Here is a 46,707-nt window from a genome sequence, read left to right as displayed (position 1 = left end):
GCCGGACAGCTACCGCCGTCCCGCAGGCATGACCGTAGAGGAATTCAACCTGCAATGTGCGCAGGCGATTGAGGATACGATCGTCTGGGAAGGCGTTGAGACGGTTGCGGCCGTGATTATGGAGCCGGTCATTACCGGCGGCGGTGTGATCGTGCCGCACCAGGTGTATCTGGACCGGGTGCAGGAAATCTGCCGGAAGCATGGCGTGCTGCTGATTATTGACGAGGTGATCTGCGGCTTCGGGCGGTCCGGGCGTAAATTCGGCCACCAGAATTTCGGAATCAAGCCGGATATCGTCACCATGGCCAAAGGCTTGACCAGTGCTTACCTCCCGCTCTCGGCAACGGCAGTGCGCAAGGATATTTATGAAGCCTTCAAGGATAACAGTGACAGCTACGGCCATTTCCGCCACGTCAACACCTTCGGCGGCAATCCGGCTGCGTGTGCTCTGGCACTGCGTAATCTGGAAGTGCTGGAGCAGGAGAATCTGGTAGAGCGTGCAGACATTCTGGGGCAAAGGCTGTACAGCGGGCTTTCCGGGCTGCTGGAGCACAAGCTGGTCGGCGATATCCGCAGCTTCGGGCTGGTTCTCGGCATTGAACTGGTGGCCGACAAAGTCACTAAGCAGCCAGCCGATCTGGATATTGTCAAAGGTGTTATTGCCGGGTGCAAAGCTAAGGGACTCATCATCGGCAAAAACGGGGATACGGTGGCAGGATTCAATAACGTGCTGACCGTTGCGCCTCCGCTGTCCTCTACCGATGAGGACATCCAGTTCATTGTGGAGACACTCACAGCTGTGCTGAACGGGAGCTGGGCAAAGTGAGCTTCTCCGGATATAGAAGCTGATAGGCGCGCAGGGCAACCTGAATCGATATGCGGTTCTCCGGGAGCATGAAGTCCTCGCCGAGCAGCTCGGTGATTTTGTCCAGCCGGTAGTAGAGCGATTGTCTGACGATGAACAGATTACGGGCCGCGATTTGCTTCGAGCCGTCATGATCAAGGAATACGCGGAGCGTCAGCAGCAGTTCACTGCCTTTGGACTGGTCATGGTCAATCAGCGGCCCGAGATAGCTGCGGATGAAGTTCTCCAGTGTCTTGCCGTCGTTCAGGTTGAGCAGAAGCTGGAACACCCCGAGCTCCTCGTAGAACAGCACGGATTTTTGGTAACACGAATAGAGTGACAGGGCCTGTACGGATTCCTGATATCCGGCGTAGGCATGCTTCAGACCCTTATGGGACTTGCTGACTCCGATGACGAGCTGCAGGTCCTTCAGCTTCTCGTCGGCCCGGATATGCTGCAGGGCATCCAGTGCCTGCTGCAGCCGCAGCTTGCCGGGAAGCTTCGACTGGATGTCGAGTGCAATGACAGTCAGGCGGTTGTTCTTGAGTGTGATCAGCGGCCGCAGGGAGTATTTCTCGAAGAGGGAACGCAGAATGAGCGACAGGTGGAAGGTGATCGATTCCCAGTCATTTTCCGAGCTGTTCCATTTGACGTCGCGCGGATTCTCGATTTCAATCAGGCAGACGCGGTAGGGCAGTTCGTTCACAACATTGAAATCGGGGCCGACCAGCCCTTTGAGCCGGTTATCGTCCTGGGTGCGCCCGCTGATCAGCTCATCGACCCACAGATTCTCGGAGAACAGCTTGCGTTCTTCCATATAGCGGGTGCGCAGCAGCTCCTGGGCAATCGAGAGGGAAGCGGAATCCAGCAGCAGACAGTCGAATTCCTGCGGCTTGTGATTGCAGACCATCAGGATATAGGCCCAGGTCTGGTCGAGTGCGCCCACCGGCTTAACCGCAATCATCTTATGGCCGTATTCGCGGATATAGGGTGCGGCATCGGGCTGCACCCCCTCCATCTCCTCGCTGAAGGCCTCGAAGAAGCTCAGCAGCGGAGTCTGCTCATCCGGCGAAAGTGCCGGGAAGAACAAAGGTTTACCCTGCAGCTGCATATAAACAATCTGGGTGCGGGTGCTTTTGCATAATAACTGCAGCACCTTCAGGGTGCCCTGGGAAGTCAGTGTCAGACGGTGAAATTCGCGGGAGATGCTCTCCAGCTCCTGGAGCATCCGGTGATGACGGTTAATGATGAGGGAATGCAGGTCGAGTGTGATATCTACGAAGCGTACGGTACGGGTAAAAATGATCAGCGGAAAATCGTGGCGGTTGGCCAGCTCGATCATCTCCTGCGGGATGCTGCTGAAGTAAGCCCCCAGCTCGATACATAAGCAGGCGGCGTTCTTATCAATCAGATTCTGCATAAAGGATAAGGAAGAAGCAATATCTGCACACGCACCCATGCCTGTAGTCAGAATCATTTCCTCACCGTGGATCAGACTTTCGAAGCTGGCGCTCTCCAGCACATGCACCCAGCGGATGGCCCGGTTCAGCCCGTGTTTGCCGCCGATGATCTCCGCCTCTGCGGACAGCGGTCTTTTCAGCGCATCGCGGATGGTAAATACAAGTTCCCAATCCATATGCTTTCCCCCTCGCTCTTTTGCCCTGTCACTTGCGTTCACGTAAAAAATACACTTTTGAAATTAGACAATGTGTCTAATGTAACGAAAAATCGAAATGACTATAGTTTGATTATGATATGTTAGAATATATAACCCGAGCAGATAGAAAAAGGACATTTTTTATGATTTAAGATATATTCTACTACATCACTCCTTATATGTAAGCAAAATATTAAGGCAATTATCGTAATAATGTTATATTATATAACACAAGTATGATTTAGAAGCCGGGGATAAGGATTTTCTGCAACGCCTAAAAAACACCAATTGTCCAAAGGGAGGGATAACTGATGGAGCACACTTCTCCGTTAACTGCATTCACGCCTGACATGTTCATGCGAAACTTCGCCGAGGCTGAGCTCGGGCTCAGCCGCAAAGGTGCAATTGAGGAATCCAACCGCTGCCTCTATTGTTATGATGCGCCCTGCATTAAAGCCTGCCCGACCAGCATCAATATTCCTTCCTTTATTAAGCGGATTGCGACCGATAATCTGAAGGGCTCCGCACAGACCATCATGGATTCCAATCCGGTGGGGGCCAGCTGTGCGCGTGTCTGTCCGACCGAGGAGCTATGCGAGGGCGCCTGCGTGCTGAACGATGCTTCGGCGCCGATTCAAATCGGACTGCTGCAGCGTTATGCCACTGACTGGGCGATTAACAGCGGTGTCCAGTTGTTTAAGGCCGGTGTGCCGAACGGCAAAAAGGTCGCTGTAATCGGCGGCGGCCCTGCAGGATTGTCCGCCGCCAGAGAGCTGGCGCGCGAAGGGTTTGCTGTAGTGATCTATGAGGCCAAGCAGCTTGCCGGAGGACTGGATACTCACGGGATCGTTTCGTTCCGGCTGCCGCAGTCCATCTCGCTGTGGGAAGTAGAGCAGGTTGAGAAGCTGGGCGTTGAATTCCGTACCGGGGTAAAGGTTGGTGTTGACGTTGCGGTAGAGGAGCTCAAAGCGGAGTACGATGCGATTGTACTGGCAGCAGGAATGGGTTATGTTCCTCCGCTGGGAATAGAGGGCGAGAAGCTGTCCGGTGTATACGATGCTATAGAGCTCGTGGAGACCACGAAGACGGGTATCCCGACTCTGGAGCTGATGGGTCAGCGTGTTGCGGTCATTGGCGCAGGGAACACCGCGATTGATGCTGCGACCTGCTCCATGCGGCTCGGAGCAGCGAATGTGAAGATGGTCTACCGCCGCACCCGGAGCGAGATGACAGCCTACGACTTCGAATATGAATTCGCCAAGCAGGAGGGTGTGGAATTCAATTGGCTGACGCTGCCGAAGCGGATTGTCGGCGATGAGCTGGGCAATGTGACCGGGCTGGAATGTGTGCAGATGAAGCTGACCGGCGAGACCGGCAAAGACGGGCGCCTGACGCCAATGCCTATTGAAGGCTCGGAATTCGTGATGCCGGTCGACGCCGTAGTAGTAGCGATCGGGCAGAAACGGCGCATTGATCTGATCGAGGCGCTGGGTCTGGAGCACAATTGGGGTGTAGTGAAGATTGATGAGAAGACCGGCCGGACGTCTGATCCAATGATTTTTGCGGCTGGGGATATTGTTTTTGGTTCTGGCAAAGGTGAAGCGATGGTGGTGTCCGCGGCACAGCAGGGCAAGGATGCAGCCTATGCGATTGTGAAGCAATTATCGGGTCTGCAGGACAGCGTAGTAGGCTCCGCGGTATAACCGGGAGTATGTGAGCAGCACGGGCCCGGCTGGTTTAGGCGGACTTCATATGACAGGGAGGGAATATCAATGGCAGATTTGAGTATTGATCTTGCAGGAATCAAGTCACCCAATCCATTCTGGCTGGCCTCTGCGCCGCCTACCAATACAGGTTACCAAGTGCAGCGGGCCTTCGAGGCCGGCTGGGGAGGGGCGGTCTGGAAGACGTTGGGCGAACCGGTCATTAACACCTCGTCCCGGTTTGCAGCAGTGCACTTTAATGGACAACGGGTAGCGGGCTTTAACAACATAGAGCTGATTACGGACCGTCCGCTGGAAGTGAACCTGAAGGAAATCTATGAGACGAAGAAGAGATTTCCGAATCATGCGATTATTGCCTCCCTGATGGTAGAACCGAAGCAGGAAAAGTGGCATGAGATCGTCAAACGGGTGGAAGCGGTCGGTGTAGACGGGCTGGAGCTCAACTTCGGCTGTCCGCACGGCATGGCCGAGCGTGGAATGGGTGCGGCCTCCGGACAGCAGCCTGATCTGGTGCAGGCGCAGACGACCTGGGTGAAGGAAGTGGCGACCACGCCGGTTATCGTGAAGCTGACCCCGAATATTACCGACATTACGGTCGTTGCCCGGCATGCGGTTAAAGGCGGTGCGGACGCGATCAGCCTGATCAATACGATTAACAGTCTGGCAGGAGTGGATATTCACAGCTGGAACACGATTCCAAATGTCGGCGGCCAAGGCGCGCACGGCGGCTATTGCGGCCCGGCGGTGAAGCCGATTGCCCTGAGCATGGTGGCCGAATGCGCCCGGGACCGCGGGGTCGGTGTCCCGATCTCCGGGATCGGTGGAATTTCCACCTGGCAGGACGTGGTCGAATTCATGCTGACGGGTTCCACCGGGATTCAGGTCTGTACGGCGGTAATGCATCACGGCTTCCGGATCGTTGAAGAAATGATCGACGGCCTGAACAATTATCTGGATGACAAGGGTCTGGCTTCGGTAACGGAGCTGATTGGCAAATCAGTGCCTAAATACTCCAACTGGGGTGATCTGGACCTTAACTATAAAGTGGTTGCCCGGATTAACGAAGACAACTGCATCAACTGTAATAAATGCCATATTGCCTGCGAGGATGCCTCGCATCAGTGTATCGATATGCTGACGGGTGCTGATGGTAAGGCAATTCTGCAAGTGCGTGAGGAAGACTGCGTAGGCTGTAATCTGTGCTCCATTGTCTGCCCGGCGGACGGCGCGATTGATATGGTCGCCCTGGATAGCGGCGTGGCGCCAATGACCTGGAATCAGCGGAATCAGGTGATCAGCGGCTTGAACGGCTCATATTCGGAAGCGGAGGTGGTTTAGGATGAAAAAGATCATCAAAAACGGCATTATCGTTACCGCAGCGGACACTTATGCAGGGGACCTTCTAATCGAGGACGGGATTGTGACCGGAATCGGCTTGAATCTGGAAGCGCCGGATGCTGAAATCGTAGACGCCTCCGGCTGTTATGTATTTCCCGGGGGAATTGATCCCCACACCCATCTCGACATGCCCTTTGGAGGAACTGTCACCGCCGATGATTTTGAGAGCGGGACGATTGCGGCCGCTTACGGGGGCACAACAACCATTATTGATTTTTGCCTGACCACCAAGGGCCAGCCGCTGCAGGGCGCCGTGGATACCTGGCATAACAAATCGCAGGATAAGGCGGTTATTGACTACAGCTTCCACCTGATGGTCTCGGAGCTGAACGACAAGGTGCTCGCAGAGCTGCCGCAGATTATTGAAGACGAGGGGATTACCTCGCTGAAGGTATTCATGGCGTACAAGAACACCTTCCAGGCTGATGACGGCGTGCTGTTCAAGACGCTGCAGGCCGCCAAGCGGGAAGGCGCGCTCGTCATGGTTCATGCCGAGAACGGTGATGTAATTGAGTATCTGGTGGAGCAGGCTCTCGCAGCCGGCAACACGGATCCGATCTACCATGCACTGACCCGGCCTCCGGAGCTGGAGGGTGAAGCGACCGGCCGGGCTGCTTATTTGACAGAGCTAACCGATTCCCAGCTCTATGTCGTGCACGTGACCTGTGCCGAAGCTGCCTGGAAAATCGCCGAAGCCCGCAAAAAGGGGCTGCGCGTCTACGGAGAGACCTGTCCGCAGTATCTGGTGCTGGATCAGACGGCGCTGGAGAAACCGGATTTCGAAGGTGCCAAATATGTCTGGTCTCCGCCGCTGCGCGAGCAGTGGAACCAGGATGTGCTGTGGGATGCGCTTTGGAGCGGCACGCTGCAGACCATCGGCTCCGACCAGTGCTCGTTCGATTTCAAGGGACAGAAGGACCTCGGACTCGGTGACTTCTCCAAAATTCCGAACGGTGGACCGACCATTGAGGACCGCTTCAGCCTGCTCTACTCTGAGGGTGTGCAGAAGGGCCGGATCTCGCTTAATAAATTCGTGGATATCATCTCCACCTCCAGCGCCAAGCTGTTCGGTTTATTCCCGCAAAAGGGGACGATCGCCATCGGCAGCGACGCCGATATTGTCATTTTCGATCCATCCGTGGAAAGAACCATCTCAGCAGAAACCCATCATATGAACGTCGATTATAATGCGTTTGAAGGCTTCGAAATTAAGGGCGAGCCGGTCTCCGTCCTCAGCCGCGGTGAATTTGTCATTCGTGACAAACAGTTCGTCGGGCAGGCTGGCTCCGGTAAATACCTACACCGCAAACGGTTTGAAGCCGAAGCGGCGCGTCCAGTCAAAGCGGAAATCAGCGGAGGAGTGGTCTAAGATGTCTGCATTCGATGAGTTTGACCAGGAGCGGCAGGCCATTGATGCTCTGCTGGAACAAGGCTACCAAGTGATCCGTATCGCTGAGGACCTGGACGGGGCCAGAGTTACCTTCGCTCCCGGCGGTCCGGGACAAAGCCCGGTGGAGCTGCTGCTGCTGACAGCAGATGCGCGGAAGCATGTGACAACGGTGGTTTTTGCCGGGAGAAAGCCGGCTGCGCCAATAGAAACGGTTATTTAAGTGAATCCTATCAAACTAGGGGCTGTGATCTTCGGATCATGGCCCTTTGGCATGATTGGGATGTAAAGATTAGGATTGACAGTTTTTTGAGGGTGTACTATATTATTCCCATGGATTTAATCGGAATATAACAGGGTCGACCAGTAAACTGGAGATCAGGCTTTACCGTCTATACGGTAGCGGCTTGATCTTTTTTTGTTGTTCATCCGGCTGGAGAAGGGGGCGAATGGATCGATGATTGCAGTGAAGCATTTGAATAAAAGCTATGCGACGCGTGCCGGGCAGGTGTCTGCACTGCAGGATATTAATCTTCATATCGGCAAAGGCGAGATCTTCGGCATTATCGGCGCAAGCGGGGCGGGAAAGTCCACGCTGATCCGCTGTCTCAACCTCTTGGAGCGGCCAGATTCGGGCAGTGTAGAGGTAGGGGGTGTAGCAATTACGGATCTGAAAGGCAAGCAGCTGCGGCTGGCCCGCCGCCGAATCGGCATGATCTTTCAGCAGTTTAATCTGCTGGAAGCCAAGACGGTATACGGGAATGTGGCGTTCCCGCTCCGGGTAGCCGGGTTCTCCAAGCCGGAAACGAAGCGGCGTGTGGCAGAAATTCTGGAGCTGGTAGGGTTAAGCGACAAAGCGGATGTGTATCCGTCGCAGCTCAGCGGCGGCCAGAAACAGCGGGTTGGAATTGCACGCGCGCTTGCCGTGGAGCCGGATGTGCTGCTCTCCGATGAAGCCACCTCGGCGCTGGACCCGCAGACGACGCATTCAATTCTGGAATTGCTGCAGGATATTAACCGTAAGCTGCAGATTACTATTGTCTTAATCACACATGAAATGGATGTGCTGCGGCATATCTGCGACAATGCTGCGGTAATTGAAGGCGGGCGGATCGTGGAGAGCGGACCGGTAGAGCAGCTGTTCTACCGGCCGGAGAGTGAGACGGCGAAGCAGTTTGTGAATATATTCAATTACTACAAAGACGGAAACACTCAGGAGAAGGCGGTAATTATGCGATGAAGGAAGATATGGTTGAACTGCTGTGGACCGGGCTGCAGCAGACCTTGTATATGGTGGCCTGGTCCTCTATGTTTGCACTTTTGCTGGGTTCACTGCTGGGTGTGACTCTGGTGGTCACTGAGAAGGGCGGAGTTCTGCCCGCTCCCCGGGTTAACGGGCTGCTCAGCACAGCGATTAACGGCGTACGGTCTATTCCGTTCATCATTCTGATCGTGCTGCTGCTCCCGCTGTCGCGGCTGATTGTCGGCACCTCGCTTGGACCTACGGCAGCGATTGTCTCCCTGTCCATCGGGGCGGCACCGTTCCTTGGCAGAATTATCGAGAGCTCGCTGCGGGAGGTGGAGCCGGGTAAGATTGAAGCAGCCAAGTCCGTGGGGGCACATCCCTTTACGATTATTGCGCAGGTCATCATTCCTGAGGCGCTGCCTGCACTTGTGCGCGGCATGACTATAGCAGTCATCTCGATCACGGAATTTACGGCGGTGGCAGGGGCCATCGGTGCCGGCGGGCTGGGCAGTCTGGCGATCCGCTTTGGTTATCAGCGTTTCCGGACAGATATTCTAATCGGTACCGTACTGCTGATTATACTGATCGTTCAGATCCTGCAATGGACGGGTGACTATGTCTCCCGGGCTATCGACCGGAAGCGCTGTAAGAGCGAATAAGACAGTGGGTCATTAGTAAACAGGATTACATAATTCCTATAACAAGGATATTAACACTATTCAAGGTAATGATGTTTTAAAAAAATATAGATTCTAAGAAGGGGTAGGGATGAGGATGAAGAAACAGGGGAGCCTGCTTGTCGCATTGATGATTGTTCTGGCGGGGGTACTGTCAGGCTGCGGTGCAGACAAAAACAATGATGAGGCAAAGGCGGCTGCAGAAGGGAATTCCGGCGGAAATGCCGGCAAGGAGATTACACTTAAGGTGGGTGCGGCTGCTGTGCCGCATGCAGAGATTCTGGAGTTCATCAAACCGAAGCTGAAGGAAGAGGGTATTGATCTGGAAATTGTCACACTGGATGACGAGGGTCAGCTGAATCCGGCACTGCAGGAGAAGCAGATTGATGCCAATTATTTTCAACATGTGCCTTATCTGGATTCGATCAAGGAGGAGAAGGGGTACGATTTTGCCGTAACGGCCAAGGTGCATGTAGAGCCCATCGGATTCTACTCCGAGAAGCTGAAATCCAAAGAAGAACTGCCGGATGGGGCCAAGATCGGCATCCCGAACAATCCTTCGAATGAATACAGAGCACTTGTACTGCTGCAGCAGCAGGGACTGATTAAACTGAAGGATGGCTTAACCACCTATGAGGCCACGCCTAAGGATATCGCTGAGAACCCGCATAATTTGGAGTTCGTTGAGGCCGATTCTGCTACTCTCCCGCGTGCGCTGCCTGATCTGGATGGTGCAGTCATCAATACCAATATAGTGCTGGAATCCGGGATTGATCCGAAGTCGGCCCTGTTCCGTGAGGACGCCAATTCACCGTATGCCAATGTCATTGTCGTCCGCAGCGGAGATGAGAACCGGGATGAAATTAAGAAACTGGATGAAGCGCTGACCAGTCCGGATGTGAAGCAATTCATTGAGGACAAATACGGCGTGGCTGTAGTTCCGGCATTTTAAAGTTCAAATATAGGCAGACTGCCGGTTGCGGACGCGCTGATGCGTGGAGACAGCCGGCAGTCTTTTATTTATACCAGCTTCTGCCCGCGTTCCATATACTCCTGGCGCAGAACCGACATAATCAGCAGCGTCTCAAAAATGTCACCCCGTTTAATGGATTCGCGGAGTGCACCGTCCACCTTGAAGCCTACCCCTTCATACACATGCCGTGCTCTGGAATTCAGCTCATTGACGTCCAGCCATAGCCGGTGCGTCTCTGTATGCGTGAAGATCCATTCTGTGAGCAGTGCGAGTAACCTTTTGCCGTATCCGCGGCCCTGGACATGAACGACAATCCGCATAATGCAGACGGTCAAATTGGGGTCCTGCAGTCCCGTAATAATCACGTAGCCAGCCGGTTGGCCGGACTTCTCCTGAAGGATCAGATGCAGCATATCTTCATCCGTGATGGCTGCAGCATGCTTGTCCCTCGTCCATTGTCCAATGTAGCGGCGGTTATTCTCATCCTGCTCCGCAGCCAGCACAAAATCGAGATCCTGCCCGGTGGTCAGCCGTAAATCGAGAAGCTCTGCTTGTATTAACATCCAATTTTCCCCCTTTGTTGTCAGTCAATATAAGAACACGTTACATGAGGGAAATAGAACTGGCAACCCTAAAAGACACTCCGGCGTCCGCATATTGGACTGAAAGGAGAACCCGGGCTGGCCCGTTTCCACCGGGTATGTTCTGGCGGGGTCTTTTCAGCGTGGCTGAACAGAATTATTGTATAATTGAGAGGAGTAGATGGGTGAAATTCGGAGTGTGATGAGGAGAGAGTAATTGATGTACTTGCTGGATGTGATGTCATGGCTGACAGAGGAGCGGCTCCGGCTGATGCTGGAACAATACCGCACCCTCGGGCCGCTGCCCGGAATCGGGCTGACGTTTATGAAATCATTCGTTCCGCCGCTGCCCACTATTGCAATTGTAGGGTTAAATGGGGCGGTTTACGGTTTATGGCTAGGCTTTTTATATTCATGGATCGGGCTGGTGGCGGGCTGTGTGACGACCTTCCTGATTATCCGCAAAATCGCTTCCCACCCGTATCTGCAGAAGTGGGCCAGGCGGCCGAAAGTAGCCAAGAGCATGACCTGGGTCCGGCAGAGCGGATTCAGCTATGTTTTTCTGCTTAGTCTGTTTCCGGTCGGCCCGTTTGTGGTCATTAATATGGCCGCCGGGCTTGCCGGCATGCGTCTGCGTTCTTATCTGCTTGCGCTCTGTGCCGGCAAAGCGATTATGGTATTCGCAGTCTCCTATATCGGGAATGATGTAGACCGGTTTATCCGCAATCCATGGGAGATTATCTATGTGCTGCTGTTTATCGGTGTCTCCTTATGGTGTGTCAAGGCGATAGAGGCCCGGTTTGCCCGGGCGGCGAAAGAGGACGGGGCAGCCTAAGCGAGTGACCCGCTATACCCTAAACAGCCGGCTGACCGCTTGTTCTGTCTCTAATTGTCCGGAGTTATGGAGCCAGCTGTTCGTAGCGGCGTTATAGCAGTAATCAAGGCTCCACTCCGCAATATGGCTGACAATGCCCTGCACTGCCGTTATCATCCGGTCCACCTCGCGGGCAGTCATAATGGGATGCAGGGAGAGCCGGACCCAGCCCGGCTTCGAAGACTGGTCACCGGCATGGAGCGCCTGAATGATCTGCTCGGACTGCTTGTGGCCAAGTCCCAGCAGATAGTGCCCATAAGGACCGGCACAGGAACAACCCCCGCGGGCCTGAATCCCAAAGCGGTCATTCAGCAGCTGGACGGCCAGGTTGTAATGGATATCCTGCAGTGTAAACGACACGATACCATGGCGCTCCGTCTGCTCACCGGCCAGTATGGAGCAGCCGGGAATCCGTGCGAGTCCGGACAAGAGCTGGCGGCACAGCTCCTGTTCCCGCAGCCTCATCAACCCCCCGCAGCCGTTCATCCGCTCTTTCAGCTTCAGGCATAGCGCTGTGCGAAAAGCCTGGAGGAACCCTGGTGTGCCCCCGTCCTCACGGACCTCTACCTCATCTATGTAACGGCGTCCTCCCCATGGGTTGACCCAGACGACGGTGCCCCCGCCCGGTTCATCCGGCAGTCTGCCGCTGCAGAGCGCAGCATCGAACAGCAGCACTCCATTCGTGCCGGGGCCGCCGAGGAATTTGTGAGGGGAGAAAAAAACAGCATCGAGCTTCTCCAGCGGAGAGGAGGGGTGCATATCGATATCCTCATAAGGGGCGCTGGCGGCAAAATCCACAAAGCATACTCCGCCGTGACGGTGCATGGCTGCAGCAAGCTTAGCGTAGGGGGTCTGAATCCCCGTTACGTTGGAGCAGGCGGTGAAGGAGCCGATCTTATAACGGCGGTTCCGGTGGAGACGGAGCAGATCCTCAAGCGCATGCAAATCGATATTGCCGTCCGCCCCGGCCGGTACCGTAACCACATCGCCTATCCCCTCCTGCCAAGGCAGCAGGTTGGAGTGATGCTCCATATGGCTGGTGAAGATCACCGGACGTTCCTCCGGGGTACAGCGGAAATTCCGGCGCTGCCATTCCGGCAGCTTCAGTCCCATCAGCCGCTGCAGCTTGTTGATCGCACCGGTCGTGCCGTTGCCGCAGAAGAGCAGGACATCTTCCGGTCCCGCATGTACATGCTTTCTTATAATATTCCGTGCCTCGGTATAGGCAAGGGTCATGGTCAGCCCGGTAGTATTCGACTCGGTATGCGGATTGCTCACATAAGGGCCGAATACCTCCTGTACGGTACGTTCAATCGGCTCGTATAAACGGCCGCTGGCTGTCCAGTCGGCATAGAGCAGCGGTTGCCGTCCATAAGGAGTAGTTATGTGATGCCGGATGCCGATCGTGTGCTCCCGGAAAGCAGCGAAATGTGCCTCTAGTGAAGCCGGCGCCTCTTCTGAAAAGGCATGGTTGATGCTTAGCACAGACAATCCCTCCAGCCGGTTAGTTCTCGCAGACACGGGTACTGGTAACGAAGAAAACAGGCGATAAGGAGTATCGCCGCATCCTTTTTCACACAGCGGTGTCTTCCTGGCTCAGTATATGCCCGGCGGAGGGAATAGGTTAAAGCCCATCAGCTCTTATATGAACAGCTGCATATCACTTTCCAGCGCATCCTTCAGATAAGCGGAGGCATCTATAATCTCTACCTCCGGCAGGAATTCCTCCGGCTTGAACCCCATAATCTCTACAGACAGCTTGCAGGCGTAGAATTTGATGTTCTTTTTGCGTGCGCCCTTAAGAAAATGAATCAGCTTCGGCGCGTTATTGTCCTCCATCATTTCCTCCAGCATCATCCGTCCCAGGCCGCTGAAATTCATCCGCGAGAGCGGCAGCTGCTGCGGGCCCTTCGGGGTAATAACATCCATCAGCTTCTCATAAATCGTTTTGTCCTCCAGCGTCATTTTTTCCGGATCCCGAACCAGAAATAATCCCCAGAAGGCGAAAAACATCGTAACCTCCACCTCAATATCCCGTGCCGCATTGGCAAGAATCAGTCCCGCCATCGCCTTGTCGTATTCACCGCTGAACATCAGCAGGTTCAATTTTTTAGCCATCTCTGCATTCCTCCGTCATCTCATAGAATGTAATTAGTATGGTTGCGGCGGCGAGAAGTATGCCTGCTGTCACAAAGATGTGCCGGTAGGGAGGGGGTGCTCAACATATTAACTTACCGTTGATGTAAAAAACGGCAAGCTTCCTCTTCACGGGAAGCTTGCCGCTCACACAAGTGATTCTAGTGGAAAACCGTCAGAAGGGAGTTAGGCGGAGAAAATCCCGCTGGTGTACCGCCTTCGCCTTCCGTAAACCTAATTAGCACGGCTGCAGGCGGTATAACACCGCGCCGTGCGGAGCAACCACGCTAGCCAAGCCGTCCCCGGTAAGCGGCACTTCTTCTCCGCTCCACAGTTCCTTGACGGACAATGGGCCTTCCAGATTCAGTGCTGTCAGCTGTACGGAGACTGTCTGCGCGGCTTCACCTGTATTGAACAGCGCAATGTACTTCACGCCGTTCGTACCCTCCGCCGACCATACAACACGGTCATTCTCACGGCTGACGAGCCGGGCGCCGCTACTGCTGTTGTGCATATCCAGTACATCCCGGTTAGTCAGCAAGCCTAGAGTCCATTCGTCATTGTCGCGCAGCTCCCCGCCGAAGAACAGTGGAGAACGGAAGATGCTCCACAAGGTCATCATCGTAATCTGCTCGTCTCGTGTAAACCGCGTCCAGCGGTCTGCCCCGCCGCCGTCTACCGAGCGGATGCCGATATGGCCGAGCGGCAGCATATCGCAGTCCGGCCAGCTGCCGTCCCCGGCTTTGCCCTGCCAGCGCTCACAGCGGTCGAACATGTCCAGCAGCAGCTCCCAGTGATCCCAGAAGTCATCGGTGATCCGCCACATATTGGCGTGCCCGCCGAAGAAGTCGGCGTACTCTACCGGTGCCGGTCCGGGCGAGAGGCTGAGCACCATCGGGCGGCCGCAATGCTCGATCGCGTTATGGATCAGTGCGATCTCCGGCTGGTGGGTATCGTATAGTCTTGACGCTGCAATATCATCGACTTTCACGAAGTCTACACCCCACTCGGCATACAGCTCGAACAACGAGTTGTAATAAGCCTGTGCGCCTTCCGCAGCGGCATCAACCCCGTACATATCCGTATTCCAGGGACAGATGGAATTCGGATGGGCAATATCGCGGGCAGTAGCCCGGGAGCCTTTGATAGCGGATGCCGCATGAGCGGCTTGCCTTGGAATGCCGCGCATAATGTGAATCCCGAATTTCAGGCCCAGGCTATGCACGTAATCCGATAACGGGCGGAAGCCCTGCCCGCCTTCAGCTGAGGGGAAGCGGTTCACGGCCGGCATCAGCCGGGAGTATTCATCCATCTCCAGCGGAACAAAGGGCCGGTACTGTGAGGATACGGCTCCAGGCTCATACCACTGAATATCCACAACGACATATTCCCAGCCGAATTGCTGTAAATTCGCCGCCATATATTCGGCATTCCCGCGGATTTCCTGCTCGGTAACGGCTGCCCCGTAGCAGTCCCAGCTGTTCCAGCCCATCGGCGGTGTCTTGGCATACTGTAAATGATTCATTAAGATGTCGTCTCCTTAAAGCTCCTTAGCCGGAGCGATGAAATAAAGTTGCTGTTATAGAGACATCATAATTCCTTTATACATACAGTTCTACAGTAATATAGGCATATGAATAGCACTAAATTGCTGTTTATTGAGGTCCTAATCAAAAAACAGGCGGTTATAGTGCAGACTGCCGCTCCCGGAACGGAAAGCGCCAGGCGTTTGTCCGGTCAGCTTCTGAAAGACTTTAATGAAATAGCTGCCTGAAGAGTATCCGAGCTCGGCAGCAATGGCTTCAATGCTCCGGTCGGTGGTTCTCAGCAGTTCTACCGCATGCCGGGTCCGCACCCGGTTTAAATATTCATTCGGGGTCACACCGACATGTTTGCTAAAGATGCGGAGCAGATGGAATTTAGATAGTCCTACCTGCTCGGCCAGCTGTTCCTGGCCAATCATCGAATGGTAGCGTGCTTCGATGAAGCTGACGGATTGCCGCACTGCCGGCGGCCATTCCGCCGTATGATGCGGCCCGCTTGCGGCCAGCCGGCCCAGCTCCATCAAGAACTGGTAGAGCAGTGAAGAAGCGATATACGGGTCGGTTATTTTGCCGTCATGAGCTTCACGGGCGATGTCGCGCAGCAGGCGGATCGGAATACTTCCCGGGTCAATGGCCGGGGCAGGGCCGAGCTTGGACTTGATGTCTTCCCACAGCGGCAGAGCCAGCTGCGGCCGGAACAGGATGAAGTAGAACTCCCAGGGCACCGCTCCGCCGGGATGGTAGTACCGGTGGTTGCCGGGGATTTCAGCCATGAAGCCTCTTCCGGGGCCGATCCTGAAGCTCTCGCGTTCAGTATCGAATATGCCTGTGCCCTCAGTCGTATATTGAAAAAGCAGCAGCGGCCCGTCACTGCGCTCCATTCCGTTCCAGGAGTACGCCGGACTCGTCTCCAATTGGTGTCCCACGGCGAAGAGGCTGAGCAGCGGCAGGCGCTCAGGCTCATTGAAGCGGAACCCGTAGACCCCGTAACTGTGGTCATGTTTCACGTTACCCCTCCTGACGGTTGTCCCTGATTAGTAAAAAAGCTCCCCTAAGGGAGCTTGAGATGGTGTGGTCTAAGGCCTGGGCCTTGCGGTTTATTCGCCCGGCGTATCCTGCCCGGAGGAATCTGCTTCAGGCGGACGGCGCATGTCATAATACCGGGCAGCCCCCCAGACACTGCCGGTAAACAGTACGATCAGCCCCAGGATGATTGCAAACCGCCAGTCGCCGGCCTTGAAATTCAATTGGAGGACGGTCAGCACCAGTGCAACCTGAGTCCACACCAGTGTTCTTTTACGGAAAGCGGTAATATTTCCGGCCATCTTCGGCATGCCGCGGATAATCCGGTAGGCGAGAATAGCAAGAATCAGCGCAAAGATGGCTGTTCCGATTAATTCGGAGGTGGAAAACGCATTCATTATCTCGAAATCCTTTCGGTTTAACATCATGTTCTTGTTTATTATAGCGGTCCGCAGCCGTTTTACCAAGCGCGGGCCGCATATTTGAGAATCAAAGTTCAGGATAGCCGGGAGCTGCTCAGGAAGCCAGCTTGATGATCTCCTCCGCCGGCAGCGGCGGGAAGAAGTAGAAGCCCTGAATATGCGGGCAATCGTGTTTGACCAGGAACTCCAGCTGCTCGATCGTTTCGACGCCTTCTGCAATCAGATCATAGCCGAGCTGCGAGGCGACAAACACAATTGACTTGATAATCGTCTCGTCAATCGAGCTGATGCCGATGCCGGTGATGAAGGTCCGGTCAATCTTGATCTTGTTGACAGGGAAATGCTTCAGGTAATTGAGCGATGAATATTTAGTGCCGAAGTCATCAATCGAAACGATAATTCCATGGTCGCGCATCTGCTGAAGCAGCGGATAATGTTCTTCCAGCAGTGCCGTGCTTTCCGTGATCTCGAACTCTAGCACATTCGTGCCCAGCCCGTAATGATCAAGCACAGACAGCAGATTCTCGATCAGGTTGCGGTTATAGAACCAGCTGTTGGAGATGTTGATGGAAGTACGCAGCAGCGGTATACCCATCTTTCTCCATTCGCAGAGCTGCCGGCAGACCTCGCGGAGCACCCAGTCTGTCAGCTGAATCATCAGTCCGGCTTCCTCTACGGCAGCGATGAAGGTACCGGGCCCGATCAGCCCCTTCTCCGGATGGTTCCAGCGGATCAGCGCCTCCATCCCGATCATTTTACCGGTAACGGCGTTGATTTGCGGCTGGTAATGAAGCACGAACTCCTCACGCTCCAGCGCAGAGTGCAGGTACTTGGCGATCATCGTCTTCTGTTCCAGCTTCTCGCGCAGCTCCCAGTCGAATATAAAGTAATTGCAGTCCTCCTGGGATTTCGCCTGGTACATCGACATATCGGCAAATTTCAGCAGATCGTCTTTATTGAGGGAGTGCTCAGGATACAGCGAGACTCCAATGCTAGTAGACAAGCTTAGGTGGGCACCGGCAATCAGCAGGGTCTCAGAGATCAATGCGCTGATTTGTCCGGCCAGCTGCGGAATCTCCTCCTGGGCTAAATCGGAGAATATCATGACGAACTCGTCGCCGCCGGTACGTGCGAACAGCTTGAAGGGCAGATGGCTGTTCTTGAGCCTGCCCGCCAGTATTTTGATAACCTGATCGCCTGTAGAATGGCCGAGGGTATCATTGATTTCCTTAAACCGGTTCAAGTCGAAAAAGAACAATGTATAGGTCTGCGCCGGGTCTGAACTCTGCAGAAGGCGCTCAAATTCGTCCATAAAATACCGCCGGTTCGGGATTTCGGTCAGGCTGTCATAATGAGCGAGCTTCTCGTACAGCCGCTTAGAGACACGAAGATCGCGGGTACGGATACTAACCACACGCTCGAGTTCAATGTTAAACCGGCCCTGGTGCCAGAAGTAATATAGAATAAAGGCGAAAACAAGTAAAAGTGCAATGTCAATCCAAAGAACGCTGCGGAACACTTCCCACTTTTTCTGTACCGGAAAAGGGGTCCCCATCAGCCAGTGCTGATTATACACTTCAATGGGAGTGGTAACCTGCTCGCCTGCCATTTTGGTTTGATTGCTGAATAGCAGCGTATGATCCTGTGTCATTACATACACCGGGGAATCCTGAAGCTGCAGCTGCTCTGCGATGTCATCCGCCCGAACGGTAACCGAGACAATGCCGGCAAAAGTGTTTCCGTTATAAATAGCCTGCCTGATCACCATCCCATAATCGCCCTGGGCCAGTGTCCGTGGACCGTCAATGGTAATACCGCGTGAGCGGATCGTTTCCTGAATCATTCCAGGTGAGGACAGAACAGGATCGAGCAGCAGGCTTTTATTGAGAATGGAAGTATTGCCGGTGAGCGGATAGAGATAACGGATGGTTCCGCCCGGTGCGATCATGATATTCATAACCGTTTGGCTTGAGTTGGTATAGGCGGTAATCAGGTACTGGTTAATAATAGAGGGCGTTGCATCAAACCCTACTGTTTGAATAAAGGAACTTACGCCTTTGACAATCGATACTTTCTCTTCAAGGTTCGATGTGAGTGTGACTGCATGTGAGGACAGATCGGCTTTTTCAGCCCGGTATTCCCGGTCTACCGATAAGGAGTAATAATAGAACAGAGAGAGTTGTAGCGCGACTAAGAAGCCGAGGATGATCGTTAAAGGCTTTTTATTAATGAAAGCCATGGAGTGCCTCCGATATCAAAAAATTCAACATTATATTAGCAATTTGACCAAAAGTGGTTCCTGCCCACCGAAAAATGTCGAGATATGTCGTAGGTGTCTCTATAGCATGTCATTTTTAGCGTCATTGCGCAAGGGAAAACCTTATAGCGGGCGTGAAAAAAAGAAAAAACGGATAGACACATTCCGCCAAAGGGCAGCTTGTATTTATCCGTTGCTCTTGCAGTTGTTGCTTTATGGATTTTTACATAGGTTGCGTAGGTTTATTTCTTGAAAATACGCAGTGGTGCGCCGATCGGCAGGAATGTGCGTCCGAAGTGAGCGTTAAGCACAGATGCGCCGCAGCCATAGAGTGAGACGATACCGATGGCCATTTCCGAAACGGCAGCCAGCTTGTGGAAGAACTCAGCAGCGACACCGAAAGCATCCATAGACAAGCCGAGGAACAGGAAGTCAATCAAGATAAAGATGATCAGCAGTACCCGGTTGGCTTCGACAGCCCCAAGGGTCATAAACAAGGTGAATACCAGATATCCGAGAAAAACAAATCCAAGCTGCTTGGGATCCACGCCTTCGGCCAGAACTGTACCGAATACACCGAGCTTGATCAGCCAGCTTGCACCCATGCCGAACCAGAAGAAGGCATATGCGCCAAAAGCAGTCATGCCGAACGTGTTGTTGTGTTTGGCATCCTGAATGGAAGCGAACAGCTGCGCGAAGGCTCCGAGGAAGATGGCCCAAGGAATACAGTAGCTGAGACCTGTTGTAATTTCGAGCTTTTGTGAAGAAGCGACCAAGGTGACGATAGCAAGTCCGAACAAGCCGATGGCGCTGGGGTCGGCAGTGACGATTTTGACGGATTGCGTTGTTTGCGGTTGCGCTGACATAGCAATAAATGCCTCCAATTTTCAAAAGTGTTCGCATAGGATAACAGCACCCGGAGCGGGTGCTGTTATCAGCTTGCCTATCATATCATATCGTCAAGAGCTTGCCTATAAAAGAAGTAGTCAGTTTTTGTCGTTAAACAGATAATTTTGTGATAAAAAAGCAGGGATATGCATGGCCCGGATCGGCTTGCTGATGAAGTAGCCCTGCAGCTCGTCACTGCCGAGCCGGCGGAGCAGGTCGAACTGCTCCTGAAGCTCTATACCTTCGGAAACCACCTTCAATCCGAGGTTATGGCTCAGCTCAATAATGGAATTGACGAGTACGTCGCCCTGCGGCTCCAAGGTCATCTCGGAGATAAAGGAACGGTCGATCTTAATCACATCTACCGGGAAGCGGCGAAGGTAGCTTAGGGAAGAGAAGCCTGTACCGAAATCATCGAGGGAAATGCGGAACCCGCAGTTCCCAAGCTCCTGTAAGGATGAGAGAATGTTGTCCCCTGAGACCAGCACGCTCTCCGTTATTTCAAGCTCCAGGCTGGAGCTTGGCAGCTTATACTCCTCAAGCAGCCCAAGCAGCAGCCCGCGCAGGTCTGACTGCATCAGCTGCACAGCAGAGATATTGACTGCTGCTGTCAGCTCAAGGCCGTTCTTACGGAAGCCTTGCAGGTCGGAGCAGACCTGCCTCAGCACCCAGCTGCCGATGTTTATAATGGAGCCGCTGGTTTCGGCGAGCGGGATGAACTCAGCGGGAGAGACGGGGCCGTAAGAAGGGCTGGTCCAGCGCAGCAAGGCTTCCAGCTTCGCCACCTTCAGGTTATCTGAACTTAGAATCGGCTGGTAATGGACCTCGAATTCATCATTATCTGCGGCGGACAGCAGCTGCTGGGATAATGTTTTTCTGCGCCGGATGCTCTCCTCCAGAGCCTCCGAGTAGTGAAGGACACTGTTGCGGCCCGACTCCTTCACATGAAACATCGCCAGATCGGCCTGCTTGACCAGATAATCTGCGTCTCCGCCGTTCTCCGGATAGATGCTGACACCGATGCTTGCGGTATTGTAGAGTAAATGCCCCTGAATACGATGCGGCAGCGAGAGAGCCTCCTGGATTTGTGACAGCTGCATTGACATACTGGCGGCATCGGGAACGTCGGATAGCAGGATGGTGAATTCGTCACCGCCTAGCCGGGACACCACATCATTCCTGCCGATAACCCTTGAGATCCGTAAGGCAATTTCTTTCAGCATGTCATCCCCGAAATCATGCCCCAGTGTGTCGTTAACGGTCTTGAAATGATCCAGATCAATAAAGACCAGTACAATCTGTTTGCCGGCGCCTGAAGCGGAGGCAATGGCTTCATTAAGCCTGTTGAAAAAAAGCGAGCGGTTTGGCAGCTGGGTCAGCGGATCGAGCATCGCCTGCTGCTGCAGTTCTGCCTGAGCCTGCTGCAGGGAATCTATCATACGGTTGAATTCATGCTCAACATCGCCGAATTCATCCCTGCCCGAACTCCTGATTCTTATGGATAAATCTTTGCTGTTGCCGATAGCACGGATATTCCTCATGAGTGCATACATTCTTCCCAGAATGAACCGTCTGACAAAAAGAAGGCTGGCTATGCACAATACCAGCGTGAAGGCAAAGAAGAAGCGCCTGAAGTTTAGAATCGACTCCATTCCGCTCTCATAAATCTGCCGCGGATGCTTAAGGGTAATCATCACTCCGGGGTCGCCGAACAGGTCGTAGATCACGGTGTGAATCGACATCATCCGGCTGGAGCCGGAGCTCATCCAGACTGGCTGGCCCCCGCTTTCGGCAATTGTGCCTGAGGTGATGCGGGTCATCTGGAGTGAGGAGGTCGTTTCATCCCAGATACGGGTCACTTCCTCCTGCTGCAGCATTCTTCCGGCGATTGCCGTCCCGATTACAGGCTTGTCTTTGTTGTTGTTAACTATAGGAGTAAGGGTAATCAGCATGGGGCCTTCATCCAGAAGGACTACGCCGGCCTTGCTGTCCTCTGCGCCCGAAAACCCCGGGAGCCTGCGATTGATAAGATTAAATAGGGTGAGGTATTCAGATTTTAGCGGAGATACCTTGCCGGAATCCGAATGATATTCGCCGCCATACAGCGGAAGTCCGGAAGAATTCAGCAGGGCGATGATATCGAAATGATTAATTTCATAGGTTACCGGGCTGAAATTTCGGTTTAGATAGGCTTGGCCGATTGGATCCGCACGCCCAGCTGGCGCAGCTGATTCCATGAATTGATAGGTTTCATCCCAGATCGAGTATTTCAGCAGGCCTGTCTTCATATTCATCAGCTCGCTCTGATAAGAAGAGACCACATCATCCAGCCTGTCCCTTAATGCTTCTTGATCCAGCTTCTCGAAACGGTTCAACAGAATGAGGTGCAGCAGGAGATATGTGACTCCTAATCCGAGCAGGGCTACAACACTTATGAAGATCATTATTTTTCTGCTCAGCTTCATGATGCTCCCCTTTTAGTAGTTATAGACTTTTATGGGAAATAAGTACCACCTAATCCAGTGTACCATGATTAGGTAATATTTTGCAACGGATTTCTCTCCAAAGTGTCGAATTTTGATGTATAATAGTTGTGCAATAATATTAATCACAGGAATATAGAGAAGGGGATATCTCTCGGCATGGATAAATGGAAATTATTTAAGAAGATCACACGGTTTGGAACGATTCCCGTGATGCTCATTCCGGTTGTTTTGGGAACGGTTGGGGCATATGTATGGGAAGGGAGTTTCCATCCTTTTTTGTTTGTTATCACAATTATCGGTGCAGTTGCAGCCCATTTGTTCTCGAATATGGTGAATGATTTATGGGACTTCCGTAATGGAACCGATACTGAAGCGAAGAATACGCCGGGAATGATATCGACGAATTCCGGGTTTTTATCAGGGGGGCTGATGCCGGAATCCCTTTTTGCTTCATTGACGTGGGGGCTCCTAGCTGTAGCTGTGGCCTGCGGCCTGTTTCTCAGCATTTCGAGCGGCTGGGAGACACTCTGGTTCGTCGCAGCCGGCGCACTGATTGCCTATTTCTATGTCGCTCCGCCGCTTCGCTTCGGATACCGGGGCAAGGGCTACAGTGAGTTTGCGATCTTCGTCGCCTTTGGCATTATGCCTGTGCTGGGCTCTTATTTCGTGCAGACCGGTGAGTTCAGTCTGAAGCCCGTGCTGCTGTCGGTGCCTGTAGGCCTACTTACGACGCTGCTCTTATTCAATCATCATTTCCTGCACTGGAGAGCGGACAAGCAGGCCGGAAAACGTACCCTGGTTGTAGTCTGGGGCGAACGCAGGGCGCTGGTGTTCTCGCAGATCCTGCTGCTTATCTCCTATGTATCACTGATTGTATGCGTGATGTTTGGCGTGCTGCCGGTCTATGGCCTGCTTGCGCTGCTTACCGCAGTTGCACCGGTGCATGTGTACCGCGGACTGCAGCCGCAGAATGCTTCGCCTGCATATCTGCCGCTTATGGGCGCTTCACAGCAGGCATCCGTGCGCTGCGGTGCGATCATGGCACTGGCCTTGCTGATTCAAGGCTTAATCTAACATTTAACCGCTTAGCATATCCTAATAATTACAGAAAGAGAGCGCGATTATGGACAAGAACAAAGAAATAACCGGAGAAGTACAGCCTGTCTTGAACGGTCAAACCATAATTGGAGATTTCCATACTATTCTGACAGAAGGGAAAGTGTGGAAGACCGGCGGATTTACGTTGCCTGACGGCTCTTTCTGGGCTTACCGTGAGCCTGAGGCTGTAGTGATTGTACGGAACGGCTTCCTGTATGTCCGGGCACAGCTGAGCCGCCAGCATAATCATGTCCAGATTCTCGACAATGCGAAGCATATGTATTATTCGGCTAAGCCGGTAGAGGTGCCGGAGGACGGGGAGATCAGCTTCGAGCTGCAGATCCGCGCCCGTACACAGGGGACAGCACCGGGGGATCTGTATGACGGATATGTCTCACTGAATCTGCTCGATTTCACAACAGGTGCAGCGCTTGATTTTTTCGCCGGGAATGATAAGTATGCTAGTGTATACGGTGTGCTGCCCTTCCCTGGCGTAACGGTGCCTGAGACAGGCGGAACGAAATATTTCTGCATTTTTAAAGAGGCTGCCGATTTTAAACCGCGGGAGTTCAACACGTACAAAATCACGTATCACCGCGGCAAGGATGAAGCTGTGTTCTACGTAAACGGCCAGGAGGTGCGCCGCGAGCAGAATGTGCCAATCAAGTTTAACAGCTTCACCATTGCCCTCGGCATTATGACAGAGAAGGATCTGACTCCGGAGGGCAGCGTATCGGCACATGGGCAGACGGTGATCGCCGAATGGTCACCGGTGACCGTAACAACCACCGCAAAATAAGGTGCATATTTGAGGAATAAGGGTGATTTGCGGTGAATGTAAGGAGCTTTCTGAGGTTTGTCGAGCTGCCGACCAAGGTGGCCAGTGTTATCCCGTTTCTGCTGGGGACGCTGTATGCCTTATACCGGTTTGAGGATTTCTATGTTCTGCGTTCGATCCTGATGTTCGTGTCCCTGCTGAGCTTCGATATGGCGACAACGGCCATTAACAACTATTACGATTTCAAAAAAGCGGCCAAAAAGCATGGCTACGGTTATGAGACTCATAATGCCATCGTTCACTATAAGCTGAAAGAGAGCACCGTGGTAGCGACCATTGCAGTTCTGCTCATGCTGGCTGTCGGGTGCGGAATTGCTCTCGTGGCCCAGACCGGGCTGATTATCTTTTTGCTGGGCGGACTGTCGTTTCTGATCGGCATTCTGTATTCATTCGGGCCGATTCCGATCTCTCGGATGCCGCTGGGCGAACTGTTCTCGGGTCTCTTTATGGGCTTTGTGATTATCTTTATCTCCGCCTATATTCACTCGGACCAGAGCCTAGTCACCCTGCTGCTGCGGGACGGCTGGATCGATCTGCACATTAACTTTGTCGAGGTTCTGTACATCTTCTGGTTCTCTGTACCGGCCATTCTGGGGATTGCGGGAATTATGCTGGCCAACAACATCTGCGACATCGAAGATGACCTGGAGAACCGCAGGTATACCCTGCCGGTCTACATCGGGCGCAAGAATGCGCTTCTCCTGTTTAGAATGCTCTATTATGTCTCATATCTCGATCTGATTGTTCTGCTGATTATAGGTGTGAATCCGGTGCTGGTAGCACTGCTGCTGATTACGCTGGTTCCTTTGCGCCGCAACATTTCCCTGTTCTATGAGAAGCAGGAGAAGGCTGTGACCTTTATTCTGGCGGTCAAAAACTTCGTGCTGATGAGCACGGCGCGGATTGTTGTGCTGGGTATTGCTGTTGTGCTGAGCAGCCTGGATTTATGGATTTAAAAGTCACAAACCCCTAAGTAAATTAGCAGCGCCCTGACGGAGAAATGCCGCGGGCGCTGCTTTTTTGTTGTTTCCGGAGGCATTCAAAAATAGAGAAGCGGCGAATTCTATGATATGGTGTCAGTAGATATAATGACAATCTTATATAAGGAAGGTGTACATCTATGACGCAGAAACTTCGGTGGGGAATTATCGGATGTGCCCAGATTGCAACGGGTTCTGTCATGCCGGCAATACAGGAATCGGAAACCGGTATTATCGCAGCGGTGGCGAGCCGGGGACTTGAAAAAAGCAGTGCTGTAGCCGCGGAGTTTGGCATCGGGAAGGCCTACGGCAGCTATGAGGAGCTGCTGGCCGATGAAGAGATTGACGCGGTCTATATTCCGCTTCCGAATCATCTTCACCGGCAGTGGGTAATCCGTGCGGCGGAGGCGGGCAAGCATGTGCTCTGCGAGAAGCCGATTGCCCTGAACAGCACCGAAGCCGCGGAGATGGTAGAGGCTTGCCGCAAAGCGGGTGTACATTTGGCAGAAGCTTATATGTACCGGCATCATCCGCGGATTGCCGAGCTGCGGGAGATCATATCGCGGGGGGATATAGGTGAGCTGCGGTCGATCCGCGGAACATTCACCTATAATGATGCCGGAGATACTTCGAATATCCGCTTCAAGTCGGCATGGGGCGGAGGCTCGTTGTACGATGTCGGCTGCTATCCGCTCAGCGCGGCGCGCCTGCTGTTTGGTGCCGAACCGGAAGCAGTGACGGTTCAGGCGATTTTCTCGCCAGAGCATGACAATGTGGATATGATGGCCTCGGGCCTGGTCGAATTTCCCGGCGGCGTGAGTCTGATCTTCGATTGCGGCATGTGGGCCTATAACCGCCAGCTGCTGGAGGTCCTCGGCACAGAGGGGCGGATTGAGATTCCCATGCCGTTCAATGCCAGATTCGAAGACGCAGAGTTCTTCGTGCATACCGGCGGGGAAGTGAGCCGTTTTGCGGCTACCGGAGCCAACCCGTATGTCCGTCAGGCCGATAATTTTGCCGCTGCCGTCTTCGGGGACAAGCCTCTTGTTGCCGATGATGACCCGGTGCAGAGTATGAAATTGATTGAAGCCTGTCTTGAATCTGCCCGCCGGCGCGAGCGGATCAGCCTGCTATAGGATTTTGTCCCTGAAAAAACTCCGTCCCCGCTTGCACTTGCGGGTACGGAGTTTTTTTGTATTCTGCCTTATAAGGTATAAAACCTAATAGAAATATAGAGTTAAATTTTGATAATATAGTAATACTATTGAAGAAATTTCTATAAAGTTTCCTATTACAGATTCTGAGAGGAGCTTCTCTAATGAGCCTTGCGGAAGAACCGGTAATTTCGATTTCCGGCCTATGGATGAACTACAGTGACAGGATGGTGCTGCGGGGCATCGATCTTGCGGTCTACCCCGGACAAATTATCGGTTATATCGGTCCCAACGGGGCAGGCAAAAGCACAACGGTCAAAATTATGCTCGGCCTGGTAGAAGGATACACCGGCACAGTAAGTATTTTTGGCAGGGATATCGCAGACGGTGATGCTGCGTACAAAAAACGGATCGGTTACGTCCCTGAAGTTGCCGAGATGTATGACAGCCTGACCGCCAGAGAGTATCTGACCTTTATCGGTGAACTCTATGGAATGAACCGGGCTGAGGCGGATGCCAAAGCGGAGAAGCTGATGGGACTGCTGAACCTGGAACGGGCATACGATATGCGGATCGCTTCCTTTTCCAAGGGGATGAAGCAGAAGGTGCTGCTGATTTCCAGTATGCTGCATGATCCTGATATTTTGTTTCTGGATGAGCCGCTGAGCGGTTTGGATGCCAACAGTGTAATGATCGTTAAGGAGATTTTTGCTTCACTTGCTGCAAGGGGCAAAACGATCTTTTACTCCTCGCATATTATGGATGTCGTTGAGAAGATCAGCAGCCGGATTATTCTGATTGACGGCGGGGATATTGTGGCGGACGGAAGTTTTGCTGAGCTCAAGGAACAGAGTAAGGAAGGGTCACTTGAAGGGATTTTCAATGAACTGACCGGATTTGATAAATACCGGGATATTGCCGGTGAGTTTGTTGCGGTCATCGGAGAAGGTGCCCGGCATGAATGACTTTTTCGTGCTGAGGCTGTTGGACCGGCTGCAGGGCTGCTTTCGGAGAATGGGAGTCGACTACCCGGTACTGCGCAACATTCTCCAGCTTAAACTAACGATGGACGGCAGGCGGACGCCGACTGTGCTTGCAGGGGGGAAGGAGAGTAAGCAGAATACGGGGGGATCTCCTTTTCGGATACAGTGGATCTATTTACTGCTCGGGCTGGTGTTGATCGCCTTTGTGGTGCCGGAGGGCAATTATCTATTTTCAATGAGCATCGCCTTCGGGATTGCAATGTTTATGATATCCACTACGCTAATCTCGGATTTCTCGTCGGTCATGCTGGATTTACGGGATAAAAATATCCTGTTTGTAAGACCGGTGAACCGCCGGACATTAAACATGGCCAAAAGCTTACATATCTTGATCTACCTGTTTACGTTAACGCTGACCATCATGGGGCCTTCGCTGTTAGTCTCCTTATTTAGGCAGGGAGTGCTCTTTTTTCTCATCTATGCCGCAGAAGTTATCCTGATGGATTGCCTGATACTGGTGATTACGGGCCTCATTTATCTGTTGATTCTACGGATATTTGATGGGGAAAAGCTGAAGGACATCATTAATTATGTCCAGATCATTCTGTCCATCGGGATTACGGTGGGTTACCAGCTGATTTCCCGGCTGTTCGATATGGCGGATCTTAGCATTTCCTTTAAACCGGCCTGGTGGCAGTATTTCCTTGCACCTGTCTGGTTTGCGTCCCCGTTCGAACGTCTGCTGGGCGAGACCCGTTCAGCCAATCTCACGGTAATGGCGGTGCTGGCGCTTGTGATTCCGGTACTGCTGCTTGCGGTTTACATTAAGCTGATGCCGCTGTTTGAGCGGAGCCTGCAGAAGCTGGCGGAACAGGGAGTTGGCGGAAAAGACAGCGGGCGCCTGCCGCGGCGGTTGTCAGAAATCGTCTGCCGGAGTAAGGAGGAGGCCATGTTCTTCCGCTTTACCTGGTCGATGATGCGTAATGAGCGGGATTTCAAGCTCAAAGTATATCCCACTTTCGGGCTGTCCCTGATTCTGCCGTTCATCTTCATCTTTAACTCGCTGAGCAGCGGAAATATGGATGCAGTCCGCAACTCCAGAGCCTTTTTGTTCATCTATTTCTGTGCCCTGCTGATGATGACCGCTGTACAAATGCTGCGATATTCAACAAGCTACAAAGCCGCCTGGATTTATAAGGCTATTCCTATACGTGAGACAGCTCCGGTCTACCGCGGCATGCTTAAGGCTGCCGTTCTCCGTCTGCTGCTGCCGCTTTTTGTTATAGACTCAGCAATATTCCTGTGGCTGTTCGGAGTACGGCTGGTGCCGCATCTGATTATTGTGCTGCTGTCCCTGCTTGTGTATTCTGTACTGTGCTTCCGTCTTTTGCCGAAGTCACTTCCCTTTTCGGAGAAGTACAGCGCTGCCGGGCAGAAGGAATTTACCGGAAGCGCGTTTGTGCAGCTGTTTATATTGATACTTTTTGCGGGAATGCATTATCTGGTCACCCTGATACCGTTCGGAATCTACATCTATGCTCCAATTCTGGTGATCGCCAACTGGTGGATCTGGAGTGTTTCTTTCTCGGATGCAGCTTCGCGGCCGCGGCAGATTCCAACCTTGCGCTTGTAGGGCTTTGACAAATATGGACATTTATTGCCGTCGGCAAAAAAAGGGTCAAAGTTCCAGTATTTACTTAGACAGTATAGCAAATACAAGGTAGAATACAGCTAAAGTCACTTCTCATGGAACTCTATAATCTTTCTACACTCTTCCATTTATCTGATATTCGTAAATAGGTTTTTATACTTGAGAATGAGCTGCGGCGATAATGATAATATAACCGGTGAAGAGGTCAACTATGGATCAGATGGGAACCCACTATAATACATGGATTGTTTTACTATCTTTTGCGCTTGCTGTAATAGCTGCTTATTCAGCGCTTAACCTGATTTCACAGGTTTCCCATTCCAACCGTAAAATCCGCAGGTTCTGGCTTGCATCGGGTGCAGTTGTGCTTGGGGCCGGACTTTGGGCGATGCACTATGCCGGCATTTCCACTCTGGAGACAGAAGGCAATCTCCATTATGATCCTGTTGCCCAAGGTATCTCCGTAATCGTCACCCTGCTGGCATCTTATGTCGGTATATTGTTATTCAGGAAATTCAGGGGACAAGGGAATTTTAATTTCTGGAAGCTTGGCTCCGCGCTATTCATCGGATTCGCGGTTACAGGCATGCATTTTATAAGTCTAAGAGCAAGCCGCCTGGAGCTTGAAAGCTGGCTTGGAACAAAGCCATTTGCCATGGAGAATGTTATCCTGCTGACCGGAGTTTCACTGGTTGCCCTGTTTATGCTAGCCATCTCCGGAGGGGCTGTTTTCCTCGACCGTCATGTGCTGGAAATCATGGCCTATAATGATCCGCTGACAGAGTTGCCGAACCGGCATGGCCTGGAGCGTTATTTCAAGGATGAGTTTTTCGGGGTGAATTCAGGTGCGGTGTTTTTTGTGGACCTGGACCGCTTTAAGTCGATTAATGATACGCTCGGACATGATGTCGGTGATTTGCTGTTGCAGGAGGTCGCAGACCGGTTAAGAAAATGTGTCTCCCTGAAAGGCAAGGTCTTCCGGCTCGGCGGCGACGAATTTCTGATTGCTCTGCCCGATTGCGGGATAGATGATGCCCAGGAGGCGGCACAGCATATTCTGCGGGAGATTAAGAAATCCTACAGCGTCGAGGGCAACGAGCTGTATGTGACAGCCAGCATCGGGATCAGCATGGCTCCGGTGCACGGCACGGACCGATCTGCGCTTATGAAAGCCGCTGACACGGCACTGTACACCTCCAAAGACTCCGGCAAGAATAAATTCAGTGTATTCGACCAGGAGATGAACCGTCATCAGGTGCGGCGGATGTCCCTGGAGAAGGATCTGCGCAGGGCACTCGCCCGTTCTGAATTTATGGTAGTCTACCAGCCTAAGTGGGATTCACTCATGAATGTCACTGTCGGTCTTGAGGCACTGCTGCGCTGGAGACATCCGGAGCATGGAATTATCTCGCCGGCGGAATTCATTCCGATTGCCGAGGAGACGGGACTGATCGTGCCGATCACCTACTGGATGCTGCACGAAGTGTGCGGCCAGAATATGCTGTGGCACCGGGCAGAGGTAGCGAACGTGCCTGTATCCATCAACATGTCGGCGCGGATGTTTGAGGGCGGCAGCCTGTATGATGTAGTAGAAGAGGCACTCATCCGCTCGGGGCTGGAGCCGCACTTCCTGGAGCTGGAGATCACCGAATCGATTGCCATGAACAATATGGAAGAGACGGTTGCCCAGCTCTCCAAACTCCGGGCTCTTGGGGTACGGGTCTCGCTGGATGACTTTGGTACCGGCTTCTCGTCACTCGGCAATCTGGATGAGATTCCGGTTAATACGCTCAAGATTGATCAGGTCTTCATCCGCAAGAGCAAGATGCACTCCAAAAAAGCGATTATCAGCAATATTATCGCCATAGCCAGCAACCTCAATATGGAGGTGGTGGCCGAGGGCGTGGAGACACCGGAGCAGATCGAGCTGCTGCAGTCCTTGGGCTGCCGGGTCATGCAGGGCTTCTACTACGGCCGTCCGATGCCGGTGAATGAGCTGGGCCAGTGGTTTATTGAGAATACGGCTTAGACTAAACTATTAATATTCCTGTTTTTGTCTTTGGGCATTAGGATAAGGGACAGCTTGGGGTGGATCATTCACCTCCAAGCTGTCCCTTTAATCTTTAATCTGAGGCTGCCCCGTGCGTGATCCATTCATGCGCGGGGCAGCTTTGTTGTTTACAAGCACTAAAAAAGCAGCCAAGTCCGATGAAATAGGACTGGCTGCTTTTTTGTTCCCCCTCTTTAAATAGGGGGATTCTTTATAAATCTTAAACTAAAAAATCATTGGTGGTAGCGGCGGAGGGGAAGTTTGGAACTGTAGGAGCGTTAGCGTCCGCCTTTGTCCCCGGATTTCTACCGCTCAGCGGTATAAAGAAAGAAATCGGGGGACAACAGCGGCCGGAAGTCCAAACATTCCCCGCAGCTGCGTCCTTCACCTGAAATTGTTTTTAAGTATTTTTATAACAAATCCTAAATTTTAAAGTTCTCGACAAGAACCTGCAGCTTCTCCGCAAGCGAAGAGAGAAAGGCCGCGGAGGACTCCACTTCCTGCATCGCGGCAAGCTGTTCCTGCGAGGAGGCGGACAATGTCTCTGCACCTTCGGCGGTTTGGTTGGAGACGGCCACAATGCTCTGGATCGCTTCTACTAGGCCCTCGGAGATCAGCGCCAGCTCGCGTACGGTTTCCGAGATCTGTTGGCTCTGCGAGGACATATCCGATACGGAGTCTTCAATCTCGGAGAACGACTGTCCAGCGGCCATAATCATTTCTCTGCCTTCTACCATTTCACCGGTAGACCGTCTCATCGTCTCTCCGGCCTTGTCCATTTGGGTGACAATCAGGCTGACCAATTGGCCGATCTGGCCGGCGGACTGGGCGGAGCGTTCTGCCAGCTTGCGTACGGATCCGGCAACTACGGCAAAGCCGCGGCCTTCTTCTCCGGCACGGGCAGCTTCGATGGCTGCGTTCAGAGACAATAGATTCGTCTCTTCCGCGATGCCGGCGATCGTGCCCACAATGTTCTCGATCTCCTTGGAGTGACTGCCGAGGGATTCGATGATTTCGGACAGGTCAGTGATGCTGTCACTGACAACCTGCATCTGCGAGGTGGTGGAATCCATAGATTCCCGGCCTGTACGGGCCTTAAGGGCATTGCTGGCAGCCGTATTCATTGCGCTGTCCGCATTATTGGCGATCTCAGTGATAAACCGGGACATCTCCTGAACGGACCGGTAGCTTCCCTCCAAATTCCGCAGCTGGGTATGAGCCCCGTCGGCTAATTCGAGGGTAACATTGACACTGTGCTCACCGGCGCGGTTTGTCTCCTGTGCACTGGCGGACAGCTCCTGTGATGAAGAGGCCACCAGCATGGAAGTATCGTTGACCTGAGTGATAAGAGTGCGCAGGCTTGTGGTCATCTCATTGAAATCACGGGCCAGTGTGCCAATCTCGTCCTTGCTGTCAAACAGAAGCGGATCATGGGAAAGATCACCCTTAGCTACGGTGTTTACGGAGCTGGAGAGCTTAGTCAGCGGACTTACCAGGCGGCGGATGAACAGGTATGCGGCAAGGATCGCCACGGCCAGAATAGATATACCGATAATGAAGGGCTGAACAATGATATCCTGTGTCCGTTCCTGAATCAGAGAACCGTCGAAATTGATAGCCATGAGTGCAATGATAGGTTTGGTTGGGTCGTGATCCTGATAGATGGGGCCGTAACCGGTTTTAAGAGAGGTACCTTGATATGTATAAACTTCGGAGTATGCGGAATGCTTCATGGTAGTAATCATATCTTTATCTTTTTCTGAAAAATAAAAGGAGTCCCCTGCTTTATATCCCCTCTTTTTGAAATTAGCATCTGCGGCAAGTATTTTGCCGTCTAAGGAAAGGATGAATGCTTCCTTGAAAATCGGTTTATGCGCATTAATCCAGCCAATACGATCCTCGATGGCGGAAAGTTTACTGTTGTCTCCTGCGGCAAGAGCCGCTATGTCAACGGGGTCAACGAGGCCGGTTGTGATATTGGCGCAGCCTACCAATTCAATACCCGCCGCTTCATCTAACTGATTGTACGCAGCGCGGTATCCGAAGAACCCGATGGATGATCCGACAAGAAGTAATACAATGAGCATCATCCAAGTTAATTTTGTTGCCAATTTCATTTTTAGCACCACCAACCCTGACTATAGTTAATTTTATGTGATAATTGCTATCACTGCTAAGATTATAGCGCATCGCTGGGCCCATAGAATGTAGTTTTTTTGTGTCGAAAAAGGACGAATTTGTCTGAAAAAAGCAGCCTTGCAATGATACTTGTCATACCAAAGACAAAAAGCATTGAATCATAACCTGTAAAAATGATACGCTAGATGCAGGACAAACGGACTGGGAGTGAAAGGAATGCCGCAGCAAATTGATCCGTTGGTAGAATCCTTGGGATTATCCATGTGGAGAGTACAACGCAGAATTACATCACAGATGTCTTTGCATAAAGAAATGGGCCTTACTGTTCCGCAGTTTCACCTACTGCATATCATTGCACAAGAGAAGCAGGCGAGGGTCATCCAGCTTGCCGAGAAGCTTGAGGTGAAATCGAGCGCGGTTACCGTCATGTTGGACCGTCTGGAGCTGCTGGAGCTTATCGCCCGTGTTCCGGATGAGAATGACCGCAGAGCCGTCAGTGTGACGCTTACCACGAAGGGCGAGGAACTGCTCAAAGAAGCACAATACCGGTCGCTGCTTCTGTTGACCGAACACTTATCGATTTTAAAGCCGGAGGAATTGAAGAATTTTGCCGAATATTATACGCTGCTGGAGAAGCAGGAACGATAACCGGCCGGCTTATACCCGTTGAAACGACAAACAGCCACGCTCCAACTTAGGAGCGTGGCTGTTTGTCTAATGAATAACTAAGCTTATTCTTTGTCCGGCGCTTTGTCCGGCAGCTGCGTAACATAGCTGTCCGACAGCTGGCGTAATCTCAGCGCACGGGTGTATTCATCTTCGGTTCCGGCAGGGGATTTCCCTCCGGCAGCAAGGGTGTACTGCGTGTTGTCCTCAAAGCTGTTGCCGGGAATGAGCAATGCGGAACTGGCGATAAAGGACCCGGTCGGCAGATAGTAACGCTGCGGCAGCAGATTGTAAGTCTGGGCGGTGATGTCCTGGCCAAAATGAATGGTGTCAGCCATCGGTACACCCAGCAGGCTGGCTGCTGTCGGCATAATATCGACTTCTCCGCCGACCTGTTCGAGTGTCTGCGGCGTAAGGCTGCCCTGTTCATGGATAATGAGCGGAATGTTAAGCATGTCGGCATACCCATATTCATGCCCGTGAATTTCCTCCATTAATTGCTTGTCATCATGATCCAGTGAATATATCGGCAGACCCATATGGTCTCCGTATACCATGATCAGACTGTTGTCCCAGAGGCCGTTGGCTTTGAGCTCTTCAACAAATTGTCCGAAGGCATAGTCGGCATAATTCTGGGACCGGACATAGTCACCGACAAAAGTACCTTCATAACGCTCCGGCAGCTTCATCTGGTATTTCTCTGCAGGAATCGTAAACGGATGGTGGGCAGACATCGAAATCACCTGAGCGTAGAAGGGTTTGCCGTCCCCTTCCATTTCTTTGAGCTTATCGGCCGTTTTGCGGTAGAGTACTTCATCGGATGCCCCGAAGAAGAAGGTATCCTCATTACCGAAGAACTTATGGTCATAATAATGCTCCCAGCCCAGCGCACTGTATAGCTCGCCGCGGTTCCAGAATTCCACATCATTCGTATGGAAGGTTGCTGTCTGATAACCGTTTGCCTGCAGGAGACGGGGCAGACTCGGCAGCTCTTTATCGACATAAGACATCGTTGCCGCACCTTGCGGCGGAATATAGAAGGAAGAGTTGACTACGAATTCAGCATCGGATGTATTCCCCTGGCCCACCATCTGATAGAAGTTAGGGAAATACAGGCTCTCTTTCATCAGGCTGTTCAGGTTCGGTGTAATTTCCTTACCGTCGATCGTGAGCCCCAGCAAAAAGCTCTGGAAGGACTCCAGCTGGATGATAATCAGGTTCTTGCCTTTAGCAGTACCCTGGAACGGGGAGACCGCAGCCGTGTCGATGCCCTTCACCTGGTTAATGACATCCTGGGTAATCTCGCTGGCCTTCACCAGTTCCGGTTTGTCTTGAGCAAAAATGGTATAAGCCTCATAATTGAGGAGACCCATTTCCTGGGCTTTCTTGATTTCATTCATGCTGGCCTTATTGGGCAGAATGTTGAACAGGCACAGTCCGAATGACACCGCGAACAGTAGGCTGTACGAGAACTTTGAGGCTCCGGTGCGGCGGTTGATGTTTTCTTTTTTATGGTCACGGCCTTTTTTATTAAAGAAGAAGTACACGCCAAGAAGAATGATATCGGCAAAAATCAGCAGATAATACGGGTCCATTAATGAAAATACACTGTTGCGCACAGCAGTGACCTGATTCACCTGCTCGGCTGCATGGTATGTGACAATGACACCATAGTATTTGAAATACATAATGGCAGCAAAAAAGATAGCGGTAACTAGCAGGTTCACCAGCATGTAATACCCGAGCTTCCGTTTGGAGGCGAAGGCCTCAATAAGACAAAAAAGGGCCCAGACAAAAGGGATTTCAGTAATTATAGATTTCCAGGACAGCAAGTCGCCGAAAATAACGCCCCAGGCCAGGAAACTTTTAAGGATAAAAATGATCGTGAAAAAGATGAATGGTTTGACCAACCACCGTCTAATGGTTAAAGATGACACAGCTTCGCCTTCTTTCTACGGGATGAAACGCCGCTTCCCGGCTGGGAGGATGCAGCGTAAAGACAAGAAAATTCCATATTAATAGAACTTATTATGCAGCGCTGACCGTTGAATGTCAAAAAACAGAATTGCCGTATAAGCCCCGTGGAATGCGTAAGATCAGATGCGCATCTCTGCAGCAGAGATTATCTTATGCAAATGAGGGTATACAGGGAAAAAAACACGAAAATGACTGCCTGCGCCAAAAAGGGCAAGGCGGATAATGGAGGTGGACTCTATATGGAATATGCGGTATTTTCCCTTTCGGTAAGGACTTTGGTGGAATATGTGTTCAGCAGCGGCAGCTTGGAGCCGGGATTCCGCAGCGGTGCGGCAATGGCAGAAGGGACACGTATTCATCAGCATATCCAGAAGCAATATAAGGAAGGAGACCGCAAGGAGGTCTACCTTAAGACGGAGATTCCCCATGAAGGGCTTCTATTCGTCATCGATGGACGATGTGACGGCTTGTTGACCGGAGAGAATGGGACCGTTACGGTGGAAGAGATTAAATCTACGGCCGAACTGCTGGAGCCAGATTTCGCAGGACGGGATGTCCACTGGGCGCAGGCGCTTATGTATGCCTACATGATTTGTCTTGAGCAGGAGCTATCCGGTATAGAAGTGAAGCTTACCTATGTCCGGCGCGGTGGTGAGGAGCAGCAGAGCTTGTACAGGAATGTTACGCGGGAGGAACTGGGCGTCTTCGCTGCAGATACAGTTGCCAAGTATGCTCCTTATGCAGAGCTGATGGTCCGCCACGGGAACAAGAAGGATATCAGCATCCGGCAGTTGTCGTTTCCTTTTCCCGCTTACCGGGAGGGACAGCGGCATTTCGCTGCTGCAGTTTATAAGTCGGTTTCGGAGGGTGTCAATCTGTTTGCACAGGCACCGACGGGCATCGGCAAAACCATGTCTACGCTCTTTCCGGCGCTGAAAGCGCTGGGCGAAGGTAAAGCGGCCGGGCTGTTCTATTTGACGGCCAAGACGGTGAACCGGCTGGCTGCCCAAGCGGCGATAGCTATGCTGGTTGATCAGGGCCTGCATCTGCATGCTATTACACTAACAGCCAAGGACAAAGCCTGCTTTCGTGAGGAAGGCCTCTGCAGCAAGGAATTCTGCCCTTATAGAGAAGGTTATTATGACCGGATTAATACAGCGCTGCTGGATATGCTGGAGCATGAGACCCTGATGACACAGGAGGTTATTGCCTCATATGCCAGGAAGCATGAAATCTGCCCGTTCGAGTTCTCGCTCGATGCAGCCTATGCCTGCGATGCGGTCATTTGTGATTACAACTATATCTATGATCCCAGGATCAGCCTCAAGCGGCTGGCGGAGGAACGGAAGAAGAAAACAGTCCTGCTGGTGGATGAAGCGCATAATCTGGTAGACCGCGGGCGTGAGATGTATTCGGCCAGTTTGTCTAAGGCACCGTTTCTTGCACTGCAGCGGCAGTATAAATCGGGCAATAAAGCCCTCAGCACAGCGGCCAAAGCAGTCAATGCCTTCTTCATCGCCTTGCGCAAAAGCTGCAGTGAAGCAGGTGAAGGGGAATGGAGCACCTATCCGGAGGAGCTGCCGGCCTTACTGGAGACCTTTGCTCTGGAAGCGGAAGCGGAAGCGGAGCTACTGTCCCCCTCTCCGCCGCTTATGGCATCGCCCGGGGAAGACGAAGACGGAGACGGGCTGCTGGATACGTATTATGCGGTACAGGGCATGCTGCGCACATTTAAAACTTACGATGAGCGGTATATCACCTATGCCGAGGTTCAGCGAGGGGATGTATATCTGAAGCTGTTCAATCTGGACCCTTCCTACCTGCTGCAGCAAATGGGCAAAAGCTTCCGCAGCCAGATTCTGTTCTCGGCAACGCTGTCCCCCCTCTCGTATTACAGGGACATGCTGGGGGCGCGGGAGGAGGATTACAGCCTCATGGTTCCTTCGCCTTTTCATAAGGAACAATGGCAGGTATCCGTGCTTCCGGTGTCCACGCGTTACCGTGACCGGGAGGATTCCCTGTTCCCGCTCTGTGATGCGCTGAAGGGAATGACAGCCCGTAAGGGCAACTATCTCGTGTTTTTCCCTTCCTATGCTTATCTGCAGAATGTATATGCGCTGTTTGCCGAGAAATATCCGGAGGTCCCCACGCTTGTGCAAAGCACCGGTATGAGCGAACCGGACAGGGAGAGCTTCCTCGCCTCCTTCCGCCCGGATAACCCGCAGACCCTGCTTGGCTTCGCCGTGCTGGGCGGGATTTTCTCGGAGGGGGTTGATTTGCCGGGCGACCGCCTGAACGGTGTAATGGTTGTAGGTGTCGGTTTGCCGCAGGTCGGGCTTGAGCGTAACCTGCTGCGCGCGTATTTCCAATCCCAGGGTAAGAACGGCTTCGATTATGCCTATGTCTTCCCGGGCATGTGCAAGGTGCTGCAGGCCGGGGGCCGGCTGATCCGCAGCGAGAGCGACAACGGAACGATTATACTGGCGGATGACCGGTTCCTCCAGCATCCCTACCGGGGTCTGCTTCCTGAGGAATGGCGGGACTACCTTGTCATGACGTAAGCGCTTATAATTGTTTATATAATTATAGAATTGCAAACTATATTAGGCTGTAAAAGAGGCGGAAAAAATCGGCTATATAAGCTGGGATTTTGAAATTCACCTGAATGGGCAGCAGAAACGGAGGGGAAGTTTGGAACTGTAGGAGCGTTAGCGTCCGCCTTTAGGTTTGGATTTCAACCGTGGATAGCGCTTTTTATCAGGAAATCCAAACCTAACAGCGGCCGGAAGTCCAAACATTCCCCGCAGTTTCGGCTCCAGCCTATTCAGCAGTTTTCTAGCCCACTTTATAGCCACCACAGGAGGGAATATTATGACACTTAATATCGGAATCGTAGGCACCGGCTGGTTCTCCAAAGTACACGCGGATTTGCTGGCGGGAATGGAGGATGTGACGCTCAAAGCCGTATGCGGCAGCAGCCAGGCTAAGGGTGAAGACATGGCCCGGCCTTACGGGGCCGAAGGCTATGGGGAAATTACGGACATGCTGGATGGCCAGAAGCTGGACGCGGTCTATATTTGTGTCCCTCCGCAATCACACGGGGCGATAGAGCGGGCGCTGATTAGACGCGAGATTCCTTTCTTCATCGAGAAGCCGCTTGGCTCGAGCACAGAAATTCCGGCCAGCCTCCTGCAGGATATCAAGGAGCTTAATCTGCTGACCTCGGTGGGCTATCACTTCCGCTATCAAGAGAATGTCCAGCGGCTTAAGGCGGCGCTGGAAGGCGATAAGGTAGGCATGATCGTCGGACAATGGATGGGCGACATGCCGGGCGTAGCCTGGTGGCGCAATCAGGAGCAGTCCGGCGGACAGTTTACGGAACAGACCACCCATATCGTTGACCTGCTGCGATATCTGGCTGGTGAAATAACTGAGGTCTACGGGCTGTTCGGCAACCGGATCATGCATGAGCGGCATGAAAGAGTGACCGTGTCTGATGTGGGCACGGTATCGCTGAAGCTGGCAAACGGTATTATCGCGAACATCTCCAATACCTGCGTGCTGCCGGGCGGGGTGGGCCGCTGCGGCATCAGCTTCTATAATGACAACGGGCTTCTGGACTGGAATCCCGAGCGTCTGCTGGAAACGCGCAGCGGCGACAGTAAAGAATATGTGAGCACAGGGAATCCCTACCTGACGGAGAGCCAAGCGTTTCTGCACGCGGTACGGACCGGAGACCGTTCGCGTATTCTGAGTGATTATGAGGACGGCTATAAGACGCTGAAAGTGACCTGCGCTGCTTTTGATTCAGCGCAGAGCGGCCTGCCGGTTAGGCTGTAGGGAAAAAAAGCCCTGCTGATCAGCAATTACTGATCAGCAGGGCTGTGGCCCAAGCGGGGTCGGCCTAGTGGAGGAAAACAGAGAGCAGCGCAGGCGCAAGGCCGATGGAGAACAGCGCTGTTAGAATCATAGCGATACTTGAGATGGTGCCGGTCAGGGAGCTGAACTCGAAGGCCTTGGAGGTACCGGTACCGTGCGCAGCGGTTCCCAGCGATACACCGCGCGCAATTTCATTGTCAATGCGGAAGAGGCGAAGTACGGAAGGTCCCATCATCGTTCCCAGTACACCGGTCAGGATGACAAAAACAGCCGTGATGCTCGGGACGCCGCCGATGCTTTGCGAGATGCTCATGGCGATCGGTGTAGTTACCGACCGGGGCACAAGACTGGTAGCCACTTCACCGCTTAGATGCAGCCATTTGGCCAGCAGCATGGAAGAAAGAACGGCAATTACCGTACCTGACAGCACGCCAGCCGCAATTTCGGCGGCGTGCTTTTTGAGCACCTTGAAGTTTTTATGAAGTGGGATCGCAAAGGCGATAGTCGCCGGCTGCAGCAGCTTCGTCAGCCACTGGCCTCCCGCATTGTAAGAGTCATAAGGAATTCCCGTCACCAGCAGAATGCTGATAATAATCAGCGGGGTGATGATGAGCGGAGAGAAATACATTTTGCCGCTGGAAGTATAGATCCGTTTCGCCAGCAGATAGACCAGCAGCGTGAGGCCGAGCAGAAGCATTCCTGTAATCATGAGTCTCTACGCTCCTTTACTTTATAAATTGCGCCGGTAAGCAGTCCGGAGCCGGCCATGACGGCAAAGGTTCCGACAAGGACAACCGCCAGCACCTGAAGGCCGTCTGCCTCAAGCAGTCTTGAATATTTCATCACTCCCACAGCGGAGGGAATGAAAAACAGCAGCAGTTCAGCAAGCAGCCAGGAGGCACCCACCTCGACCCAGTTCAAGCGGACCGTACCGGATTCCAGCAGCAGGAACAAAATGATCATCCCGATGATACTTCCGGGAATGGGAATATGCAGCATAGGAGTTAGGGTATTAATAAGCATGGAGAAGGCCGTAAGTCCGGCAACCTGCAGCAAGCCTAGAGTTATTTTTTTCATAAGGCTTCGCTCCTTTCATTCTAATGAAAGTTTACAACAATTATTTTCATAGGTAAAATGAATATAACGAATAAGTGACATTCTTTTTGTCTATATATGAGGTGAGGATATGGAAATCAGACAGCTGCAGTATTTTGTGCAGGCGGCAAGGCTGAACAGCTTCTCCAGAGCGGCGGAATCCCTGTTTATTACCCAGCCGACGATCAGCAAAATGATCCGTAATTTGGAGGAAGAGCTTGGGGCAGACCTTTTTTACCGTGAAGGCAAAAGCATAAGATTAACCGATGCGGGTGAAATCCTGCTGGCAAAAGCGCAAAATATTGTAGAGTCCTTCATCAGCCTCTCTTCCGAGCTGGACGGTCTGCGCAATCTGCAGCGCGGCCATATCCGTATCGGCCTGCCGCCCATGGTGGGGGCAAGCTTTTTCCCTGCGGTCATCGGGGAGTTCCACCGGCGTTATCCGGACGTGACCATCCGCCTGCATGAAGACGGAGCCAAAAAAGTAGAAGATGACGTGGAGACGGGCCTGCTGGACATCGGGGCCATTGTGCTTCCTGTAAATACGGCTAAATTTCACTGTTTTACTTTTGTGGAAGAGAAGCTGGAGCTTTTGGTGCCGGTAGGGCACCGTCTGGCAGGTGCAGACTTTGTTGCCCTGAAGGAGCTGGAGGCGGAGGAGTTTGTGCTGTTCCGCGAGGATTTTGCCCTGCATGACCGGATTATTACGGAATGCGTGAAGGCTGGTTTTCAGCCGAAGGTCGTATACGAGAGCTCGCAATGGGACTTAATCAGCCGGATGGTGGCAGCCGGCATGGGTATCGCCTTGCTGCCGGAGACGATCTGCCGGGATATGGACCGTACACGGATTGCGGTCATTCCGTTGACAGAGCCGGTCATTCCCTGGCAGCTTGGCATGATCTGGCGCCGAGACCGCTATTTATCCTTCGCAGCGAAGGAATGGATTGCTTTTGCCATGCGCGTGCTCGGGGAGCGTTATCTTCCCCCGGAACAAGCGGGAAAAAATGAATAAAAGTAAATTTACACTTGTAATATCTTCGACAATTTTTTCTTTTTTTTCAAAATATGTTTTTTGGCATCATGCCTTATGATAGTGGAGAAGTTGATAGAGGGCAGGTGACTAAACGTGAATTTTTACCGGACTTCCCATGAAGAGCCTAGAAGAGATTATAGAGAAGATGAGTTATTCATTACTATAGAGAGCCTTAGAAGCGAGCTGCTGGAGGTAGCGCAGGAACGCAGCCTCAGCGACCATACGGTTGTGGAGCTCAGCCAACGGCTGGATGGCTATATTGTCCTGGCCCAGAACAAAATGATGGAGAGTCTGCGGAGCCGCCAAAATGAAGACGCCCCGTACGGGAAAATCACCAAAAGCAAGCGGGTTAGAAGCAAAGCAGCCTTCCAGCAGTAGTGCTTACTGCAGCTGCAGTCTTAATTTTGTAATAGAGATATCAGGTGCCATCCCTTCGCTGCTTTACCAGGATAAACCATTAAAATTATTTAAGTTTTTATTATTAAGGTCCCGTTGCCGCGGGGCCCTTTTGTTGTGCTTTCTATAGTCATCCCCTATAATGGCAATTAATAGAAGAGTCTATTTAAGCCGCTGAGGAAGGTGCCGGGTGGAGATGAAACTGACAACATTACGCTCCGAAATCGAGAATAATCTGTTCCGCTCCGGGTATAACCTCGCCTCATTTGCGAAAGTATCCGGCCTCAACCGGGGGAGTCTGAGCGCCATTCTTCATGGTAATCCTCCTAAGCCGGTCTCCCTGGGACAACTGGATGCACTCACGAAGGCCTTTGGATTCCCGGAGGGTTGGTTTTATACCCTTTATGTAGATGAATGCTTCAGTGAAGACAAGGTCTCGCGCCGCCGGGTGGAGCCCTTTTTAATCCGTTGTGTGGAGACCGGTAAACAGCAGTGTGTCGATGAAATTATTAACAGAATCATGGAATATCCCAAGCCGCTGGATGTAGTCTACTCGGTAGCGGAGAAATTATTTGCCGGCGGGAAGATTCAGGAAGCAAAGGCCTTTTATAAAATCATTGTTGAACATGAGCAGGACAGCTCATCCGAACGTCTGGCCATCAGCCAGTACCGTATCTTCAAATCGCTGGAATCTGTTATGGACATGGAAGAAATGCTGCGGGCGGTCATCACCTTTGAGCCGTTCCGCGGCCGTATTCCAGACCATCTGCAGCTGGACGGGCTGCTTAAGCTGGCAAATGTCTGCTTCACGCTGCACCGGTGGTCAGACATGGAGAGATACACTGATGAGCTGAGGGCACTGGCTGACGGGATTTACCGGGAGCAGCTGCGGAAGAAGACGGGCAGACGTACGGAAGAGTTACAGCTGCTGCGGCCGCTCGTGCTGTATTATGCCCATGGACATTTGATGAAGGCGACCGCGCTCACCAAACAGGGGAAATATGAGGAAGCCCAAAAGTTTACAGCTATGTATGCTGACCTGGGCTGGTTTGAACTCCTGGATGAAGAGGGGCTGCGCATCGTCGAGGCCTTCCGTTCCTTTGCCGTTGGCAATAGCTTTACCCTGGAAATGCAGGTGGGGAATTTTGCGGTTCTGCCGGAGTATACGGCATATATGGTGAAGCAGCCCAGTGAGATTCTATCGGGCCTGGTGAGTATTCTGGAGGCTGCCAACCGTTTCGATTATTCTGTAGATCATGTACTGGAACAGTTTTCAGCGGAAATGGCCGGGTTTGAACAGCTTCAGGATCGCCTCAACATCGAACGGATCTACCGGCTCGGGTATCAGCTGGCTCTATACTATTCAGAACGCAGACAATATACGCGGGGTGTCGATTATATTTTGCAATGTCTCAAGGCGGCAATTCAGCTTAACAGTGCGAAAGACATCCTCGAATGTGTAACGTTATTTGAAGAGACCCGCGAGAGTGCGGGCGGACATCAGCTGCTGCTGTACAGGGAACTCCTTAAAGGACTAAGAAAACATCAGGATCTGGCTGCGAACAGGGAACGGCGTTCTGCCATGGCAGAGCGTTCCTTCTAAGCAGGTCTCTCAAATCGATTAATCCAAGCGCTCCTCCGCCCCGGCGGGGGAGTTTTTGGCGTGTTGCAGCACTGCTGATTTGTTCGTCATTCCGTAATATTTGATAACGCATTCAATGTTTGACAAAGAATTGTATTGAAAATATAATTAGGTTGCCTAATTAATATTGTATTTAATTATTAGTTAACCTAAGTAAAATAAGGGGATGGGAAGCATTGGGATAAATAATGAAAATCCAGTCGCACAAAAGCTGTTTATGGCTCTGCGGCAGCTGCGCAAAGCACATGTGCATCAGGCTGTTGAAGGGCATAAGCCAAGTGAAATGACTTTACTGATATGCCTTGCAAAAAAATCGCGTTCTGCGGAGGAAGGGCTCAAAGTATCTGAAATCAGCCGTTTGCTGGGGATAACGCCTCCCACAGTTACGCAGCTTATCAACAGCCTTGAGGCCAAGGACATGGTCGAGAGACAGCCGGATCTTTCTGACCGGAGAGTTGTGCGCATCCGGCTGACGGAGCAGGGCAGAGTGATCACAAGAAAAGCGAGAGAGCACATGGATGCTTCCCTGAACAAGCTGGTGGAATATTTGGGTGAGGAAGAGAGCACCCTTCTGGCGGATCTCTTGCTGAAGGTACATGGGTTTATAGAAAATAATCCGCGGCCTGACTTAGACCGGTTACAAATGAACGGAGATGAGAAGCTTGATTAAATTGTTAAAAGGACTTAAGCCCTTTCGGTGGGGCGTTGCAGCTATATTAATCCTTGTCTTTCTGCAATCCATGGGCGATTTGTATCTTCCAACCCTGATGTCCGACATCGTGGATAAAGGAATCGTACATGGCGACCGTGACTATATCTGGAGAATCGGTGCCTATATGCTGCTTGTGGCAGGCGGCGGTGCGCTTTGCTCCGTGATTGCCAGTTATTTGTCGGCGAAGGTAGCCGCAGGCTTCGGGAAAAACACGCGCTCGAAAATGTTCAGTCATGTAGAGAATTTTACGCTGCATGAATTTGATAAAATCGGCACAGCATCACTGATTACACGCACAACTAACGATATTACCCAAGTACAAACCGTATTGACGATGATGCTCCGCATGATGGTCGGCGCTCCGATGATGATGATCGGGGGGATTATTATGGCGGTGTCAGAGGATGCCAAGCTGTCCCTGATCTTTGTAGTTGTAATTCCGGTGCTCGTTGGAGCGATTTTCTTCATCGGGATGAAGGGGCTGCCGCTGTTCAAAGCGATTCAGGTCAAGCTGGATACACTGAACCGTGTGCTGCGCGAGCATTTGACCGGTATCCGAGTTATCCGTTCATTTAACCGGATCGATCATGAGAACAGAAGATTCAGTGCAGCCAACCAGGATCTGACGGGAACTGCCATTAAGGTTAACAAAATCATGGCCGGATTAATGCCTGTCATGATGCTTGTTATGAACTTTTCAATGATCGGCATTCTGTACTACGGTGGTATCCGGATTGGTGACGGCGACCTGCAGGTCGGCTCGCTGATGGCTTTTATTCAATATGCGATGCAAATTATGTTCTCCCTGATCATGGTATCCATGATGTTCGTGCTGATTCCCAGAGCTTCCGCTTCCGCACTGCGGATCAACGAAGTGCTCGATATGCAGCCTGAGATCAATGACCCGACCAGAGGAGAGCTTCAGACTACAGCTACAGCCACCAAAAAAGACGGTCGTGATGCCATGCATGGCTTTGTCGAATTCGACAATGTGTCCTTCTCCTATCCTGGAGCCGAGCAGCCGGCCCTGTCCGGTATCAGCTTCAGCGCCCGCCCCGGTGAGATTACAGCCATTATCGGCGGTACCGGATCGGGTAAATCTACACTGCTCAGCATGATTCCGAGATTCTATGATGTCATTGAAGGCGCCGTACGGGTGGATGGTGTCGATGTCCGCGAGATGACACAGGAGGATCTGCGCAGCAAGATCGGTTATATCCCGCAGAAGGCGGTGTTGTTCACCGGAACAATCAGCGAGAATATCCGCTATGGTAAAGATGACGCTACCGATGAAGAGGTTATTCATGCAGCAAAGGTAGCGCAGGCGTATGACTTCGTCTCAGCGATGAAGGAAGGCTTTAACTCGGAGATTGCCCAAGGCGGCAGCAATGTCTCCGGCGGCCAGAAGCAGCGGCTCTCCATTGCCCGGGCTCTGGTAAGAAAACCGGAAGTATACTTGTTTGACGACAGCTTCTCCGCACTCGACTTTAAGACGGACGCTAAGCTGCGGGCTGCACTTAAAGAGGAGACGACGGAATCAACGGTGCTGATTGTTGCCCAGCGGGTCAGCACGGTTATGGACGCCGACCGGATTATCGTACTGGATGAGGGTACCATTGCCGGAATCGGTAATCACCGCGAGCTGATGGAGAATAGTGAAGTGTACCGCGAGATCGTATCCTCGCAGTTGTCAGAGGAGGAAATAGCATGAGTGAGCAAAATCGGCAAATGAAGCCTCCGGCCCGCGGCGGCGGCTTCGGACCAGGCCACGGCGGCCCCGGCATGGGAATGCCTCCGGAGAAGGCCAAGGATTTCAAAGGCACGCTCCGCCGGCTGATCACGTATCTGCGGCCCCGTCAGGTGCAGCTGCTTATCGTGTTTATAACGGCCATAGCCAGTACTGTATTCAGCATTTTCAGTCCGAAGGTCATGGGTAAAGCAACAACCAAGCTGTTCGAAGGAGCTTACGGGCTGCTGATGGGTGTCCCGGGAGCTGCGATTGATTTTGATTATGTGAATAAAATTCTGCTTATTCTGGGCGGTCTGTACCTGTTTAGCGCTTTGTTCAGCTATATCCAGCAATATGTGATGGCTGACGTTGCCCAGAAGGTTGTATTCGATATGCGTGAGCAGGTCAACAGCAAGCTGGAGCGCTTGCCGCTGAAATATTTCGATTCCCGGACCCATGGGGAAATTCTCAGCCGCGCCACCAATGATGTGGACAACATCAGTACAACGCTGCAGCAGAGTTTAACCCAGCTGATTACTTCCATTGTGACCATTATCGGCGTTATCAT

General features: G+C 52.3%; 39 protein-coding genes. 25 read left to right on the top strand and 14 right to left on the bottom strand.

The window, feature by feature from the left end:
* A partial coding sequence (locus AQR02_RS34710) for an aminotransferase class III-fold pyridoxal phosphate-dependent enzyme (RefSeq protein WP_245237652.1) occupies positions 1-826 on the top strand: 826 nt, incomplete at its 5' end.
* Here the strand turns inward: AQR02_RS34710 and AQR02_RS20965 are convergent.
* Positions 792-2,480, bottom strand: coding sequence for a PucR family transcriptional regulator (locus AQR02_RS20965; protein ID WP_054942380.1), 1,689 nt, complete (start codon positions 2,478-2,480; stop codon positions 792-794). The genes AQR02_RS34710 and AQR02_RS20965 overlap by 35 nt on opposite strands.
* Before the next feature lie 332 nt (positions 2,481-2,812).
* Here AQR02_RS20965 and AQR02_RS20960 point away from each other — a divergent pair, with 332 nt between their 5' ends.
* The 7 genes from AQR02_RS20960 (at position 2,813) to AQR02_RS20930 (ending at position 9,885) form a co-directional block, all read left to right on the top strand.
* Positions 2,813-4,204 (top strand): NAD(P)-dependent oxidoreductase, encoded by a 1,392-nt coding sequence (locus tag AQR02_RS20960; protein ID WP_054942379.1) that lies wholly within the window; start codon positions 2,813-2,815, stop codon positions 4,202-4,204.
* 69 nt (positions 4,205-4,273) lie between these two features.
* On the top strand, positions 4,274-5,563 hold the full coding sequence (gene preA / locus AQR02_RS20955; protein ID WP_054942378.1) for an NAD-dependent dihydropyrimidine dehydrogenase subunit PreA: 1,290 nt from the start codon (positions 4,274-4,276) through the stop codon (positions 5,561-5,563).
* Position 5,564: 1 nt separating this feature from the next.
* Positions 5,565-6,992 carry a dihydropyrimidinase gene (hydA, locus tag AQR02_RS20950; protein WP_054942377.1) on the top strand — a complete coding sequence of 476 codons (1,428 nt, stop codon included), beginning with the start codon at positions 5,565-5,567 and terminating at the stop codon, positions 6,990-6,992.
* A gap of 1 nt (position 6,993) precedes the next feature.
* Entirely contained in the window at positions 6,994-7,233 is a 240-nt protein-coding gene (locus tag AQR02_RS20945) for a hypothetical protein (RefSeq protein WP_054942376.1), read from the top strand.
* Between the two features lie 234 nt (positions 7,234-7,467).
* On the top strand, positions 7,468-8,250 hold the full coding sequence (locus tag AQR02_RS20940) for a methionine ABC transporter ATP-binding protein (protein WP_054942375.1): 783 nt from the start codon (positions 7,468-7,470) through the stop codon (positions 8,248-8,250).
* Positions 8,247-8,915: a methionine ABC transporter permease gene (locus AQR02_RS20935; protein WP_054942374.1), complete on the top strand. Its 669-nt coding sequence runs from the start codon at positions 8,247-8,249 to the stop codon at positions 8,913-8,915. The genes AQR02_RS20940 and AQR02_RS20935 overlap by 4 nt, the downstream gene beginning before the upstream one ends.
* Before the next feature lie 115 nt (positions 8,916-9,030).
* Positions 9,031-9,885: a MetQ/NlpA family ABC transporter substrate-binding protein gene (locus tag AQR02_RS20930; protein ID WP_054942677.1), complete on the top strand. Its 855-nt coding sequence runs from the start codon at positions 9,031-9,033 to the stop codon at positions 9,883-9,885.
* Between the two features lie 68 nt (positions 9,886-9,953).
* Here the strand turns inward: AQR02_RS20930 and AQR02_RS20925 are convergent, their stop codons facing one another.
* Positions 9,954-10,469, bottom strand: coding sequence for a GNAT family N-acetyltransferase (locus AQR02_RS20925; RefSeq protein ID WP_054942373.1), 516 nt, complete (start codon positions 10,467-10,469; stop codon positions 9,954-9,956).
* Positions 10,470-10,707: 238 nt separating this feature from the next.
* On the opposite strand from AQR02_RS20925, the gene AQR02_RS20920 reads away from it, so the two are divergent.
* Positions 10,708-11,322 (top strand): TVP38/TMEM64 family protein, encoded by a 615-nt coding sequence (locus AQR02_RS20920; protein ID WP_054942372.1) that lies wholly within the window; start codon positions 10,708-10,710, stop codon positions 11,320-11,322.
* Between the two features lie 12 nt (positions 11,323-11,334).
* Here the strand turns inward: AQR02_RS20920 and AQR02_RS20915 are convergent, their stop codons facing one another.
* The 8 genes from AQR02_RS20915 to AQR02_RS20880 form a co-directional block, all read right to left on the bottom strand.
* Positions 11,335-12,846 carry an aminotransferase class V-fold PLP-dependent enzyme gene (locus AQR02_RS20915; protein WP_054942371.1) on the bottom strand — a complete coding sequence of 504 codons (1,512 nt, stop codon included), beginning with the start codon at positions 12,844-12,846 and terminating at the stop codon, positions 11,335-11,337.
* Between the two features lie 156 nt (positions 12,847-13,002).
* On the bottom strand, positions 13,003-13,479 hold the full coding sequence (locus AQR02_RS20910) for a DsrE/DsrF/DrsH-like family protein (protein WP_054942370.1): 477 nt from the start codon (positions 13,477-13,479) through the stop codon (positions 13,003-13,005).
* Positions 13,480-13,735: 256 nt separating this feature from the next.
* A complete protein-coding gene (locus AQR02_RS20905) occupies positions 13,736-15,022 on the bottom strand; it encodes a glycoside hydrolase family 27 protein (protein WP_054942369.1) in 1,287 nt (428 codons plus the stop codon).
* A 141-nt stretch (positions 15,023-15,163) separates the two neighbouring features.
* Positions 15,164-16,048, bottom strand: a complete 885-nt coding sequence (locus AQR02_RS20900; protein WP_054942368.1) for a helix-turn-helix transcriptional regulator — start codon at positions 16,046-16,048, stop codon at positions 15,164-15,166.
* 90 nt (positions 16,049-16,138) lie between these two features.
* A complete protein-coding gene (locus AQR02_RS20895; protein ID WP_159067808.1) occupies positions 16,139-16,492 on the bottom strand; it encodes a hypothetical protein in 354 nt (117 codons plus the stop codon).
* An 88-nt stretch (positions 16,493-16,580) separates the two neighbouring features.
* Positions 16,581-18,725: a bifunctional diguanylate cyclase/phosphodiesterase gene (locus tag AQR02_RS20890; protein ID WP_054942366.1), complete on the bottom strand. Its 2,145-nt coding sequence runs from the start codon at positions 18,723-18,725 to the stop codon at positions 16,581-16,583.
* A 260-nt stretch (positions 18,726-18,985) separates the two neighbouring features.
* Entirely contained in the window at positions 18,986-19,609 is a 624-nt protein-coding gene (locus AQR02_RS20885; protein ID WP_054942365.1) for an acetate uptake transporter, read from the bottom strand.
* Positions 19,610-19,729: 120 nt separating this feature from the next.
* Positions 19,730-22,096 (bottom strand): EAL domain-containing protein, encoded by a 2,367-nt coding sequence (locus AQR02_RS20880; RefSeq protein WP_054942364.1) that lies wholly within the window; start codon positions 22,094-22,096, stop codon positions 19,730-19,732.
* A gap of 177 nt (positions 22,097-22,273) precedes the next feature.
* On the opposite strand from AQR02_RS20880, the gene AQR02_RS20875 reads away from it, so the two are divergent.
* The 7 genes from AQR02_RS20875 (at position 22,274) to AQR02_RS20845 (ending at position 30,850) form a co-directional block, all read left to right on the top strand.
* The gene (locus tag AQR02_RS20875) at positions 22,274-23,191 is read left to right on the top strand and encodes a prenyltransferase (RefSeq protein WP_054942363.1); all 918 of its coding nucleotides are present in this window, start codon (positions 22,274-22,276) and stop codon (positions 23,189-23,191) included.
* 49 nt (positions 23,192-23,240) lie between these two features.
* Positions 23,241-24,014, top strand: coding sequence for a DUF6081 family protein (locus AQR02_RS20870; protein WP_054942362.1), 774 nt, complete (start codon positions 23,241-23,243; stop codon positions 24,012-24,014).
* A 32-nt stretch (positions 24,015-24,046) separates the two neighbouring features.
* The gene (locus AQR02_RS20865; protein ID WP_054942361.1) at positions 24,047-25,009 is read left to right on the top strand and encodes a prenyltransferase; all 963 of its coding nucleotides are present in this window, start codon (positions 24,047-24,049) and stop codon (positions 25,007-25,009) included.
* Between the two features lie 164 nt (positions 25,010-25,173).
* Entirely contained in the window at positions 25,174-26,169 is a 996-nt protein-coding gene (locus tag AQR02_RS20860; RefSeq protein ID WP_054942360.1) for a Gfo/Idh/MocA family protein, read from the top strand.
* Positions 26,170-26,351: 182 nt separating this feature from the next.
* Entirely contained in the window at positions 26,352-27,152 is an 801-nt protein-coding gene (locus AQR02_RS20855) for an ABC transporter ATP-binding protein (RefSeq protein WP_054942359.1), read from the top strand.
* On the top strand, positions 27,145-28,803 hold the full coding sequence (locus tag AQR02_RS20850; RefSeq protein ID WP_054942358.1) for a hypothetical protein: 1,659 nt from the start codon (positions 27,145-27,147) through the stop codon (positions 28,801-28,803). Before AQR02_RS20855 ends, AQR02_RS20850 begins: the two co-directional genes overlap by 8 nt.
* Positions 28,804-29,032: 229 nt before the next feature.
* Positions 29,033-30,850, top strand: coding sequence for a putative bifunctional diguanylate cyclase/phosphodiesterase (locus AQR02_RS20845; protein ID WP_054942357.1), 1,818 nt, complete (start codon positions 29,033-29,035; stop codon positions 30,848-30,850).
* A gap of 443 nt (positions 30,851-31,293) precedes the next feature.
* Here AQR02_RS20845 and AQR02_RS20840 read toward each other — a convergent pair whose 3' ends face one another.
* The gene (locus tag AQR02_RS20840) at positions 31,294-32,988 is read right to left on the bottom strand and encodes a methyl-accepting chemotaxis protein (RefSeq protein WP_054942356.1); all 1,695 of its coding nucleotides are present in this window, start codon (positions 32,986-32,988) and stop codon (positions 31,294-31,296) included.
* Between the two features lie 238 nt (positions 32,989-33,226).
* On the opposite strand from AQR02_RS20840, the gene AQR02_RS20835 reads away from it, so the two are divergent.
* Positions 33,227-33,658 (top strand): MarR family winged helix-turn-helix transcriptional regulator, encoded by a 432-nt coding sequence (locus tag AQR02_RS20835; protein WP_054942355.1) that lies wholly within the window; start codon positions 33,227-33,229, stop codon positions 33,656-33,658.
* 83 nt (positions 33,659-33,741) lie between these two features.
* Here the strand turns inward: AQR02_RS20835 and AQR02_RS20830 are convergent, their stop codons facing one another.
* On the bottom strand, positions 33,742-35,613 hold the full coding sequence (locus AQR02_RS20830; RefSeq protein WP_054942354.1) for an LTA synthase family protein: 1,872 nt from the start codon (positions 35,611-35,613) through the stop codon (positions 33,742-33,744).
* Positions 35,614-35,892: 279 nt separating this feature from the next.
* On the opposite strand from AQR02_RS20830, the gene AQR02_RS20825 reads away from it, so the two are divergent.
* Together AQR02_RS20825 and AQR02_RS20820 are read left to right on the top strand one after the other, a co-directional pair.
* On the top strand, positions 35,893-38,214 hold the full coding sequence (locus AQR02_RS20825) for an ATP-dependent DNA helicase (RefSeq protein WP_054942353.1): 2,322 nt from the start codon (positions 35,893-35,895) through the stop codon (positions 38,212-38,214).
* 310 nt (positions 38,215-38,524) lie between these two features.
* Positions 38,525-39,493 carry a Gfo/Idh/MocA family protein gene (locus tag AQR02_RS20820; RefSeq protein WP_054942352.1) on the top strand — a complete coding sequence of 323 codons (969 nt, stop codon included), beginning with the start codon at positions 38,525-38,527 and terminating at the stop codon, positions 39,491-39,493.
* Positions 39,494-39,557: 64 nt separating this feature from the next.
* Here the strand turns inward: AQR02_RS20820 and AQR02_RS20815 are convergent, their stop codons facing one another.
* Together AQR02_RS20815 and AQR02_RS20810 are read right to left on the bottom strand one after the other, a co-directional pair.
* Positions 39,558-40,241, bottom strand: coding sequence for a CidB/LrgB family autolysis modulator (locus AQR02_RS20815; RefSeq protein WP_082451999.1), 684 nt, complete (start codon positions 40,239-40,241; stop codon positions 39,558-39,560).
* Entirely contained in the window at positions 40,238-40,609 is a 372-nt protein-coding gene (locus AQR02_RS20810) for a CidA/LrgA family protein (protein WP_054942351.1), read from the bottom strand. The genes AQR02_RS20815 and AQR02_RS20810 overlap by 4 nt, the downstream gene beginning before the upstream one ends.
* 109 nt (positions 40,610-40,718) lie before the next feature.
* Between AQR02_RS20810 and cidR the strand changes: the two genes are divergently transcribed.
* The 6 genes from cidR to AQR02_RS20780 form a co-directional block, all read left to right on the top strand.
* Entirely contained in the window at positions 40,719-41,639 is a 921-nt protein-coding gene (gene cidR / locus AQR02_RS20805; protein WP_054942350.1) for a cidABC operon transcriptional activator CidR, read from the top strand.
* A 114-nt stretch (positions 41,640-41,753) separates the two neighbouring features.
* The gene (locus tag AQR02_RS20800) at positions 41,754-42,038 is read left to right on the top strand and encodes an aspartyl-phosphate phosphatase Spo0E family protein (protein WP_054942349.1); all 285 of its coding nucleotides are present in this window, start codon (positions 41,754-41,756) and stop codon (positions 42,036-42,038) included.
* Positions 42,039-42,252: 214 nt separating this feature from the next.
* Positions 42,253-43,659, top strand: coding sequence for a DNA-binding protein (locus tag AQR02_RS20795; protein WP_245237682.1), 1,407 nt, complete (start codon positions 42,253-42,255; stop codon positions 43,657-43,659).
* Positions 43,660-43,981: 322 nt separating this feature from the next.
* Entirely contained in the window at positions 43,982-44,368 is a 387-nt protein-coding gene (locus AQR02_RS20790; protein ID WP_245237650.1) for a MarR family winged helix-turn-helix transcriptional regulator, read from the top strand.
* Positions 44,361-46,121 (top strand): ABC transporter ATP-binding protein, encoded by a 1,761-nt coding sequence (locus AQR02_RS20785; RefSeq protein ID WP_054942346.1) that lies wholly within the window; start codon positions 44,361-44,363, stop codon positions 46,119-46,121. The genes AQR02_RS20790 and AQR02_RS20785 overlap by 8 nt, the downstream gene beginning before the upstream one ends.
* Positions 46,118-46,707: ABC transporter transmembrane domain-containing protein (locus tag AQR02_RS20780; RefSeq protein ID WP_148449183.1), on the top strand; the 590-nt coding region annotated here is incomplete at its 3' end. The genes AQR02_RS20785 and AQR02_RS20780, both read left to right, overlap by 4 nt.

The sequence above is a fragment of the Paenibacillus ihuae genome (assembly GCF_001368795.1).
Lineage (GTDB): Bacteria > Bacillota > Bacilli > Paenibacillales > Paenibacillaceae > Paenibacillus_AQ > Paenibacillus_AQ ihuae.
This window is presented reverse-complemented; position numbering and strand designations above follow the sequence as displayed.

What these genes read in the sequence shown, in the direction of transcription:
- AQR02_RS20825 (WP_054942353.1), top strand. Translation starts at nt 35,893, where the DNA reads ATGGAATATGCGGTATTTTCCCTTTCGGTAAGGACTTTGGTGGAATAT.
- preA (WP_054942378.1), top strand. Translation starts at nt 4,274, where the DNA reads ATGGCAGATTTGAGTATTGATCTTGCAGGAATCAAGTCACCCAATCCA.
- AQR02_RS20870 (WP_054942362.1), top strand. Translation starts at nt 23,241, where the DNA reads ATGGACAAGAACAAAGAAATAACCGGAGAAGTACAGCCTGTCTTGAAC.
- AQR02_RS20880 (WP_054942364.1), bottom strand. Translation starts at nt 22,096, where the DNA reads ATGAAGCTGAGCAGAAAAATAATGATCTTCATAAGTGTTGTAGCCCTG.
- AQR02_RS20790 (WP_245237650.1), top strand. Translation starts at nt 43,982, where the DNA reads ATGACTTTACTGATATGCCTTGCAAAAAAATCGCGTTCTGCGGAGGAA.
- AQR02_RS20905 (WP_054942369.1), bottom strand. Translation starts at nt 15,022, where the DNA reads ATGAATCATTTACAGTATGCCAAGACACCGCCGATGGGCTGGAACAGC.
- AQR02_RS20860 (WP_054942360.1), top strand. Translation starts at nt 25,174, where the DNA reads ATGACGCAGAAACTTCGGTGGGGAATTATCGGATGTGCCCAGATTGCA.
- AQR02_RS20930 (WP_054942677.1), top strand. Translation starts at nt 9,031, where the DNA reads ATGAAGAAACAGGGGAGCCTGCTTGTCGCATTGATGATTGTTCTGGCG.
- AQR02_RS20960 (WP_054942379.1), top strand. Translation starts at nt 2,813, where the DNA reads ATGGAGCACACTTCTCCGTTAACTGCATTCACGCCTGACATGTTCATG.
- AQR02_RS20845 (WP_054942357.1), top strand. Translation starts at nt 29,033, where the DNA reads ATGGATCAGATGGGAACCCACTATAATACATGGATTGTTTTACTATCT.
- AQR02_RS20885 (WP_054942365.1), bottom strand. Translation starts at nt 19,609, where the DNA reads ATGTCAGCGCAACCGCAAACAACGCAATCCGTCAAAATCGTCACTGCC.
- AQR02_RS20935 (WP_054942374.1), top strand. Translation starts at nt 8,247, where the DNA reads ATGAAGGAAGATATGGTTGAACTGCTGTGGACCGGGCTGCAGCAGACC.
- AQR02_RS20855 (WP_054942359.1), top strand. Translation starts at nt 26,352, where the DNA reads ATGAGCCTTGCGGAAGAACCGGTAATTTCGATTTCCGGCCTATGGATG.
- AQR02_RS20965 (WP_054942380.1), bottom strand. Translation starts at nt 2,480, where the DNA reads ATGGATTGGGAACTTGTATTTACCATCCGCGATGCGCTGAAAAGACCG.
- AQR02_RS20920 (WP_054942372.1), top strand. Translation starts at nt 10,708, where the DNA reads ATGTACTTGCTGGATGTGATGTCATGGCTGACAGAGGAGCGGCTCCGG.
- AQR02_RS20910 (WP_054942370.1), bottom strand. Translation starts at nt 13,479, where the DNA reads ATGGCTAAAAAATTGAACCTGCTGATGTTCAGCGGTGAATACGACAAG.
- AQR02_RS20810 (WP_054942351.1), bottom strand. Translation starts at nt 40,609, where the DNA reads ATGAAAAAAATAACTCTAGGCTTGCTGCAGGTTGCCGGACTTACGGCC.
- cidR (WP_054942350.1), top strand. Translation starts at nt 40,719, where the DNA reads ATGGAAATCAGACAGCTGCAGTATTTTGTGCAGGCGGCAAGGCTGAAC.
- hydA (WP_054942377.1), top strand. Translation starts at nt 5,565, where the DNA reads ATGAAAAAGATCATCAAAAACGGCATTATCGTTACCGCAGCGGACACT.
- AQR02_RS20850 (WP_054942358.1), top strand. Translation starts at nt 27,145, where the DNA reads ATGAATGACTTTTTCGTGCTGAGGCTGTTGGACCGGCTGCAGGGCTGC.
- AQR02_RS20840 (WP_054942356.1), bottom strand. Translation starts at nt 32,988, where the DNA reads ATGAAATTGGCAACAAAATTAACTTGGATGATGCTCATTGTATTACTT.
- AQR02_RS20835 (WP_054942355.1), top strand. Translation starts at nt 33,227, where the DNA reads ATGCCGCAGCAAATTGATCCGTTGGTAGAATCCTTGGGATTATCCATG.
- AQR02_RS20820 (WP_054942352.1), top strand. Translation starts at nt 38,525, where the DNA reads ATGACACTTAATATCGGAATCGTAGGCACCGGCTGGTTCTCCAAAGTA.
- AQR02_RS20925 (WP_054942373.1), bottom strand. Translation starts at nt 10,469, where the DNA reads ATGTTAATACAAGCAGAGCTTCTCGATTTACGGCTGACCACCGGGCAG.
- AQR02_RS20815 (WP_082451999.1), bottom strand. Translation starts at nt 40,241, where the DNA reads ATGATTACAGGAATGCTTCTGCTCGGCCTCACGCTGCTGGTCTATCTG.
- AQR02_RS20940 (WP_054942375.1), top strand. Translation starts at nt 7,468, where the DNA reads ATGATTGCAGTGAAGCATTTGAATAAAAGCTATGCGACGCGTGCCGGG.
- AQR02_RS20945 (WP_054942376.1), top strand. Translation starts at nt 6,994, where the DNA reads ATGTCTGCATTCGATGAGTTTGACCAGGAGCGGCAGGCCATTGATGCT.
- AQR02_RS20795 (WP_245237682.1), top strand. Translation starts at nt 42,253, where the DNA reads ATGAAACTGACAACATTACGCTCCGAAATCGAGAATAATCTGTTCCGC.
- AQR02_RS20895 (WP_159067808.1), bottom strand. Translation starts at nt 16,492, where the DNA reads ATGATGTTAAACCGAAAGGATTTCGAGATAATGAATGCGTTTTCCACC.
- AQR02_RS20875 (WP_054942363.1), top strand. Translation starts at nt 22,274, where the DNA reads ATGGATAAATGGAAATTATTTAAGAAGATCACACGGTTTGGAACGATT.
- AQR02_RS20890 (WP_054942366.1), bottom strand. Translation starts at nt 18,725, where the DNA reads ATGGCTTTCATTAATAAAAAGCCTTTAACGATCATCCTCGGCTTCTTA.